Source organism: Streptomyces sp. NPDC002403, from assembly GCF_053593015.1.
In genome coordinates, this window is record NZ_JBSFBQ010000009.1 from 170,621 (window position 1) to 224,871 (window position 54,251).

At 71.2% G+C, this 54,251-nt stretch carries 53 protein-coding genes and 2 pseudogenes (1 of these 55 cut by a window edge); 22 read left to right on the plus strand and 33 right to left on the minus strand.

Annotation, left to right across the window (positions count from 1 at the left end; all coding sequences use genetic code 11):
- Both ACWCPY_RS13850 and ACWCPY_RS13855 read right to left on the minus strand, forming a co-directional pair.
- Positions 1-187, minus strand: the start of a protein-coding gene (locus ACWCPY_RS13850; RefSeq protein ID WP_451264530.1) for a hypothetical protein. 377 nt of this gene lie to the left of the window's left edge; only the first 187 of its 564 coding nucleotides appear in the window; the start codon lies at positions 185-187; the stop codon falls past the left edge of the window.
- A gap of 59 nt (positions 188-246) precedes the next feature.
- Positions 247-1,035 carry a glutamate racemase gene (locus ACWCPY_RS13855; protein ID WP_451264532.1) on the minus strand — a complete coding sequence of 263 codons (789 nt, stop codon included), beginning with the start codon at positions 1,033-1,035 and terminating at the stop codon, positions 247-249.
- Between the two features lie 58 nt (positions 1,036-1,093).
- On the opposite strand from ACWCPY_RS13855, the gene ACWCPY_RS13860 reads away from it, so the two are divergent.
- Positions 1,094-2,266, plus strand: coding sequence for a glycosyltransferase (locus tag ACWCPY_RS13860; RefSeq protein ID WP_451264534.1), 1,173 nt, complete (start codon positions 1,094-1,096; stop codon positions 2,264-2,266).
- A 52-nt stretch (positions 2,267-2,318) separates the two neighbouring features.
- On the opposite strand, the gene ACWCPY_RS13865 is transcribed toward ACWCPY_RS13860, so the two are convergent.
- Together ACWCPY_RS13865 and ACWCPY_RS13870 are read right to left on the minus strand one after the other, a co-directional pair.
- A complete protein-coding gene (locus ACWCPY_RS13865; RefSeq protein WP_451264536.1) occupies positions 2,319-3,641 on the minus strand; it encodes a TerD family protein in 1,323 nt (440 codons plus the stop codon).
- Between the two features lie 99 nt (positions 3,642-3,740).
- Positions 3,741-3,863: a hypothetical protein gene (locus ACWCPY_RS13870; protein ID WP_451264538.1), complete on the minus strand. Its 123-nt coding sequence runs from the start codon at positions 3,861-3,863 to the stop codon at positions 3,741-3,743.
- A 490-nt stretch (positions 3,864-4,353) separates the two neighbouring features.
- Here ACWCPY_RS13870 and ACWCPY_RS13875 point away from each other — a divergent pair, with 490 nt between their 5' ends.
- Positions 4,354-4,584 carry a hypothetical protein gene (locus ACWCPY_RS13875; protein ID WP_451264540.1) on the plus strand — a complete coding sequence of 77 codons (231 nt, stop codon included), beginning with the start codon at positions 4,354-4,356 and terminating at the stop codon, positions 4,582-4,584.
- A gap of 129 nt (positions 4,585-4,713) precedes the next feature.
- On the opposite strand, the gene ACWCPY_RS13880 is transcribed toward ACWCPY_RS13875, so the two are convergent.
- From ACWCPY_RS13880 to ACWCPY_RS13890, 3 genes are all read right to left on the minus strand, one after another.
- Positions 4,714-5,298 carry a TerD family protein gene (locus ACWCPY_RS13880; RefSeq protein ID WP_403775406.1) on the minus strand — a complete coding sequence of 195 codons (585 nt, stop codon included), beginning with the start codon at positions 5,296-5,298 and terminating at the stop codon, positions 4,714-4,716.
- 231 nt (positions 5,299-5,529) lie between these two features.
- Positions 5,530-6,462, minus strand: a complete 933-nt coding sequence (locus ACWCPY_RS13885) for a M56 family metallopeptidase (protein ID WP_451264542.1) — start codon at positions 6,460-6,462, stop codon at positions 5,530-5,532.
- A 4-nt stretch (positions 6,463-6,466) separates the two neighbouring features.
- A complete protein-coding gene (locus tag ACWCPY_RS13890; RefSeq protein ID WP_451264544.1) occupies positions 6,467-6,898 on the minus strand; it encodes a BlaI/MecI/CopY family transcriptional regulator in 432 nt (143 codons plus the stop codon).
- Positions 6,899-7,111: 213 nt separating this feature from the next.
- Here ACWCPY_RS13890 and ACWCPY_RS13895 point away from each other — a divergent pair, with 213 nt between their 5' ends.
- From ACWCPY_RS13895 to ACWCPY_RS13915, 5 genes are all read left to right on the plus strand, one after another.
- Positions 7,112-7,687: a TerD family protein gene (locus ACWCPY_RS13895; protein ID WP_451264546.1), complete on the plus strand. Its 576-nt coding sequence runs from the start codon at positions 7,112-7,114 to the stop codon at positions 7,685-7,687.
- A gap of 208 nt (positions 7,688-7,895) precedes the next feature.
- A complete protein-coding gene (locus tag ACWCPY_RS13900; RefSeq protein ID WP_451264548.1) occupies positions 7,896-8,642 on the plus strand; it encodes a hypothetical protein in 747 nt (248 codons plus the stop codon).
- Positions 8,643-8,851: 209 nt separating this feature from the next.
- Complete coding sequence (locus ACWCPY_RS13905; RefSeq protein WP_451264550.1) at positions 8,852-9,346, plus strand: DUF6643 family protein; 495 nt, start codon at positions 8,852-8,854, stop codon at positions 9,344-9,346.
- 226 nt (positions 9,347-9,572) lie between these two features.
- Positions 9,573-10,181 (plus strand): Rv1733c family protein, encoded by a 609-nt coding sequence (locus ACWCPY_RS13910; RefSeq protein WP_451264552.1) that lies wholly within the window; start codon positions 9,573-9,575, stop codon positions 10,179-10,181.
- Positions 10,182-10,334: 153 nt separating this feature from the next.
- A complete protein-coding gene (locus ACWCPY_RS13915; RefSeq protein ID WP_451264553.1) occupies positions 10,335-12,773 on the plus strand; it encodes a right-handed parallel beta-helix repeat-containing protein in 2,439 nt (812 codons plus the stop codon).
- Here ACWCPY_RS13915 and ACWCPY_RS13920 read toward each other — a convergent pair.
- Positions 12,743-15,190: a hypothetical protein gene (locus ACWCPY_RS13920; RefSeq protein WP_451264555.1), complete on the minus strand. Its 2,448-nt coding sequence runs from the start codon at positions 15,188-15,190 to the stop codon at positions 12,743-12,745. The genes ACWCPY_RS13915 and ACWCPY_RS13920 overlap by 31 nt on opposite strands.
- A 137-nt stretch (positions 15,191-15,327) precedes the next feature.
- Here ACWCPY_RS13920 and ACWCPY_RS13925 point away from each other — a divergent pair, with 137 nt between their 5' ends.
- From ACWCPY_RS13925 to ACWCPY_RS13935, 3 genes are all read left to right on the plus strand, one after another.
- Positions 15,328-16,164, plus strand: coding sequence for a DeoR/GlpR family DNA-binding transcription regulator (locus ACWCPY_RS13925; RefSeq protein ID WP_451264557.1), 837 nt, complete (start codon positions 15,328-15,330; stop codon positions 16,162-16,164).
- 142 nt (positions 16,165-16,306) lie between these two features.
- Positions 16,307-16,759: an SRPBCC family protein gene (locus ACWCPY_RS13930; RefSeq protein WP_451264559.1), complete on the plus strand. Its 453-nt coding sequence runs from the start codon at positions 16,307-16,309 to the stop codon at positions 16,757-16,759.
- 118 nt (positions 16,760-16,877) lie between these two features.
- A complete protein-coding gene (locus ACWCPY_RS13935; protein WP_451264561.1) occupies positions 16,878-17,357 on the plus strand; it encodes an SRPBCC family protein in 480 nt (159 codons plus the stop codon).
- A 39-nt stretch (positions 17,358-17,396) separates the two neighbouring features.
- Here the strand turns inward: ACWCPY_RS13935 and ACWCPY_RS13940 are convergent, their stop codons facing one another.
- Positions 17,397-18,527 carry a PLP-dependent cysteine synthase family protein gene (locus tag ACWCPY_RS13940; protein ID WP_451264563.1) on the minus strand — a complete coding sequence of 377 codons (1,131 nt, stop codon included), beginning with the start codon at positions 18,525-18,527 and terminating at the stop codon, positions 17,397-17,399.
- A 206-nt stretch (positions 18,528-18,733) separates the two neighbouring features.
- On the opposite strand from ACWCPY_RS13940, the gene ACWCPY_RS13945 reads away from it, so the two are divergent.
- Both ACWCPY_RS13945 and ACWCPY_RS13950 read left to right on the plus strand, forming a co-directional pair.
- Positions 18,734-19,051, plus strand: a complete 318-nt coding sequence (locus ACWCPY_RS13945) for a hypothetical protein (RefSeq protein WP_451264565.1) — start codon at positions 18,734-18,736, stop codon at positions 19,049-19,051.
- A gap of 186 nt (positions 19,052-19,237) precedes the next feature.
- The gene (locus ACWCPY_RS13950; protein WP_451264567.1) at positions 19,238-19,759 is read left to right on the plus strand and encodes an ATP-binding protein; all 522 of its coding nucleotides are present in this window, start codon (positions 19,238-19,240) and stop codon (positions 19,757-19,759) included.
- Positions 19,760-19,765: 6 nt separating this feature from the next.
- Here ACWCPY_RS13950 and ACWCPY_RS13955 read toward each other — a convergent pair whose 3' ends face one another.
- From ACWCPY_RS13955 to ACWCPY_RS13970, 4 genes are all read right to left on the minus strand, one after another.
- Positions 19,766-22,330 (minus strand): ABC transporter permease, encoded by a 2,565-nt coding sequence (locus ACWCPY_RS13955; RefSeq protein WP_451264569.1) that lies wholly within the window; start codon positions 22,328-22,330, stop codon positions 19,766-19,768.
- A 4-nt stretch (positions 22,331-22,334) separates the two neighbouring features.
- Entirely contained in the window at positions 22,335-23,123 is a 789-nt protein-coding gene (locus ACWCPY_RS13960) for an ABC transporter ATP-binding protein (RefSeq protein WP_451264571.1), read from the minus strand.
- The gene (locus tag ACWCPY_RS13965) at positions 23,120-23,410 is read right to left on the minus strand and encodes an SHOCT domain-containing protein (RefSeq protein ID WP_451264573.1); all 291 of its coding nucleotides are present in this window, start codon (positions 23,408-23,410) and stop codon (positions 23,120-23,122) included. The genes ACWCPY_RS13960 and ACWCPY_RS13965 overlap by 4 nt, the downstream gene beginning before the upstream one ends.
- A gap of 226 nt (positions 23,411-23,636) precedes the next feature.
- Positions 23,637-24,851, minus strand: a complete 1,215-nt coding sequence (locus tag ACWCPY_RS13970) for an ROK family protein (RefSeq protein WP_451264575.1) — start codon at positions 24,849-24,851, stop codon at positions 23,637-23,639.
- A 108-nt stretch (positions 24,852-24,959) separates the two neighbouring features.
- Between ACWCPY_RS13970 and ACWCPY_RS13975 the strand changes: the two genes are divergently transcribed.
- The gene (locus ACWCPY_RS13975) at positions 24,960-26,174 is read left to right on the plus strand and encodes an MFS transporter (RefSeq protein ID WP_451264577.1); all 1,215 of its coding nucleotides are present in this window, start codon (positions 24,960-24,962) and stop codon (positions 26,172-26,174) included.
- 185 nt (positions 26,175-26,359) lie between these two features.
- Here ACWCPY_RS13975 and ACWCPY_RS13980 read toward each other — a convergent pair whose 3' ends face one another.
- Positions 26,360-26,761: a MarR family winged helix-turn-helix transcriptional regulator gene (locus ACWCPY_RS13980; RefSeq protein ID WP_451264579.1), complete on the minus strand. Its 402-nt coding sequence runs from the start codon at positions 26,759-26,761 to the stop codon at positions 26,360-26,362.
- Between the two features lie 87 nt (positions 26,762-26,848).
- Here ACWCPY_RS13980 and ACWCPY_RS13985 point away from each other — a divergent pair, with 87 nt between their 5' ends.
- Positions 26,849-28,360 carry an MFS transporter gene (locus ACWCPY_RS13985; RefSeq protein ID WP_451264581.1) on the plus strand — a complete coding sequence of 504 codons (1,512 nt, stop codon included), beginning with the start codon at positions 26,849-26,851 and terminating at the stop codon, positions 28,358-28,360.
- A 30-nt stretch (positions 28,361-28,390) separates the two neighbouring features.
- Here ACWCPY_RS13985 and ACWCPY_RS13990 read toward each other — a convergent pair whose 3' ends face one another.
- The 3 genes from ACWCPY_RS13990 to ACWCPY_RS14000 form a co-directional block, all read right to left on the minus strand.
- Positions 28,391-29,056, minus strand: a complete 666-nt coding sequence (locus ACWCPY_RS13990; RefSeq protein ID WP_451264583.1) for a response regulator — start codon at positions 29,054-29,056, stop codon at positions 28,391-28,393.
- Positions 29,053-30,315 (minus strand): sensor histidine kinase, encoded by a 1,263-nt coding sequence (locus ACWCPY_RS13995; protein WP_451264585.1) that lies wholly within the window; start codon positions 30,313-30,315, stop codon positions 29,053-29,055. The genes ACWCPY_RS13990 and ACWCPY_RS13995 overlap by 4 nt, the downstream gene beginning before the upstream one ends.
- 112 nt (positions 30,316-30,427) lie before the next feature.
- Positions 30,428-31,159 (minus strand): TetR/AcrR family transcriptional regulator, encoded by a 732-nt coding sequence (locus ACWCPY_RS14000; protein ID WP_451264587.1) that lies wholly within the window; start codon positions 31,157-31,159, stop codon positions 30,428-30,430.
- A 128-nt stretch (positions 31,160-31,287) separates the two neighbouring features.
- Between ACWCPY_RS14000 and ACWCPY_RS14005 the strand changes: the two genes are divergently transcribed.
- Entirely contained in the window at positions 31,288-31,740 is a 453-nt protein-coding gene (locus ACWCPY_RS14005) for a nitroreductase/quinone reductase family protein (RefSeq protein WP_451264589.1), read from the plus strand.
- A gap of 127 nt (positions 31,741-31,867) precedes the next feature.
- Here ACWCPY_RS14005 and ACWCPY_RS14010 read toward each other — a convergent pair whose 3' ends face one another.
- A complete protein-coding gene (locus ACWCPY_RS14010; protein WP_323180267.1) occupies positions 31,868-33,082 on the minus strand; it encodes a geranylgeranyl reductase family protein in 1,215 nt (404 codons plus the stop codon).
- A 183-nt stretch (positions 33,083-33,265) separates the two neighbouring features.
- Here ACWCPY_RS14010 and ACWCPY_RS14015 point away from each other — a divergent pair, with 183 nt between their 5' ends.
- Together ACWCPY_RS14015 and ACWCPY_RS14020 are read left to right on the plus strand one after the other, a co-directional pair.
- A complete protein-coding gene (locus ACWCPY_RS14015) occupies positions 33,266-34,630 on the plus strand; it encodes a M20/M25/M40 family metallo-hydrolase (protein ID WP_451264592.1) in 1,365 nt (454 codons plus the stop codon).
- A 387-nt stretch (positions 34,631-35,017) separates the two neighbouring features.
- Complete coding sequence (locus tag ACWCPY_RS14020; protein ID WP_451264594.1) at positions 35,018-35,728, plus strand: MBL fold metallo-hydrolase; 711 nt, start codon at positions 35,018-35,020, stop codon at positions 35,726-35,728.
- Here the strand turns inward: ACWCPY_RS14020 and ACWCPY_RS14025 are convergent.
- Entirely contained in the window at positions 35,687-36,724 is a 1,038-nt protein-coding gene (locus ACWCPY_RS14025) for an NUDIX domain-containing protein (protein WP_451264596.1), read from the minus strand. The two genes, ACWCPY_RS14020 and ACWCPY_RS14025, sit on opposite strands and share 42 nt — an antisense overlap.
- 209 nt (positions 36,725-36,933) lie before the next feature.
- On the opposite strand from ACWCPY_RS14025, the gene ACWCPY_RS14030 reads away from it, so the two are divergent.
- Complete coding sequence (locus ACWCPY_RS14030; RefSeq protein WP_362453754.1) at positions 36,934-37,110, plus strand: hypothetical protein; 177 nt, start codon at positions 36,934-36,936, stop codon at positions 37,108-37,110.
- A 150-nt stretch (positions 37,111-37,260) separates the two neighbouring features.
- On the opposite strand, the pseudogene ACWCPY_RS14035 reads toward ACWCPY_RS14030, so the two are convergent.
- The 3 genes and pseudogenes from ACWCPY_RS14035 to ACWCPY_RS14045 form a co-directional block, all read right to left on the minus strand.
- A pseudogene (locus ACWCPY_RS14035) lies at positions 37,261-37,407 on the minus strand (carbohydrate ABC transporter permease); the annotation flags it as partial.
- Positions 37,408-37,413: 6 nt separating this feature from the next.
- Positions 37,414-38,193, minus strand: a pseudogene (locus tag ACWCPY_RS14040) (IS630 family transposase); the annotation flags it as partial.
- A gap of 215 nt (positions 38,194-38,408) precedes the next feature.
- On the minus strand, positions 38,409-38,921 hold the full coding sequence (locus ACWCPY_RS14045; protein ID WP_451264598.1) for an NPCBM/NEW2 domain-containing protein: 513 nt from the start codon (positions 38,919-38,921) through the stop codon (positions 38,409-38,411).
- A gap of 346 nt (positions 38,922-39,267) precedes the next feature.
- Between ACWCPY_RS14045 and ACWCPY_RS14050 the strand changes: the two genes are divergently transcribed.
- Together ACWCPY_RS14050 and ACWCPY_RS14055 are read left to right on the plus strand one after the other, a co-directional pair.
- The gene (locus ACWCPY_RS14050) at positions 39,268-39,507 is read left to right on the plus strand and encodes a DUF6233 domain-containing protein (protein ID WP_451264600.1); all 240 of its coding nucleotides are present in this window, start codon (positions 39,268-39,270) and stop codon (positions 39,505-39,507) included.
- Positions 39,508-40,162: 655 nt separating this feature from the next.
- Positions 40,163-40,414 carry a hypothetical protein gene (locus tag ACWCPY_RS14055; protein ID WP_451264602.1) on the plus strand — a complete coding sequence of 84 codons (252 nt, stop codon included), beginning with the start codon at positions 40,163-40,165 and terminating at the stop codon, positions 40,412-40,414.
- Between the two features lie 454 nt (positions 40,415-40,868).
- Here the strand turns inward: ACWCPY_RS14055 and ACWCPY_RS14060 are convergent, their stop codons facing one another.
- From ACWCPY_RS14060 to ACWCPY_RS14100, 9 genes are all read right to left on the minus strand, one after another.
- Positions 40,869-41,036: a hypothetical protein gene (locus tag ACWCPY_RS14060; protein WP_451264604.1), complete on the minus strand. Its 168-nt coding sequence runs from the start codon at positions 41,034-41,036 to the stop codon at positions 40,869-40,871.
- The gene (locus ACWCPY_RS14065; protein ID WP_451264606.1) at positions 41,029-41,673 is read right to left on the minus strand and encodes a collagen-like protein; all 645 of its coding nucleotides are present in this window, start codon (positions 41,671-41,673) and stop codon (positions 41,029-41,031) included. Before ACWCPY_RS14065 ends, ACWCPY_RS14060 begins: the two co-directional genes overlap by 8 nt.
- Complete coding sequence (locus ACWCPY_RS14070) at positions 41,670-42,254, minus strand: hypothetical protein (protein WP_451264608.1); 585 nt, start codon at positions 42,252-42,254, stop codon at positions 41,670-41,672. Before ACWCPY_RS14070 ends, ACWCPY_RS14065 begins: the two co-directional genes overlap by 4 nt.
- A 315-nt stretch (positions 42,255-42,569) precedes the next feature.
- Entirely contained in the window at positions 42,570-42,851 is a 282-nt protein-coding gene (locus ACWCPY_RS14075; RefSeq protein WP_451264610.1) for a hypothetical protein, read from the minus strand.
- 92 nt (positions 42,852-42,943) lie between these two features.
- On the minus strand, positions 42,944-44,269 hold the full coding sequence (locus ACWCPY_RS14080; protein WP_451264612.1) for a glycerophosphodiester phosphodiesterase: 1,326 nt from the start codon (positions 44,267-44,269) through the stop codon (positions 42,944-42,946).
- Positions 44,266-44,496, minus strand: a complete 231-nt coding sequence (locus ACWCPY_RS14085) for a hypothetical protein (protein WP_451264614.1) — start codon at positions 44,494-44,496, stop codon at positions 44,266-44,268. Before ACWCPY_RS14085 ends, ACWCPY_RS14080 begins: the two co-directional genes overlap by 4 nt.
- Before the next feature lie 469 nt (positions 44,497-44,965).
- Entirely contained in the window at positions 44,966-45,892 is a 927-nt protein-coding gene (locus ACWCPY_RS14090) for a carbohydrate ABC transporter permease (protein ID WP_451264616.1), read from the minus strand.
- A complete protein-coding gene (locus ACWCPY_RS14095) occupies positions 45,889-46,803 on the minus strand; it encodes a carbohydrate ABC transporter permease (RefSeq protein ID WP_451264618.1) in 915 nt (304 codons plus the stop codon). Before ACWCPY_RS14095 ends, ACWCPY_RS14090 begins: the two co-directional genes overlap by 4 nt.
- A 45-nt stretch (positions 46,804-46,848) precedes the next feature.
- Positions 46,849-48,138: an ABC transporter substrate-binding protein gene (locus ACWCPY_RS14100; RefSeq protein WP_451264620.1), complete on the minus strand. Its 1,290-nt coding sequence runs from the start codon at positions 48,136-48,138 to the stop codon at positions 46,849-46,851.
- 327 nt (positions 48,139-48,465) lie between these two features.
- On the opposite strand from ACWCPY_RS14100, the gene ACWCPY_RS14105 reads away from it, so the two are divergent.
- Positions 48,466-50,448, plus strand: a complete 1,983-nt coding sequence (locus ACWCPY_RS14105) for an NPCBM/NEW2 domain-containing protein (RefSeq protein ID WP_451264622.1) — start codon at positions 48,466-48,468, stop codon at positions 50,446-50,448.
- Positions 50,449-50,548: 100 nt separating this feature from the next.
- Here the strand turns inward: ACWCPY_RS14105 and ACWCPY_RS14110 are convergent, their stop codons facing one another.
- Entirely contained in the window at positions 50,549-51,505 is a 957-nt protein-coding gene (locus ACWCPY_RS14110; RefSeq protein ID WP_451264624.1) for an ROK family protein, read from the minus strand.
- A 180-nt stretch (positions 51,506-51,685) separates the two neighbouring features.
- On the opposite strand from ACWCPY_RS14110, the gene ACWCPY_RS14115 reads away from it, so the two are divergent.
- Positions 51,686-52,714, plus strand: coding sequence for a LacI family DNA-binding transcriptional regulator (locus ACWCPY_RS14115; protein ID WP_451264626.1), 1,029 nt, complete (start codon positions 51,686-51,688; stop codon positions 52,712-52,714).
- 16 nt (positions 52,715-52,730) lie between these two features.
- On the opposite strand, the gene ACWCPY_RS14120 is transcribed toward ACWCPY_RS14115, so the two are convergent.
- On the minus strand, positions 52,731-54,029 hold the full coding sequence (locus ACWCPY_RS14120) for a DUF6986 family protein (protein WP_451264628.1): 1,299 nt from the start codon (positions 54,027-54,029) through the stop codon (positions 52,731-52,733).
- Positions 54,030-54,251 lie beyond the last annotated feature (222 nt).

Here is a 54,251-nt window from a genome sequence, read left to right on the forward strand (position 1 = left end):
CGGACATCAGCAGCGGGGCGATCCCGGAGGTCCAGTTCGAGCTGACGGCCAGCTGGACGCCGAGCGCCAGGCAGGCCGCGCCGGCGGCCGCGAGTACCCACTGGGCCCGGTTGGTGGCCCGGCCGATCCAGACGGCGGAGTGGGGGTCGGCTCCGGTGTGCCGGGGATTACGGGGGTGGTCCCTCATGTCAAGCAGCGTACTTAAGTTTCCGCACGCCGGGGATGGGACGAACGGCCCCCGCGGGGTCAGCGGGCCGGGCTGACGGCGCCCAGCAGGCGCCCCTCCGCGTAGGTCAGAGCGGCTTTCGGCAGCTCGGCGAGGCGGCCGCCGACGAGCACCGCGAGAGAGGTGGACGGTTCGGCCGACGGAGCGGGTTCGGCCCCGATCCGGCGCAGTGCCTGGGCCGCGACGGCGCCGGCGGATCCGTGCAGCGCGACGGGCGGCAGACCGGGCTGCCGGACGGCGGCGCGGATGCGTTCGGCGACCAGTTCGTAGTGGGTGCAGCCCAGAACCACGGCCCGGACGTCACGCGGGGTGAGCGCGGCGGCCGCGGCGACGGCCCGGTCGATCGCGGTCTCGTCGGCGTTCTGCACGGCGTCGGCGAGCCCCGGGCAGGGCACCTCGGTGACGTCGACGGAACGGGCGAATTCCTCGATGAGTCCGCGCTGGTACGGGCTGCCGGTGGTGGCGGGCGTGGCCCAGATCGCGACCGGGCCGCCGCCGGCGACGGACGGCTTGATGGCCGGGACGGTGCCGATGACCGGCAGCGTGGGTTCGAGCGCGGCGCGGAGGGCCGGCAGGGAGTGCACGGAGGCGGTGTTGCAGGCGACGATCAGTGCGTCCGGCCGGTGGGCGGCTGCCGCGCGGGCCACGTCGAGCGCGTGGTCGGTCACGTACTCGGGCGTACGCGGCCCCCAGGGCGTGCCTTCGGGGGCGTCGGAGGAGAGCACCAGATCGGCGTCGGGCCTCAGCCGACGTACCGCGGCGGCTGCCGCGAGCAGGCCGATTCCTGAGTCCATGAGCGCGATCTTCACCCGGTCACCATAGTCGACCGCCCTTGCGGTTCCGTCCCGGTGGGGCAGACTGCGGCGAATGAGCGCCGTTGCCTGGATCGCCGTGGGTTCGCTGGCCGCATGGGTGTGGCTGCTGCTGGGACAGGGGTTCTTCTGGCGGACCGGCCAGCGGCTGCCCCGCCGGAAGGTCCCCGACCGATGGCCGTCCGTCGCGATCGTGGTGCCGGCACGTGACGAGGCCGACATGCTGCCGGTGAGCCTGCCGTCGCTGCTGGCACAGGACTATCCGGGCAGGGCGGAGATCTTCCTCGTCGACGACTGCAGCAAGGACGGGACCGGGGACGTCGCCCGCGCGCTGTCCGTGCGGTACGGAGGACTGCCGGTGACGGTGGTGTCGCCGGGAGAGCCCGAGCCGGGCTGGACGGGCAAGCTCTGGGCCGTACGGCACGGGATCGCCCTGGCGCGGGCCCGGGAGCCCGAGTATCTGCTGCTCACGGACGCCGACATCGCGCACGAGCCGGACAGTCTGCGCGAACTGGTCGGCGCCGCCGTGTCGGGCGGCTTCGACCTGGTCTCCCAGATGGCGAGGCTGCGGGTGTCGAGCGTCTGGGAGCGGCTGGTCGTACCCGCCTTCGTGTACTTCTTCTCGCAGCTCTATCCGTTCCGGTGGGTGAACCGGGCGGGTGCGCGCACGGCTGCGGCCGCCGGTGGCTGTGTGCTGCTGCGGACCGGGGCGGCGGAGCGGGCCCGGGTGCCGGAGTCGATCCGGCAGGCGGTGATCGACGACGTGTCGCTGGCGCGGGCGGTGCAGCGCAGCGGCGGGCGGATCTGGCTGGGGCTCGCGGAGCGGGTGGACAGCGTGCGGCCGTATCCGCGGCTGACCGACCTGTGGCGGATGGTGTCACGGAGCGCGTACGCCCAGTTGCGGCACAGTCCGTCGCTGCTGCTGGGCACGGTGCTGGGGCTCGCACTGGTCTATCCGGCGCCGCCGGTCGTGCTCGTCGCCGGGCTGCTGACGGGTGACTCGGTGGCGGCGTGGGCGGGCGGCTCGGCCTGGGCGGTGATGGCCGGGACGTATCTGCCGATGCTGGGCTACTACCGGCAGTCGCTGTGGCAGGCGCCGCTGCTGCCGTTCACCGCCGTGCTCTATCTGCTGATGACGGTCGATTCGGCGGTGCAGCACTACCGGGGCCGCGGCGCGGCCTGGAAGGGGCGTACGTACGCCCGTCCCGAGGCCGCGCCGGACCGGTGAGCGGAGCCGGCGGTGAGCCGATGGGTGCAGGGCCGACCGGACCGCCGGGGGGTCATTTACGGCCGGGCGTCCAGTTCATGCCCCACCCGTAGGCGTAGTCGATGGTGCGCTGCGGGCTCACCCCGCGCTCGGGGACGAGATAGCGGGCCTCGCGCTGCACCGTGAGGTCTCCCCCGTTGTTGGTCAGGAGCGCCAGCGCGCAGACGGTGGACGGGACGGTGCATTCGTCGAGCGAGAAGTCGATCGGCGCGCCGTGCTGGGGCTGGAGAGTGACGGTCGCGTGGAGATCGGCGAAACTCCGGGCGCCTTCGTAGATGGTGACGAAGATCAGGACGCGCCGGAGCTTGTCCCTGTGGTCGAGGTTGACCGTGAGGTTCTCGCCGGTGTCGACGGCGCCGGTGCGGTCGTCCCCGTCGAGATGGATATAGGGAGGGTGCTGGAGAGCGCCGAACGCGTTCCCCAGCGCCTGCACGACTCCCTTGCGGCCGTCGGTCAGTTCGTAGAGAGCACAGAGGTCGAGATCGAGGTCCGAGTGGTTGGCGACCGCTCTGCCGAGTTTGCTTCCCCAGCCCTTGAACTGTTTGCGCACCTGCCAGTTGAGGTTGACGCGAAGCACTCCCGAAGTGCCCCCCTGTTTGGCGAGGGAGACCAGCGGTGCTTCCTTGGTGAGTGTCACCTTGGAGAGGCGGACGGGTGCGGCGGCGGGAGGTGCTGAAGGTACCGGCGGCGCCGTCGGAGGTGCCTGCGGGACCGGCGGCCGGTGGTCAACCCGCGTTGCGCTCTGAGGCTGTTGAGGCATGGGGGGCTGGTGATACGGCTGAGTCCGCTGGGTCTGCTGCGGTTCGTCGACGGAAATCCCGAAGTCGGTCGCGAGACCTTCGAGACCGCTGTCGTATCCCTGGCCGACGGCCCGGAACTTCCAGGCACCCTGGCGCCGGTAGAGCTCCCCGAGGATGAACGCGGTCTCGACCGTCGCGTCCGCGCTGTCGAAGCGCGCGAGTTCCCTGCCGCTCGCCGCGTCCGTGATCCGTACGTACAGGCCGGTCACCCGGCCGAACGTGCCGCCGTCCGCGGAGGCCGCCAGGACCACGCGGTCGATGGCCGGCTCGACGCGCGTCAGGTCGACCGCGAGGCTGTCCGTCATCGCGCCGCCGAACGTCCGTTTGCCCTCGTGGCGAACGGCGCCGGATGCGTGGGCGGGCTGGTTGTAGAAGACGAAGTCGGCGTCGCTGCGCACCTTTCCCGACACGAGAAGGAGCGCCGAGCCGTCCACGTCCGGTGTCCCCGGGGAGGCGCGCCACCCCAATTCGACCCGCACGGCCTGAGCCGCCACCGGAACATTGGCTCCCTTTTGCATGGTCATGCTCGCCCCCATCGCGAGTCCGGCTCCCGAAAATCTTTCTCCGCCAACCTAATCCCCCGGACCGCCCCGGGCGACGTCCCGGCCCGGCCACCGGTGTCCGTCAGATCCTGCTCATCTGTCCGGGCCGGTGCCGGCGGTGTCTTCGCCGAAGGCCGCGGCGAGCGCCCCCGCGATCAGTTCGGGCAGCTCGGTCCGTCCGTCGTCCTCGGCCCAGCGCACCAGTGCGGTGTGCATGACGGCCAGGCAGGCACTGGCCGCCGCATGGGCGCGGAACGCCGCGTCCGGGTCGAGCGCGCTGTCCCCGAGGGCGCCGCCCCGGCCTGTTCCTCGGCCCGAGCGTCTGAGTCGCTGACCGTCGACGAGGCGTACGAGAGCGTCCGGCCCGGAGCCCGCCCCCCGGGCCGGACGCCTGACCGGCCGTCACGTCGGACCGCCGATCGCACGACCAGCGACGCGGCGCCCGTACGCGCCGTACGAGGTGGCGCGTTCCCCCCTCACGCAGGATCGGCCCGTTCCGGGCCGTGGGGCCCGGGGCATCCGGACACCCGTCGGTACGGCGCCGGGCGTACGACGATGCACAGCTACTCGCCGCAGGCCGCTCCGGCTGCCGCGAAGCCAAGCCTCTGCGCGTGGCGCCACACGCCGCCGAAACGCTCGCCCCACCCATGACGGCGTGACTCAACTCACTTCACTTCAAAGGTTGCGCAATGCTTAAACTGTCGTCATGAGCACAGGCAGCCCGGCGGGGTGGGAAGCGGCGGTACTCGTCGGAGGGCCCGCAGACGGCCTACGGATGCGGGTCACCGACCGGCCGCGGACGATCCAGGTGACATACCCCTGCGAACTGGAGGCCCCGTCGCACGGCGTGCGCGCGCAGGCGCTGCACATCTACCGCCGCGACCTCCGGGTGAAGAGCGGGCCACTGCGGTACGGATTCGACGGAGCCAGCCCCTGACGGGCGCGATGCGCGCCACTCGGCCCGCGCTCGTCGCCGAGTCCGGACCGTCGTCCGCGAAACAGTGCCGGCCTGCGTCGGCGGTCCATCGAGCGGACACGGGCCCGGCCCGGATCCGGTCATCGCGTACTACTTGCTCACGGCGAAGCGCATCAAGGCGTGCTCATTGCCTTGCTTGATCTTCCCCGTCGTGTTGATCACTTCGAGCTTCCAGCTGTCGCCCACGCGCACCGCCTTGGCCACGGCGCAGCCGTTGTCCTGGGTGAGCAGGCTCGGCCAGATGTCGGCGACCTGCTGGGAGGTACCCCCGGTCGCGTCGTACACCTTGAAGCTGATGTTGCGTGCCTTCTGGAACGAACTGCCCTTCTTGTAAGCCGCGGCGACGAACACGATCGACGTGATGTGGGACGGTATCCGCGCGAACTCGACGGTCACCGTTTCGTCGTCCCCGTCCCCTCGCCCGGTCTGGTTGTCGCCGCTGTGCACCAGCGAGCCGTTGCCCATCGGGTCCAGGGAGTCGAGGCCGGCCAGGCGCACCGGGTCTCCGCCCTGCATCGCGACGGCGATCAGGTCGAGGTCGGTACCGGACTTGCGACGCAGTATCCCCATCACCCCGCCGCTGCTGCCGGCGGTGGGGTCCCAGGACACTCCGATGGACAGGTGAGTCACTCCGTCCAGATCCGCCGGGCCGTCTTCCTTCTTGAGCGTAATCATCTGTGGTTCATCCTTCTTTGCGACGGGGCCGCGACACCGGGAGGGTGTCGGGGGACCTTCGGCGTTCTTCACACTTGGCAGTGGCAGCATACGTTCGCCCCTTTCCGCCCCCCCGACGGTCAGCAGCCTCATGGACGGCACCGTGCCGGACGAGCCGCGCGCACGACTCCGGCGCCGGAGGTACCGGGTTCCGCCGCGCTTCCGGCGGGTTCCGTGGACTCGGTGCCACGGCTACAGCGGCGTCGCCGCTTCGAGTACGACGTACAACGCGAAGGCCGCGTTCAGCGAGGACAGGGTGGACACCGCCGTTCCCGCCGCGGCGATGAACGCCGCAACCCCCGTGGAGGTGAGGGCCGGCGGCCAGCCCCGCTCCGGCGGGACCGGACCCAACAGAGCGGCCACCCTCCGGGGCACCGGCCCGACAGCGGCGAAAGCGGCGACAGCGGGAGCGGTGCCCCGGTGAGAGATGAGGGCCGCTTTGCCGACGGCGCGGGCCGTCAGCCGCCGGTCCCCGGTGTCGATGGCGGCTTCCTCGTCCGCCCAGCGCTCCGTGTTGTACGCGATGGCCGCTCGCAGCGGTCGCAGGAGCGGGTTGGCGCAGCCGGCCAACTGGGCGGCGAGCAGCAGGCGGTGGTGCCGACCGGCGAGATGGGCCCGTTCGTGCGCGAGGAGCGCACCCTGCTCGGCCGTCGTCAGGCAGTCGAGCATGGCGGAGGTAACCATGATGCGGCCCGGTGAGCCGGGTAACGCGTAGGCATACGGCACGCTGTCGGGCAGAACGGCCACCTCGGACGTCGTGGGCAACTCCGCGAGTGCCCTGTGCGCACGCGACCGAAAACGGTAGTGGCGCCGCATCGTGGACGCGCAGACCACGGCTACGGCCGCGAGAGCGACGATCGACGCCTTTCCGGCGATCCTGTCGTGCGGAACGGCCTCCCGGACCTCGTCGTCCGACCAGCCGTCGGGCAGCGGATTGCCGGGCAGTTGGGCGGTACCGACCACGACCAGAAGACCGAGGCACAGGGTGCTGCACGACGCGAGGATGACAGCGATGGCGGTCAGGAGACGGGCGGCGCTGCGCGGGTGCAGGTGCCGCTCGGCCAGGCGGGCCATGGGGAGCGCCGTGAGAGGCAGAACGAGGGGCAGATAGACGAAGAAGCCCATCGGTTCAACTCTCCGGTTCATCCGTGGACGGGTCGGAAGTTCCTGGACCGGTCTCGTTGAGCAGCGACCGCAAGAGATCCTCGTCGTCGGGCGACAGCGCGGAGACGAAGCTGGAGAGCACGGCATCCCGGTCGTCCCGCTGATCGAGGAGCCGCCGCATACGGCGAGCGGTGAGCCCCGCGCCGCTCTCCGTCGACTGCCACAGAACCGGACGTCCCGAACCGGTGCGCGTGACCGCCTGCTTGTCGAACAACCGCGTCAGGATCGTGATGACCGTGCTGTACGACAGGCCGCCTTCGAGGCGCTCCTGCACCCAGGCCGCCGTGACGGGCTCGGTGGCCCGGCCCAGCACGGACAGCACCTGTGCTTCGAGCTCACCCTGTCCGCGTCGGCGGGCGCGTGGCTTCCGTGTACGGCCGTCTTCCTCTGCGCCCACGACGCGGCCCCTTTCGTACCGTTGCCCCGGTGCCTCTCGCCACAACTGCCGGGCGCCGGGGCATAGTACCCAGCCGCTCGGGCCTCTCGCGCCGCGGACAGACCCCGGGCCTGCAGCCCGTCCCCAACTCTACAGTGCTGTAGATTTAAGTGGTCACCCGGTGCCCGCACGGTCACTCGCGGGCACACCGATGCGCAACAGAGGGAGAAGTCCATGGGCGTGAGCCTCGCCAAGGGCGGAAATGTCTCGCTGACCAAGGAGGCACCCGGACTGACCGCGGTCCTCGTCGGCCTGGGCTGGGACGTCCGTACGACCACCGGGACGGACTACGACCTGGACGCCAGCGCATTGCTGTGCGACGGGGCCGGGAAGGTGAAGTCCAATGAGCACTTCGTCTTCTACAACAACCTGAAGAGCCCGGACGGTTCGGTCGAGCACACCGGCGACAACCTCACCGGGGAGGGCGAGGGGGACGACGAGACCGTCAAGGTCGACCTGGCCGCCGTACCGGACGACATCGCGAAGATCGTGTTCCCGGTCTCCATCCACGATGCGGAGGGACGGGGCCAGAGCTTCGGCCAGGTCCGCAATGCGTATATCCGCGTGGTCAACCAGGCGGGCGGGGCCGAGATCGCCCGCTACGACCTCAGCGAGGACGCGTCCACCGAGACGGCCATGGTCTTCGGTGAGCTGTACCGCAATGGAGCCGAGTGGAAGTTCCGCGCCGTCGGCCAGGGTTACGCCTCCGGCCTCGGCGGCATCGTCGCGGACTTCGGAGTCAGCCTCTGAATCGTCGCGGGCGGCACCGACGGCCACTTCGACCGGTCCGGACGTGACGCGGTCCGCGAAGACCGCGTCGCGGCCGGCATCCCGCCGGCCGATTTCGCCCCAAAGGCCCTCAGCGGCGCGGGCGTGCCGTGCACCCGGCACGCCCACCCCCTCTGTCCGCCGGACGAAGAGGGCTCCCGACCAAGTCCGTATTTCGAGGGGGAATGGCATGAACAGGACGTACAGACTGCGGGACGAGGACGGACCCGACTACGCACTGGCGCTGGACGAGGCCATACGGACCGTCGAGATACAGGGGCTGCTGGAGCGGTCCCCCCTCACCACCGGTCAGCTGCGTCTGCGCGGGCTCGGTGCCGGAGCGCGCATCGCCATGGCCGCCGACACCGAGTACCGGGCCTACACGTCCCTGCGGCAGCGGACGGCCGGGGTCGAGGATGCACACCGGGCCCTTCCGCTGTCCGGCCACGGAGCGCAGGAGAGGCACGGGGCAGGTCTGCTGCCTGTCCTCGCTGTCCTCACTCCAATCCTCGCCGGCGTCGCCGCGGCCGTATTCCTGCTGATCGGCTACGGCTTGGTCCTGGCGGGCGTACGAACGCCCACGGCCGACGCTCTGATCACCGCCGGCTGGACCGGCTTCGCCATCGGTGCAGTGGCCGCGGCCGTCGGCCTGTTCTCCCTTTACCGCACAGCCGTGGAACACGCGGCGTCCACTCCGAGTTCACTCGCCGACCGATCGCCCGAAGTGATCAAAGCGCGCGAAGCCTGGCTGCGAAGCCTTCGGGACAACGCCCTTCTCCCCTTCCTCCGCGAGGAACTCCGGAAACCCGACGCATTGCCCACGGACAGCGACCGGGAGGCGGTCCTGCGTTACCGCAGCCCCGATTTCTCCAGCCCCGACTTCGGGAGCCCGGACTTCTCCGGTCCCGGATTCGGGAGCCCGAAAGCATCGGCGTAATAGTTTCCCCCTTCGGCCGGGCGCCGGGCGGGCCGAAAAGACCATCCGTCACTTCTCGTCGGCGAGGGGCCCTCCCACGGAATGACTCCCGCTGCCGACGGAAACTTTCACGATGTTTTGACGGGTCCGGCGGGCAGAACCAGCGAAAAACGGATGAGCGCAGGATTGGGACTCCCCAACCAGCACATCGTGGGCTTAACTTAGGTGTCATGACCTCCCCCCGCTCCACCTACGGCGGCGGCTACTACGCCGCACCGTCGTTCCCCGACACTCCGATCTACGACTCCCTGGTCGCGGAGCGGGGCACCCCTCAGATCGCTCCGATCCGAGTGCCTGCCGCCTACGACACCGGCAACAGCTATCTGCCGGCGCTCCCGGCAGCGCTGCCGGCTCTTCCCGCGGCGCCTTCCCAGCCCGGTCCGTCGTACGGCTACCAGCAGCCGCCTGCCCAGCAGGGTTACGCGCCGATGCAGCCCGCGCAGTTGCAGCACGCCCCGGCGCCGTACATCCCGCAGCAGCCGACCGCGACCCGCGGCGGGTATCAGGCGCCCCCTCCGCAGCATCAGCAGCGGCCCGCGCCGGGCACCGGTTACGAGGCGATGCGCCCGGCTTCACCGCGCCCGGCGCCCGCGCCGCGCCCGGCCCCGGCGCCCTCGCCCTACGAGGACCCGTACAACCGCCCGTACCAGGGCCGGGGGTACTGAGCCGGAGATCACGCACGGTCCCACGAAGTCGTCGTCGAGCCATGGGGACTCGACGGCGGCTTCGCGCGTTCCCGGACCGGACGGGCCGTCAGTTCCGGCCGACCGGCCGGGAACTCACGGGGACGTCCCGCGCGTTGGCCGGGGTGAAGTTGCTCTCTCTTCGCTCCTTCCGCGCGCGAAGCGTGCCGTATCAGGCTAAGACGGATACGGAAGGGGGTGCAGGACTGTGCGAGCGGTTACGGGTGTGTGGCGGTGGCGGCACAATCCCCTGCGCCGCGCCACTGACCGGCGCGAGGCGTGGGTGGCTCTTGTCGCGTTGCTCCTCATGGTGCTGGCGGCGCCGGCACTGGGCTGGGTGTGCGGGGCGCACACCGACGACGCCCTGCAGAAATCGGTGCGGGCCCAGCGGGCCGGACGGCAGGCCACCACCGCGGTCGTGGTGCGCCGGTCACCGCGAGCGCCTCGTTTCGTCACCGATCCCGAGACGTCCTCGGAGCGCGCCTCGCAGACCTCGGTGGTGGCGCGCTGGAAGGCCCCGGACGGCACGGACCGCCGCGGCACGGTGATGACCGCCTCCCGGAGGACCCGTCCCGGATCCGAGATCGAGATCTGGACGGACCTCGAAGGCCGTCCCGTACCGCGTCCCATGGACGCCGCGACCGCCCGCACCCATGCGGTGCTGGCCGGGCTGGGGGCGGCGCTGCTCGGCGCCGGACTGATCGAGGGGGTACGGCAACTGACCGTCCGGCACATGATGCGGCGGCGGTACACCCGAATCGACCAGGACTGGGCCAGGACCGGTCCGGACTGGGGCAGGACCGGGACCGGCAGCTGATCAGCTGCTGATCGGGTCAACTCCCGCCCGCCGCGCGCGCTACGGTGGACCGGCCCGCCCGCTCTTCCCGGTGGGCGGTCCCGTGATTCACCGCTGCCGGAAAGCCGGTGACACGGGCATCACACACGCACGAGGTGGGGGCACAACAGCGCCATGGCACAGGGCACGGTCCAGGTGACGCACACCGGAACATCGCGGTGGCGGCGCCGCACAGGCGAATACGCCACCCTCACCGCAGCCCTGGAGGCCGCGGCCGACGGCGATGTCCTCACCATCGCCCCCGGCACCTACCGGGAGAATCTCGTCCTGCACCGCGCGGTGACCCTGCGCGGCCCCGAGGGGTCCGTCGGTTCCGTGCGGATCGCCCCGGCCGACGGGGTGCCGCTGACCGTGCGCGCCTCCGCCGTCGTCTCGGACCTGCACGTGGAGGGCCAGGACTCGACGGCCCCCGCGCTGCTGATCGAGGACGGCGCGGCGGAGATCGCGGACCTGCGGATCGTCACCCGTTCCGCCGCCGGGATCGAGGTGCGCGGTGCGGCCCGGCCGACCGTGCGCCGCTGCACGGTCGACAACCCGGCCGGGGTCGGCATCGCCGTACTCGACGGCGCGGGCGGCGTGTTCGAGGAGTGCGAGGTCGTCTCCGCCGGCCAGTCCGGTGTCTCGGTACGTGACGGCGCGCATCCCCGGCTGGAGCGCTGCCGGATCCACCACGCCTCGGGGGCGGGGCTGAACGTCACCGGGGAGGGCAGCGCCCTGGAGGGCGTCGGCTGCGAGGTCTACGAGATCAAGGGCAGCGGGATACAGGTGACCGCCCGCGCGGCCGCGCACCTCACCGACTGCACGGTGCACCGCACTTCGGCGGACGGCGTCACGCTCGACACCGACGCCGTGCTGACGCTCGCCGACTGCGACATCCACGACATCCCCGAGAACGCGGTGGATCTGCGCTCCCGTTCGGTCCTGACCCTGACCCGGTCCACGGTGCGCCGCTTCGGCCGCAACGGCCTCTCGGTCTGGGATCCCGGTACCCGCGTCGACGCCAACCAGTGCGAGATCCACGACAGTACGGGCGACTACCCGGCGGTCTGGGTGAGCGACGGGGCGACCGTGATACTGGACTCCTGCCGGGTCCACGACGTGCCGGACGCCATCTTCGTGCTCGACCGGGGCTCGCGCGCCGATGTCGTCGACAGCGATCTGTCCCAGGTCCGCAACACGGCGGTGTCGGTGAGCGACGGGGCGACCGCGCAGCTGGACGACTGCCGCATCCGTGAGGCGTCCACCGGTGCCTGGTTCCGCGACCACGGCAGCGGAGGCACTCTCAACAACTGCACCATCGACACGGCGCAGACCGGAGTGATCGTCACCAAGGGCGCCGACCCGACGATCGAGCGCTGCACGGTCACCTCGCCCGCCGAGGCCGGTTTCTACGTCTCCGCCGAGGGCCGCGGCACGTTCGACAGCTGCCGGGTCACCGGCAGCGACGGCTACGGCTTCCATGTGATGGACGGCTGCCGTACGACGCTGACCCGTTGCCGGACCGAGCGGTGCGCGCGCGGTGGGTACGAGTTCGCCGAGCAGGGCGCCGCGCACGGCGACGGCCAGGGAACCGGCCCCGTCGTGGAGGACTGCACGAGCGACGAGAGCGCGCTGCGCTCCCCCGCTCCCCCGGCGCCCACCGTGCTGACGGCGACCCAGTCGGCCCCCGGGCTGCTCGGCGGCGTTCCCGGACAGCGTGCCGTCGAGCCCGCCCCGGCCGAGGTACCTGCCACCGCTCCGGCGCGCGCGTCGGACGCGGTGCTCGGGGAACTGGACGCGCTGGTGGGCCTGGACAGCGTCAAGCGGGAGGTGCGCGCCCTCACCGACATGATCGAGGTGGGCCGCCGGCGCCAGGAGGCCGGGCTCAAGGCCGCGTCGGTCCGGCGCCATCTCGTCTTCACCGGCTCCCCCGGCACCGGCAAGACCACCGTGGCCCGGCTGTACGGCGAGATCCTCGCCTCGCTCGGGGTGCTGGAGCGGGGTCATCTGATCGAGGTGTCACGTGTCGATCTGGTCGGTGAGCACATCGGCTCGACCGCCATCCGTACCCAGGAGGCCTTCGACCGGGCGCGCGGCGGGGTGCTGTTCGTCGACGAGGCGTACGCCCTGTCGCCGGAGGACTCCGGCCGGGACTTCGGCCGGGAGGCGATCGACACGCTGGTGAAGCTGATGGAGGACCACCGGGACGCGGTGGTCGTCATCGTCGCCGGCTACACCCACGAGATGGAGCGGTTCCTCACCGTCAACCCCGGGGTGGCGTCCCGTTTCTCCCGGACCATCACCTTCAGCGACTACGAGCCCGCCGAGCTGCTGCGGATCGTGGAGCAGCAGGCCGACGAGCACGAGTACAGCCTGGCCTCCGGGACCGGGGAGGCACTGCTGAAGTACTTCACCGAGCTCCCCAAGGGCCCGGCGTTCGGCAACGGCCGCACCGCGCGCCAGACCTTCGAGTCGATGGTGGAGCGGCATGCGGGCCGGGTCGCCCAGCTCGCCGAGCCGAGCACGGACGACCTCACCCTGCTCTACCCCGAGGACTTGCCGGAACTGCCCTGAGTCCGCGGGGCCCCGGAACCGTCCTCCCCGCCGGCCTGGCGGGGCAGGACCGGGTCCAGCCGCTCCAGCAGCGCGGCCCGTTCCTGGGCGAAGACCGGGTCGGCCTGGTAGTCCGAGTGCCCCAGGACGGCCTCGGGCAGCGGATGTTCGGGGGTGCGCCCGTAGACCAGGGGGTCCTTCAGCGGCCCGCGGTCCACCTCGGGCCCGGGCCCCTCGTCGAGCCGGACCCGGCCGCCGATCGGGTCGGTGGCCCGCCACAGGTTGCGCCAGCAGTGCACGGACCGGTGCAGTGCGTGCAGCGGTCCGGGGCCGAAGTAGGCCGGGAACCAGCGCGCGTACAGCCGCTCGATCGGCGAGCCGTAGGTGAGCAGGGCGACCCGGCTGCGGGTGTGGGCGGGCAGCTGCCAGACCGCGGACGCGGCGAGGACGCTTCCCTGGGAGTGCCCGGAGATGACGAGCCTGCCGCGGGTGAGTCCGGTCCAGCCGGACATCCGTGACGCCAGGTCGGGGACGGCGCGCTCGGCGTAGCAGGGCGGCGCGAACGGGTGGGCGGCGCGCGGCCAGAACGTGCCGACGTCCCAGAGGATGCCGATGGTGCGCCGGGCCGAGGCATCGCGGTAGGCGCGGCGGCCCCAGGTGACGAAGAGTATGAAGCCGAGTCCGACCATCCAGGAGCCGGTCGACTGCGCGGCCTGGGCGACGGACTCGATGAACGCTCCGTTGCCCTTCAGCGCGATCCCGGGCACCTCTCCGCTCACCCAGGCCCCGCAGACCGCCCCCGCGCCGAGCAGCAGGGTCGCGCCGCAGACCGGGCCGAGGATCCAGGGCGCGGAGTCGGTGAGGGCGGCCGCGGCCTGGATGCGGGCGATCTGCCGGGTCCGGGCGGGGTCCGGCCGCTCCTGCTCGTACTCCTGGTCGATGCGGGGCTCCAGGGCGCGGGCGGCCAGCCAGGTCCGGACGAGCAGCAGGAGGGCGGGGACGGCCAGCAGCACCAGGAGCACGGGAATGACCGACGCCTGCCAGCTGAGCAGCACCGGCGGTCCCTCGATGACGGAGTTCCGGCCCATGCCGGGGGTGCCCGGCCCGTCGAGCCAGTCGGCGACGCGCTGGGAGACCCCGCCGCTCATGACTCCGCCGAGGGCGCAGGCGAGCATGGCGACCACGGGCCCGCCGAGGCCGAACATGACGGTGCGGGGTTCCGGGGTCCGGCGGTACAGACTCAGTGACACCACGGCGAGTACGACGACGAGTACACCCTGGCCGAGGGTGATGACGCTGAAGACGAGGTCCCCGGGCAGGGCACCGGACGAGACCCAGTCGGGACGGGACCAGGCCGCGTACACCGCGGCGAGGACGAGCAGGGCCAGGGCCGCACCGGGCAGATAGGCGATCAGGGCGCGGTCGAGGCGGTTGTCGAGACGCCGTTCGCTGCGGCCTCGGCGGCAGACCACCCAGAGCACCACGATCCCGCCCAGCACCAGTGCCGCCTCGATCAGACGGCCGAGGATGCCGGGCACGGGGCCGGTGACGGAGCGGTCGTGGCGGGCCGCGGCGCCCGCGACCGATGCGGCGACGGTCAGGAATCCGGCGGCGGTGTGGGCGGCGCGCAGCCGGGCGACCAGCCGGCGGCCGTACCAGAATCCGGGGCGGCCGAGGGCGGGGCGGCCGGGAGGAGCGGTGCCGGTTGCGGCCGGGGAGGGCGCGGGCGCCGGGTCGGGGTCGTCGTCCGGATCGGTTCCGGTGAGCGGGCGCTGTGATTCGTACGCGCTCCAGGTCCGGTTGGACAGGAACCAGAGCAGCGCCACCAGGGCGGTGGGCACCAGGGCGGCGAGGGCCAGCCTGCGGCCCGGCTGGGACCACCAGCCGCCCTGCGCCGTGGACAGGAAGCCGAGCCAGGACCGCTGGTTCGAGCAGTCCGGTACGCCCGCGCACTGCCAGGCCGCCAGGTCGAGCGCGACCTCGCAGGCCGCCGCGGTCAGCAGGACCGTGAGGCTGAGCGCGACGAGCCGGACGAGGACGCCGTACAGGCGCACCGCGCGGGTGCGTGAGCGGGCGGTGGGGCGCATCCAGTGGGCGAGGTTGACCACCATGAACGGGAGCAGGAGCAGCCACAGGGCGCGGGAGCCGTTGCCGGAGGTCAGGTTGGACCAGCAGTAGGCCTCGGGGATGGGCCGGTCGCGGTACCGCTCGGGGTGCTGTTCGGCGTCCGTGTCCTCGGCCCGCCGGTAGATGGCAGCGGTCGCGTCACCGGTGATGCGGACGGTACGGGGGTCGTCGAGCATCTCCTGGGGGGTGGCGCCGCCCACACCGTGGACCAGCAGTTCCAGCGCGGGCCCCGGACTCTGCGGGGCCTGGGTGGCAAGTGGCACTGGAGTGACTCGCTCTCTCGGTCGTGGGGGGTGTTGACGGGTGGTCATCAGGATCGTGTCAGAGGGCCGGTGGCCGCACCCCTCTCACGGAATCTCCCCAGTGCGGCGGCCGGCGACACCGCGTGGCAGGATGACCCCGTCCGAAGAGACTGCTGCACGGCCAGAGGGAAGGACCGGACCCGGCGTTGAGCGAGAATCAGAACCTGCTCGCGGAGCAGCGGCGCGCCCTGATCCTCGACGAGGTCCGCAGGCGCGGCGGGGTCCGGGTCAACGAGCTGACCCGCAAGCTGAACGTCTCCGACATGACGGTCCGCCGCGACCTGGACGCGCTGGCCCGCCAGGGGGTCATCGAGAAGGTGCACGGCGGGGCCGTTCCGGTGGTCGAGGCCAGTACGCACGAGCCCGGGTTCGAGGCGAAGTCGGCGCTGGAGCTGACCGCCAAGGAGGACATCGCGCGGGCGGCGGCGGCCATGGCGGTGCCCGGCAGCGCGATCGCGCTCTCCGGCGGCACGACGACGTACGCGCTGGCCCAGCAACTGCTGGACGTGCCGGATCTGACCGTGGTGACCAACTCGGTGCGGGTCGCCGATGTCTTCCACGCCGCGCAGCGGCAGGGGGGCGCGGCCGGGGCGCGGCCCGGGGCCGCCACGGTGGTGCTCACCGGTGGGGTACGGACTCCTTCGGACTCATTGGTCGGTCCGGTCGCCGATCAGGCGATCGCCTCCCTCCACTTCGATGTGCTGTTCCTCGGGGTGCACGGGATCTCGGTGGAGGCCGGGCTCTCCACGCCGAATCTGGCGGAGGCCGAGACCAACCGCCGTTTCGTCCAGTCGGCCCGGCGGGTGGTGGTGGTCGCGGACCACACCAAGTGGGGCACGGTGGGCCTGAGCTCGTTCGCGACGCTGGAGCAGGTGGACACGTTCGTGACGGATGCCGGTCTCTCGGCCGCCGCCCGCGAGGAGATCGAGGAGCAGCTGCCGGGCCTGGTGGTCGCGGGCCGGACCGGGGACACCGGCGCCTAGGGACTCTCGTTCGGATCAGCCCGGCATGTTCCGAACGAGCGGCCCCAGGGTCTTTCGCCGACGGCCGTGCGTGGGTTCCGTTCGGCTCGCGCCGGGCTGTGCGCGAGGCCGGGACCTTGCGGCGAGCCCTTAGGATCGTGGGGTGGCCGTCTTCCGGATCGAGCGTTTCACCTCTCTCCCCGCCGCCGAGTCCTGGCGCCGGGTGACGGACTGGGAACGGCACGCCGCGCATGTGCCCCTGACCACGATCACCGTCCCCGCCGGGCTGCCGACCGGGGTCGGGACCGTCTTCGTGGCGCGCACCGGCGTGGGGCCGCTGGCGTTCGACGATCCGATGGAAGTGGTGCGGTGGACGCCGCCGGCCGGCGGGCGCGCGGGGCTGTGCCGGCTGGAGAAGCGCGGTTCGCTGGTGCTGGGCCGGGCGTCGATCGATGTGTACCCGACGGATTCCGGATCCCATGTTGTGTGGGTCGAGGAGTTGGGCGTACGCCTGCTGCCGCGATGGGGCGACCCGCTGATCGCCGGGGCGGGCCGCCGGATCTTCGGCCGGGTGCTCGACAGCATGCTGGACCGCCCGGCACGGCACCGTCCGTAGCGGGTGACGCGGCACGGGGCGCATCCGCGGCCTCCGTACGGACGGCGACATCTGATGGAGTGTCAGCTATGGTGTGCGGCGGCCCCGTCCGCCGCCGACCGCACGGGAGGTGCGTTCCATGTCACGCCGACTCCGCTCCGTGGAACTCGAGTTCACGGAAGACGCTCCGCTGCGACTGGTCTTCGCCGCCGAGGTGTCCGCCGCTCCCGAGGAGGTCTACCGCGCGCTCGCCGACGACGTACCGGGCTGGCCGGGCTGGTTCACGGCAGTGACGGCCGCCCGGCCCACCGAGGACGGTGCGGGCCGTGAGGTCCGGCTCAAGGGCGGCTTCGTGATCCAAGAAACGATCATGGCGACGGAGCCCGGCCATCGGTACGCCTACCGGGCCGACCGGACCAACGCCCCTGGAATGCGGGCCCTGTTGGAGGAGTGGCGGCTCACGCCGGCCGGGACCGGTACGCGGGTGCGGTGGACGTTCGCCGCCGACGGCTCCGCGCCCTTCCGGTTCGCCCTGCGGCTGGCCCGGCCGGGGGTGGGCCGGTCCTTCCGGGTCGCGGTGCGCAAGCTGGACCGGCGGCTGACCGGGTCCGCGGCCTGAGCGCCGCCGCGCCGAACGCACCCGGTTCGGTCCCGGTACTCAGGGCCAGTTGCCGTCGGCAAGGAAGGAGTCGATGGTCGCCGCGTGCGGGGCGATGTCCAGGCCCTGCCCGGCGAGCCAGCTGTCGGAGTAGTACTTGTCCAGATAGCGGTCCCCCGGGTCGCAGATCAGGGTGACGACGCTGCCCGTACTGCCCTGCTCGACCATCTCGGCGACCAGCTTGAACGCGCTCCACAGCCCGGTGCCGGTGGAGCCGCCGGCCTTGCGGCCGATGGCCTTCTCCAGTGCGCGTACGGCCGCGACACTGGCCGCGTCCGGCACCTTCATCATCCGGTCGATGGCACCGGGCACGAAGCTCGGCTCCATCCGGGGCCTGCCGATGCCCTCGATCCGGGAGCCGCAGTCGCTGGTGGCCAGGGGATTGTGGTTGGCATAGCCGTCGAAGAAGCAGGAGTTCTCCGGGTCGGGCACGCAGATCCGGGTATCGAACTGCATGTAGTGCACATAGCGGGCGATCGTCGCCGAGGTGCCACCGGTTCCGGCCGTGGCGACGATCCACGTCGGTTCCGGATAGCGTTCCAGCCGCAACTGCTGGTAGATCGACTCGGCGATGTTGTTGTTGCCGCGCCAGTCGGTGGCCCGCTCGGCGTAGGTGAACTGGTCCATGTAGTGTCCGCCGCTCTCCGCGGCGAGCCTGGCGGACTCCTCGTACATCTTCCGGGAGTCGTCGACGAAATGACATCGGCCGCCGTGGAATTCGATCAGCCGGCACTTCTCGGGACTGGTGGTACGGGGCATCACGGCGATGAACGGCACACCGATCAGCTTGGCGAAGTACGCCTCCGAGACGGCCGTAGAACCGCTGGACGCCTCGATCACCGGCTTGCCCGGCCGGATCCAGCCGTTGCAGAGCCCGTAGAGGAAGAGCGAACGGGCCAGCCGGTGCTTGAGACTGCCGGTGGGGTGCGTCGACTCGTCCTTGAGGTAGAGGTCGATTCCCCAGGCCTCGGGCAGCGGGAAGCGCAGCAGATGGGTGTCGGCGGAACGGTTGGCGTCGGCCTGGACCTTGCGCACCGCCTCCTTCAGCCAGGCCCGGTACCCGGCGTCGGAACGGTCGATGTCGATCGTCGCCGCGGCCCGGCCGGCGTCTTTGTGCATCTCGGTGCCCATCAGCGCGCTCCTTCTCGTGTCACCGTCGCTCTCCACCCACAACCTATTCCCCCCACCTGCACAAACGTTCACTTTGGTGCTCCATAGCCCTGCCTTGGCGTCGGCGGGACCGGAGTCCGGGGATCCGGTCGGTACGCGGCCTGGCGCGGCGCTCCCGGTTTGTGCAGACTTCCCATCAGAAGTGTCACGAAGGGGGCGAAGCAGCCATGCCGGAAACGGAGTTCAGTGCGACGGGGGTACGGATCGAGCGGTGGGCCCGCTCGCTCACGAGGGCCGGGCAGGTGATCGTCAAGGACGGCAGACTGGCCCTGCTGACCAGCAACGGACGGGAGATCGACAGCGCTCCGGTGGTGACGGTGAGCGCGGGCAGGCCGTGGTTCGCCGGGGCCGGTGCGACCGTGGCCCGCCTCAACGGGACGCGGTACCGGCTGACGATGGGGCAGCGCAACCGGGGTCCGGACCGGGCCGGACCGGCCCACCGGTTCCTGGAGACCCTGCGCAGCGCGGGTGGCCGGATGACCTGACGCGTTCGGCGGCACCGGGAGAGCGCGAGTTGCGGAGCCGTGCCCCCTGGGTGACATTGGACTCGTCACTCATGGTTCACCGGCGGTAACACTGTGATTCACACCGCCGGGGCCGAATCAGCAGTCGGCCGGCTGCTGGATTCGTTCCTTCGTCTTCTTCCGGACCTATTTCGGGGAGTCGCAGCCGTGATCAGCGAGCCAAGCAGGCACTGCACGGTGGAGCTCCAGGCCCTGCCGTCGCGGATCGGACAGGTCCGCAGAATCATCTCGGCGCAATTGCGCTACTGGCATCTCGATCCTCTGATCGACCAGGCGGCGCTCGGCGTCACAGAACTGCTGACCAATGTCCACCGGCATGCCCAGCCGGACAAGTCATGCACCGTCGAGATAGAGCTGCTGCTCGAACGGCTGACGGTGTCGGTCCATGACCACGACCCACGGATGCCGACCGTGCGCGAGCCCAGCGCGTCCAGTACCTCGGGGCGCGGGCTCGCGCTGATCGCCGCGGTCAGCGAGAGCTGGGGGGTCCGCCCGAGGGGCGGGGCCGGAAAGGTTGTCTGGTTCACCCTTCCGGCGCCGCCCTGGTGCACCCCGCTCCCGCCGCACCCGGTGTACGGGGCCACCACGGACGGGCCGTTCGAGCTGGACGCCCTCACCTGTCTCGGGAGCGCCACGCCTTCCGTCGCGCGGTCGGCGGTCGTCGGCTGACGCGCGCTACTCGGCGGCGATGGCGCGGAGCACGTTCAGCCGCGCCGCCCGCCGGGCCGGGCGCCGGCCCGCCAGCGCTCCGGCGGCGATCCCCACGAGGGCGACCACCAGGAGCCGCAGCGGCGGCAGGTCGAAGGCGACGGCGGTGTCACCCGCGGTGGCCTCGACCAGCACCCAGCCGAGGAAGCCGCCGAGCAGCAGGCCGCCCGCCGTGCCGAACGCGGCCACCAGGACGGATTCCCAGCGGACCATCGAGCGCAACTGGCTCCTGGTCTGTCCCACCGCTCGCAACAGGCCCATCTCCCTGGTCCGTTCGTGGAGGGCGAGGGAGAGCGTGTTGGCGATGCCCAGCAGGGCGATCAGCACGGCGAGCGCCAGCAGGGCGTACACCAGGGTGAGCATCATGTCGATGCCGCCGGCCGAGGACCGCGCGTACTCGTCGCGGGTCTGTACCTCGGGATCGCCGTACGCCGCCGCGGTCCTCACGACCGCCGCCCTGCCGTCGGCGGTGGACACGCCGGGCCGGAAGGAGACGGCGATCAGTGAGTCGGAGTCCTGTGCGCGGTGCGGGGCCCAGGCCTGTCGGGTGATGACGTAGTCGCCCGCCAGCTCGGACCGGTCGTAGACGGCGCGGACGGTGAACTCGCGCCGCGTCCCGTCGGCGAAGGCGAGCCGGGCGGTGGAGCCGGGGCGCAGACCGCGCCCGGCGGCCTCGGTGCGGGAGACGGCGAGCCCGTCCCTGCCCAGCCCCGTCAGTGAGCCGTCGACCCGGCCGAGGTCGAGGACCCTGCCGAGTGCGGCCGGGTCGGTGACGGTCAGGGCCCGTCCCGCACCGTCGACCTTCGCGACCCCCTTGCCGAGGCCTACGGCGGCCGCGACCTGCGGCAGTCGGCCGACGGCCGGAGCGAGCCGGGGGCTGAGGCCGCTGCCGCCCGCGCCGAAGGAGGGCGCACTGATGGCGACGTCGCCCGCGAAGGAGCGGTCGACGGTGCGGTTCATGGTCGCTTTCAGCGACGCTCCGAAGACGGTGAAGAGGGAGACCACGGCGACGCCGATCATCAGCGCGGTCGCGGTGGACGCCGTCCGCCGGGGGCTGCGCAGGGCGTTGCGCCCGGCCAGTCTCCCGGTGACGCCGCGCAGCCGGTGGAGCGGGGCGCCGAGGACCCGTACCGCGTACGTGGCGGCGACGGGGCCGAGGACCACGAACGCGGCGAGTGCCAGCACCGCGCCGATGGCCGACAGCCAGACGGACGGGGCGGCCAGCGTGCCGGTCAGGATGACGCCGAGGGAGGCCACCAGCAGCACGAGCCCGCCGAGGGCGCGTGTCCGGGACGTCCCGGAGTCGTCGACGGCACTCTCGCGCAGTGCGGCGAGCGGAGCGGTGCGTCCGGCCCGGACGGCGGGCAGAACCGCGGAGCCGAGACAGACCAGGACCCCCACGGCGAGCGGCAGCAGCAGCGAGACGACGCCGATCACCAACGAGCCTTCCGGGAAAGGGAATCCGACGGCGGGGAAGAGCGCCTGGAGTCCGGCGGCGATGCCGATGCCTCCGGCCAGTCCCGCGGCGGAGGCGATGACGGCGACCACGCCGGCCTCCACCAGTGTCGCGGCGAGGATCTGGCGGCGTGCGGCGCCGAGGGCGCGCAGCAGGGCGTTCTCGCGGGTCCGCTGGGCGACGACGATCGCGAAGGTGTTGTGGATGGAGAAGGTGGCGACGAGCAGCACGATGCCCGAGAAGACCAGCAGCAGCGTGGTGAACAGGCCGAGGAAGGCACCGGAGATCATGTCCCGGTTCTCGGCGGCGGCGGCCTGTCCGGTGATGGCCTCGACGCCCTTGGGCAGCACCGGCCGCAGCGCGTCGACGAGTTCCCGCTGGCTGGTGCCGGGGCCTGCGCGGACCTGGATGGCCGATGCCTGGCCGGGCTTCGGCGTGAGGTACTTCTCGGCGTCGGCCCGTGTCATGGCCGTGTAGGTGACCTGCCCCATGCCGTCCTGGCCGCCGAAGGTGGCCAGTCCGACGATTCGGACGTGCACGGGGTCCGGGGTGCGCAGCACGGTCGTGTCGCCGATCCTGAGCCCGCCCCGTTCGGCGGTGCCGCGGTTGACGACGACCTCACCGGGGGCGGCCGGAGCGCGGCCGGCGGCCAGCCGGTACGGGTTGAGTTCGGGGTCGTCGATCCAGTTGCCGGCGAGGGTGGGCGGGCCCTGGCCGCCGATGGGTCGGCCGTCGGCGCCGATGAGCTGGCCGGCGCCCTGGATGTCGGGGGCCGCCGCGGCGACGCCGGGCGTCCGCTCGATCCGCTTCAGGAGTGCGGTGCCGACCGGCTGCCGGGTGCCCTGGGTCTCGCCGGCGACGGTGACGACGTCGGAGCCGCGCACGACGGCGTCGGTCCCGGCGTTGGCGTCGGCGAACAGGGTGTCGAAGCTCGCGCGCAGTGTGTCGCCCATGACGAGCGTCCCGGTGAGGAACGCGACGCCGAGCAGGACGGCGACGAACGTACCTGCGAAGCGGCGTCTGTGGGTGCGGAGCGAGGCGATGCTCAGGCGTACTGAGGCCCGGGTACCGTTCATGCCGTCACCGCCTGCGCGAGGGGTGGGGGGCGAAGGACTTGAAGCGGTCGAGCACGCGCTCCGCCGTGGGGTCGGGCATGCGGTCGACGAGCCGGCCGTCGGCGAGGAAGACGACCTCGTCCGCGTGGGCGGCGGCGACCGGGTCGTGGGTGACCATGACGACGGTGCGGGCGGTCTGCCGGACGGTGCGGCCGAGCAGCCGGAGCACTTCCTGCCCGGAGCGGGAGTCGAGATTGCCGGTCGGTTCGTCGGCGAAGACGACATCGGGGCTGCCCGCGAAGGCCCGGGCCACCGCCACCCGCTGCTGCTGCCCGCCGGAGAGTTCGCCGGGCCGGTGGCGCAGCCGGTCGCGGAGCCCGACGGTGTCCACGAGGGCGTCGAGCCACTCCTGATCGGGCCGCTCCCCCGCGAGGTCGAGAGGAAGGGTGATGTTCTCGGCGACGGTGAGCGTGGGCAGGAGGTTGAAGGACTGGAAGACGAACCCGATCCGCTGTCGGCGCAGCAGGGTGAGCCCGCGGTCGTCGAGCGCGCTGATGTCGGTGTCGCCGATGAAGGCGGAGCCCGAGGTGAGCGTGTCGAGTCCGGCGGCGCAGTGCATCAGGGTGGATTTCCCGGATCCGGAGGGCCCCATGATGGCGGTGAACCGTCCGGCGGGGAAGTCGACGCTCACCCCGTCCAGGGCTCTGACCCGGGTGTCGCCCGTGCCGTAGAGCTTCACGGCGTCGACGACCCGGGCGGCGGAGGCGGGTACGGAGATGGAGGCGGGTCCGGAGGCCGGGACGGTGGTGGTCATGCGAGGCCTCCCTTGCTGCCGCGGCCGAACTGTTCGTCCAGGACGGAGAGTCTGCGCCAGTAGTCCTCCTCGTCGATCTCCCCGGCCGCGAAGCGCCGCCCGAGCAGGGTGATCGGTGACGGCTCGGCGGGTGCCTCCGGGGTGGTACGGGCCTGGCAGGGGCCTGGTCGGCCGCGCCGGGCGGTACGGCGCAGCAGGGTGACGCCGCCGATGACGACGGTCGCCCAGAAGAGCGGGATGAGGAGGATCCAGGGCCCGGGTCCACCGCTGTACGCCAGGGTGTTCATCTCGGTCAGCTCCCTCGGTTCGGGGTCCGTGGTCAGGTGTTCCTGACGCTTCCGAGCCTCGCCCGGGGAGGGGGTCCGAGTCGTCGTACAGCCAGCGGCCGTGCGCCTACCCCCTCGGGAGTACGCGGCGCTCCTGCGGCTGCTCCCGGCGGCGACCGGGGGCGAGGGGCGGCAGTGGCACGGCCCCGGGGACCGAGGACCCCGGGGCCGTGTCGTCGAACCGCCGTCAGGCCAGCGCGGCCAGCGGGTCGTCCAGCACCGGCTGCCAGGCCAACTCGGCAGCGCCCACAAGGCTGTTGTGGTCGAGCGTGCACGGCAGGATCGGCACACTGCCGCTGCGCCCCCACAGGCTGCGGTCGGCGACCACCGCACGCAGGCGCTCGGGGTCCGCGTCGAGCAGGGCGCGGTGCAGTCCACCGAGGATGATGCGGTCGGGGTTGAGGATGTTGACCAGCCCGGCGAGCCCGAGGCCGAGCCGGTCGATCAGCTCCTCGGCCGCGCCGCGCACCGCCACGTCCTCGTACTCCGTGCGCAGCAGATCACCGGCCTGCTTGAGCAGCGACTCCTCGGGGCCGGGTTCGCGGCGGGCGGCGACGAGGAAGGCCAGCGGGTCGGTCTCGACGTCCAGGCAGCCGCGTCCGCCGCAGTGGCAGGGGCGCCCCTCGGGGTTCACCGTGAGATGTCCCACTTCCAGAGCGAGGCCCGAACTCCCCGTGTGCAGGCGGCCGTCGAGGACCAGGGCGCCGCCCACGCCCCGGTGGCCGGTGGCCACGCAGAGCAGGTGCTGGGCGCCGCGCCCCGCGCCGTGCCGGTGTTCGGCGAGCGCGGCGAGGTTGACGTCGTTCCCGGTGAACGCCGGTCCGGGGATGCCCGCTTCGCGTACGCAGTCGGCGAAGATCTCGCTCACCGGGGCGCCGGCCGGCCAGGCGATGTGCAGTGGGTTGAGCGCGGTGCCCTCCGGTTCGGCGACCGCCGACGGCACCGCGAGCCCCGCGCCGACGCAGCGCAGTCCGCTGTCCCGCAGCAACCGGGCGCAGTCTTCGACCACTTCACCGATGACCTGAGCCGGGTCGGCCGTGACGGTGACACAGCCGGGGGCGGTGGCCACGAGCCGTCCGCCCAGCCCGACGAGCGCGGCACGGAATCCGTCGGCGTGCACCTGAGCGGCGATGGCGACCGGTCCGGACTCCCGGACCGACAGCCGGTGCGAGGGGCGGCCCTGCGAGCCGGCGGCGGAGCCCGGCCGGGAGTCGACCCGGATCAGGCCGAGCGCCTCCAGCTCCGCGGCGACCGCACCGGCCGTCGCCCGGGTGACGCCGAGCTCGGAGGTGAGGACGGCGCGGGTGGGCGCGCGTCCGGTGTGGACCAGTTCCAGCGCGGGTCCGAGCGCGCTGCGGCCCCTCTCCAACTTTGTCCGGGTGGTGGACACCTTGCCGTTCATGGGGGCGAGTCTCCCATGGTCCGTAGGTACGCCCGACGCCCCGGTGGCGCGGTTGTGCCCTTGCCGACCGTCTTGCGTCCATTGTCGCGGCGCCCCTATGCTGAGTTTGTGCCGCAAATAAACAAACTGCGGACGGCCCTACCGGGGGAACCGGGCGGAGACACCGCCGCACCCCCGTCGGCCCGCCTCCGTACCGCCCTGACCGTGTTCTTCGCCCTCGACGGCTTCCTCTTCGCCGGCTGGGTGGTCCGCATCCCGGCCATCAAGCACCAGACAGGCGCCTCGGCCGCCACCCTGGGCCTCGCCCTGCTCGGGGTCTCCGCCGGGGCGGTGGTGACCATGATGTTCGCCGGCCGGCTGTGCCGGCGCTTCGGCAGCCACCCGGTGACCGTGGTCTGCGGCGTACTGCTCTCCCTCGCCATCGCCCTGCCGGCGCAGACGAGTTCGGCGCTCGCACTCGGCCTGGTCCTGCTGGTCTTCGGCGCCGCGTACGGCGGGATGAACGTGGCGATGAACAGCGCCGCGGTCGATCTGGTCGCCGCGCTGAGACGCCCCGTGATGCCCGGCTTCCACGCGGCCTTCAGTCTCGGCGGGATGGTCGGCGCCGGACTCGGCGGCCTGGTCGCGGGCAGCCTCTCCCCCGCCACTCACCTCTTCGCCCTGACCGCGACAGGGCTCCTGGTCACCGCGGCGGTGGGACCGGTGCTGCTGCGTCACACGGCACCCCGGCCCGCGGTCGGGGCCAAAGGCTCCACAACACCGCGGCGGCCGGACGGAAGGGCCCGCCGACTGGTGGTCCTGTTCGGTGTGATCGCGCTCTGCACCGCCTACGGCGAAGGCGCGCTGGCCGACTGGGGCGCCCTCCACCTCGAACAGGACCTGCACGCCCACCCGGGCGTCGCAGCCGCCGGCTACTCCCTGTTCGCCCTGGCCATGACGGCGGGCCGGCTCAGCGGCACGGCGCTGCTCGAACGGCTCGGCCAGACCCGCACCCTCGTCGTGGGCGGCGTCACGGCCGCCGCCGGGATGCTGCTCGGCTCGCTCGCCCCCACCACATGGGCGGCCCTCCTCGGCTTCGCGGTCACCGGTCTCGGCCTGGCCAACATCTTCCCGGTCGCGGTCGGCCGGGCCGGCGAGCTGGCCGGACCCGGCGGAGTGGCCGCCGCCTCGACACTGGGCTACGGCGGGATGCTCCTCGGGCCGCCCGCGATCGGCTTCCTGGCCGACTGGTCCTCACTCCCGGTGGCCCTCACCACGGTGGCACTGCTGGCCACCGCCGCCGCGGCACTGGGGTACGGAGCACGCAACGCGACCCACGCGTGAGCCGACCCCGCCTCACGCTCCAAAAGCGGCTCCCGCTCACGGAGGTCACCGTGACGGGCGCCCCGGAGCCCACTCCGATCCGGCGCGAGAAGTCCGGAGTCGCCCGGTCCTGACAGTGCGCCGGGGCGATCCGGCATCCGCCGCGACGCCCGGCCCCGGCCTTCCCGCCCGCTCCCGCTCGGGTCTCAGTCCTCCGGCCCGTTCAGCATCCGGGCGAGCACCGACCGCTGCAGCGGTTTCACTTCGGCATGGCGCGCCCGCCCCTTCGCCGTCAGCTCCACCCTGACGCCCCGCCGGTCCTCGCTGCACATCCCCCGGCACACGAGGTCGTCCTTCTCCAGCCGCGCGACCAGACGCGACAGCGCGCTCTGGCTGAGGTGGACCCGGGAAGCCAGCTCCTGCACACGATAGGCGGAGCCGCCGTCCTCGGGCGCACCCTCCGCCAGGACGTCGAGCACCTCGAAGTCGCTGGCGCCGAGGCCGTGCCGGTGCAGCTCACGGTCGAGCTCACAGAGCGTCCTGGCGTGCAGCGCGAGGATGTCCCGCCACTCCTCGACGAGCATCCGCTCGGACTTGTTCGCTGCCATGGCCGCACGTTAGCAGAGACGAGCTCGATTATTGCACGTGCATTAAATGCACTTGCATTCAATGCACGTGCATGTACCGTGCTCCGCATGACCACTCCGCTCAACGTCCCCGATTCCCACGAGCGTTGGAGCCCGCGTCTGTGGGGCACTCTTCTCGTGCTCTGCGCCGCGATGTTCCTGGACGCCCTCGACGTCTCCATGGTCGGTGTCGCGCTGCCGTCCATCGCCGACGATCTCGGACTGACCACCTCGACCCTCCAGTGGATCGTCAGCGGCTACATCCTGGGCTACGGCGGGCTGTTGCTCCTCGGCGGCCGGGCGGCCGATCTGCTCGGCAGGCGCCAGGTCTTCCTCGTCGCGCTCGGCGTCTTCGCCCTCGCCTCGCTGCTCGGTGGATTCGTCGACTCCGGACCACTGCTGATCGCCAGCCGCTTCATCAAGGGGCTGAGCGCCGCCTTCACCGCGCCGGCCGGACTCTCGATCATCACCACCACGTTCAAGGAGGGCCCGCAGCGCAATCGCGCCCTCTCCATCTACACCACCTGCGCGGCCACCGGTTTCTCCATGGGCCTGGTCCTCTCGGGCCTGCTCACCCAGCTGTCCTGGCGGTGGACGATGCTGCTGCCCGCCCCGATCGCCCTGATCGCCCTGGTCGCGGGCCTCAGGCTGATCCCGCACAGCGAGCGCGAGAACACCCACCGCGGCTACGACCTGCCCGGCGCCGTCACCGGCACGGCCGCCATGCTGCTGCTGGTGTTCACGGTCGTGCAGGCGCCGGAGGCCGGCTGGACCTCCGCCCGCACCCTGCTGTCGTTCCTCGCCGTCGCCGCACTGCTCACCGTCTTCGTCACCATCGAGCGCCGCACCGCGAACCCGCTGATCCGCCTGGGGGTGCTGCGCTCCGGGAGCCAGGTCAGGGCGCAGCTGGGCGCCGCGGCGTTCTTCGGCAGCTATGTGGGCTTCCAGTTCCTCGTCACCCAGTACATGCAGTCGCTGCTGGGCTGGTCCGCGCTGGAGACCGCCCTGGCCTTCCTGCCCGCGGGCGTGCTGGTCGCCCTCTCCTCGACGAAGATCGGCGATGTGGTGGACCGGTTCGGGACCCCGCGCGTCATCGCGGCCGGCTTCACCTTCCTCGTCGTCGGCTACGCGCTCTTCCTGCGGATCACTCTCACCCCTTCGTACGCCGTGGTGATCCTGCCGTCCATGCTGCTGCTCGGCGCGGCCTGCGCGCTGACCTTCCCGTCGCTCAACATCCAGGCGACCAACGGGGTGGACGACGACGAGCAGGGCATGGTCTCGGGTCTGCTCAACACGTCGATCCAGGTCGGCGGGGCGATCTTCCTGGCGGTCGTGACGGCCGTGATCACGGCCCACGGCAGCGGTGACGGTTCGCGCCAGGCGGTCCTGGACAGCTACCGGCCCGGCCTGGCCGTGGTGACCGCGGTCGCGTTCGCCGGGCTGCTGATCACGCTCACCGGTCTGCGACGCGCCCGGCCCGTTCAGCACACCGTGCTGGTCGCGTCGTCCGGGACGGACCGCGTGGCCGAGGCCGCGGCGGGGGCGACGGCTGACGCGCGGAAGGTGCCGGTGCGGGACTGACCGGTGGCCGAGGAGGGCGACGCGCCCGGGTCAGCCCAGCCAGCCCGGGCGTACCAGCCCCGACTCGTAGGCAAGGACGACGAGTTGGGCCCGGTCGCGGGCGCCCAGCTTCACCATGGTGCGGCTGACATGCGTCTTCGCGGTGAGCGGGCTGACGACCAGCCGCCGGGCGATCTCCTCGTTGGAGAGCCCTATGCCGACGAGCGCCATCACCTCCCGCTCCCGTTCGGTGAGTTCGCTCAGGCCCGTCGCCGCCGCGGGCTCCTTGGAACGGGCCGCGAACTCGGCGATCAGCCGGCGGGTGACCCCGGGCGAGAGCAGGGCGTCGCCGCCCACCACCGCGCGTACCGCGCGCAGCAGTTCGTCCGGTTCGGTGTCCTTGACGAGAAAGCCGGACGCCCCGGACCGGATCGCCTCGAAGACGTACTCGTCGAGCTCGAAGGTGGTGAGCATGACCACCTTGACGCCGTCCAGCCGGGCGTCCTCGGTGATGGCACGGGTGGCGGCGAGGCCGTCGAGATGCGGCATCCGGATGTCCATCAGCACGATGTCGGGCCGCAGTTCGCCCACCATGCGCACGGCTTCCGCGCCGTCGGCTGCCTCTCCCGCCACCTCGATGTCGGGCTGGGCGTCCAGCAGGGCGCGGAAGCCCGCCCGGACCAGCGACTGGTCGTCTGCGAGCAGTACGCGGATCACGGTGTCTCCTCTTTCTGTTCCGGCGTGCCGGCCGAACCGGGCGGCAGCGGAAGCTCGGCCCGCACCCGGAAGCCGCCGTCGGCCCGGGGGCCCGCCTCGATCGTGCCACCGAGCGCGGCGGCCCGCTCCCGCATTCCCGCCAGCCCGTTGCCGCTGCCTCCGGCGTCGCCGTCGGTGGCGGGTCCGTCGTCGTCGATACGGAGCCCGATGCGGCCGGGCCCATAGACGATCCGGACCCGCGCGGTACGCGATCCGGAGTGCCGGACCACGTTCGTCAGCGCCTCCTGGACGATCCGGAAGGCGGCGAGGTCGGCGCCGGGTGGCACCGACGGCCGTTCGCCGTCGGTCTCGACGGTGACGGTGAGTCCGGTGCTCGCCGCCTGTTCGACGAGTTCGGGGAGCCGGTCGAGTCCGGGGGCCGGGGCCCTGGGGGCGTCTCCGGGGGTACGCAGGGTGTCGAGGACCTGACGGACCTCGCCCAGCGCCTCCTTGCTGGCGGCCTTGATGGTGGTGAGCGCCGTACGCGCTTGCTCGGGGTCGGAGTCCAGGAGTGCGAGACCCACGCTCGACTGGACGTTGATGACGGAGATGCTGTGGGCCAGGACGTCATGGAGTTCGCGCGCCATCCGCAGCCGCTCCTCATCCGCCCTGCGCCGCTCCGCGGCCTCCCGCTCCGCCCGCCGGTCCGCCCACTGCTCACGGCGTACGCGCACGAACTCGGCGGCGGCGACGATGGCCACCACCCAGGCGGCGATGCCCAGTTCCTGTCCCCAGCGGGCGGCATGGTCATCGGAGGGCGGCAGCCACCGGTAGAGCCAGTGCGCCACCAGGACGTGTCCCAGCCAGACCATGCCGACGGCCGACCACGCGGCCCGCCGGTGCCCGGAGACGACGGCGCTGAAACAGCCGACGGCCACAGCCAGGAAGACCGGTCCGTACGGATAACCGGCCACCAGATAGATCATCGCCGCGACCGAGCTGCCGAAGGCGGCCACCACGGGGTGCCGGTGGCGCAGCAGGAGCACGGCGACGGCCAGGAAGAGCAGCAGCCGCGCGAAGAGGTCCAGCGGGGCCCGCTCGTCCATCTGCCCCCGGGCCGCGATGGTCGAACCGATCATGACGACTGCGCCGAGCAGGATCGTCGACGGCCAGGGCAGCCGGGCGGCGGAGCCTTCCGGCTCCCCGGTCAGCCACCGCGGTGGCTCGCCGTGCGCCCAGGGGGGACCGCCGCCGCTTCCGTGTGAGCGCTGCTCTTCCATGCCGGCCACGCTAGACCGCGGGCCCGGGCGAAGGCGTCAGCCGGGCGTGGTGATCACCCGTACTCCGTGGGGAGTACGTCGTACGGGGCCGGGCCACGGGTGAAGGGCGCCGTCAGCCCTTGGCCGCGGTGGCCCTTCCGCCGTTCCTCGCGCCGAGCAGGCCGACCGTGCGGGCCAGTTCGGTGACGGCCTCCCGGAAAAAGATCTCCCTGGCCTCCACCACCCGGTGGAACTGACCGAAGATCTCGAAGGAGATCAGCCCGAACAGCTGCGACCAGGCGGCGATCAGCGGGGCGGCGGCCTCCGGCGGAAGACCGGGTGCGAGGTCGGCGGACATCCGCTCGGCCTCGGCGCGCAGATCGTCGGAGAGCGGCGGCAGGGCCAGGCCGTCCGTGCGGCAGGCCTCCGTGACCACGGCGATCAGGACGAAGCCGACGCGGGAGGCGGGGACGATCGTGGCCTGCGGCGCGGTGTAGCCGGGCACGGGCGAACCGTAGATCAGCGCGTACTCGTGGGGGTGGGCCAGTGCCCAGTCACGCACGGCGCAGCTGACGGCCACCCAGCGGGCGAGGTGGGTGGCGGCATCGGCGCAGGCGGTCCGGTGCGCGGCCTCCGCGATCTCGCCCACGGAGTCGTACGCGTCGACGATCAGTGCGGTGAGCAGCTCGTCCCGGCTGGGGAAGTAGCGGTAGACGGCGGACGACGCCATACCGAGCTCTCGTGCGACGGCGCGCAGCGACAGCTTGGCGGCGCCCTCGGCCGCGAGCTGCTTCTTCGCCTCGTCCTTGATCGCGGCGGTGACCTCGATGCGGGCCCGTTCTCTGGCTCCTCGGACAGTGCTCATGGTCCTCAGTCTGCCACGAAGACAGAACACCGATCAACAACGAGAGCAGTGCTCTTGCTTTTGAGCACCCATCCCGTGCACACTGATCTCAAGCGAGAGCACCGCTCTCAAAACAGCGAGGGGTCACCATGTCTCAGCCGTACTACCTCCAGGGCAGCACCCTCAACGTCCGTATGAACGGAATCGTCGGCTGGCTCGCCCGCCACGGCCTCAGCCTTTTCGGCTCGGCCGAGATGTCGGTGCGCGGCCGCAAGAGCGGGCAGATGCAGCGCGTTCCCGTGAACCCCCACACCCACGAGGGCGCGCAGTACCTCGTCTCCGCCCGCGGCCACTCCCAGTGGGTGCGCAACATGCGCGTCGCCGGCGGCGGCGAGCTGCGGGTGGGCCGCAGGACCCGCGGCTTCACGGCTGTGGAGATCGCGGACGACGAGCAGAAGGTGCTGGTCATCCGCACCTACCTGGAGCGGTGGGGCTGGGAGGTCAAGGACTACTTCCAGGGCGTCACCGCGAAGTCATCGGACGCCGAACTGCTGGCGGCCTGCCCGGACCATCCCGTCTTCCGGATCACCGTGGAGGGCTGACCGTGCGGCCGGCGCCTCCCCGGCACCGGAGGCCGGGCGACGACCGCCCGGCCGGGGCCTGTCCGGCCCCGATCCGCCGGCCGGACCGCGGCCGGGCCCCGATCCGGCCCGATCCGAACGGAAGACCCTAACGGTCCATCGCGGACAGGGCCCGCTGCGCCAGCGGGTGCGTACGGACCAGCTCGCCGAGCGAGGTCGTTCCGCGGGTGATTCCGGCGAAGGCGTTCCAGGCCGGTCGGAATCCGGTCAGCACCGCGTGCAGCACCCCCGGGCGGCGCTCGAACAGCTTCAGCATGCGCCGTCCGACCCCCATCTCGACACCGAGGCCCGCCTTGATGGCGAACGCGTAGTTCAGCGCCTGGCGCCGGGCGTCCACCGCGTCGTGCGACTCCGCGATCCGGACCGCCCACTCGCCGGCGAGCCGCCCCGACCGCAGCGCGAAGGAGATCCCCTCGCGGGTCCACGGCTCCAGGAGCCCCGCCGCGTCGCCGCACACCAGCACCCGCCCGCGTGACAGCGGCGAGTCGTCGCTGCGGCAGCGCGTGAGATGCCCGGAGGAGATCTTCGGCTCGAAACCGGCGAGGCCGAGCCGGGCGATGAAGTCCTCCAGATACCGCTTGGTCCCCGCGCCGTCGCCCCGCGCCGAGATCACACCGACGGTCAGGACATCGCCCTTGGGGAAGACCCAGCCGTAACTGCCGGGCATCGGGCCCCAGTCGATGAGCACCCGCCCCGCCCAGTCCTCGGCGACCGTCGCCGGAACCGGGATCTCCGCCTCCAGGCCGAGGTCCACCTGGTCGAGCTTCACCCCGACATGAGCTCCTATCCGCCCCGCGCTCCCGTCGGCACCGACGACTGCGCGGGCCAGGACCGTCTCGCCGCCGGACAGCACCACGGCGACCGTGCGCCGGTCGGGCACCGAGGCGCCGTGCTGCTCGACCCTCGTCACGGTCGCGCCGGTGCGCAGTTCGGCGCCCGCCTTCTGCGCCTCCTCGACCAGGCCCGCGTCGAACTCGGGGCGGTTGATGAGGCCGAAGAGCATCCGCTTGGAGCGGCGGGTCCGCGCCAGCCTGCCGTTGAGCGAGAAGGTGACCGCGTGGATCCGGTCCCGCAGCGGAAGTTCGAACCCGGGCGGCAGCGAATCACGCGAAAACCCGATGATGCCGCCGCCACATGTCTTGTACCGGGGAAGCTCCGCCTTCTCGAGGAGCAGCACCCGTCGGCCGGCGACTGCCGCCGCGTATGCCGCGGAGGCTCCGGCCGGTCCGCCTCCGACTACGACGACATCCCACACGGACGACTCTTCGTGCTCCTGTACGGCGTCTGCGTTCTCGCTGCTCACGATGTGCTTCTGCTCCCGATCCCACCAGTGGCCCATGCTGCTCACGGCATCCTACGGCGCGTTGCTCCCGGCCCCCGCTGTGGGAGGATCGACCGTACGTTCGTCCTGCATGCGACGCCGCACACTCGGTGCGCATGTAGCCGGATTCGTACACATAACGTCGCACCCACGAGGAGCGTGCCCATGACCGCCCGTCCGATTTCCGAGACCATTGCCTCGCTGATGCCCCGCGCCAAGGCGGAGCTGACCGAGCTGGTGGCCTTCCAGTCGGTGGCGGATCCCGCGCAGTTCCCGAAGAGCGAGTGCGAGGCGGCCGCCGACTGGGTCGCCGACGCGCTGCGCGCCGAGGACTTCCAGGACGTCGCCCTTCTCGACACCCCCGACGGCACCCGGTCGGTCTACGGTTTCCTGCCCGGTCCGGCAGGCGCCCCGACCGTACTGCTCTACGCGCACTACGACGTGCAGCCGCCGCTCGACGAGTCCGCCTGGCTCTCCCCTCCGTTCGAGCTGACGGAGCGCGACGGCCGCTGGTACGGACGCGGCTCGGCCGACTGCAAGGGCGGCTTCATCATGCACCTTCTCGCCCTGCGCGCCCTCAAGGCCGACGGCGGCGTCCCGGTCTCGGTGAAGGTGATCGCCGAGGGTTCCGAGGAGCAGGGCACCGGCGGTCTGGAGCGGTACGCGGAGGCGCACCCCGAACTGCTGGCCGCCGACACCATCGTCATCGGCGACACCGGCAACTTCCGGGTCGGTCTGCCGACGGTCACCGCGACGCTGCGCGGCATGACGATGCTGCGGGTCACGCTCGACACCCTCGAAGGGAACCTGCACTCCGGGCAGTTCGGCGGCGCCGCCCCGGACGCGCTGGCCGCGATGATCCAGCTGCTGGCCTCGCTGCGCGCCGAGGACGGCACCACGACCGTCGACGGGCTCGCCACGGACACCGAGTGGGACGGACTCCAGTACCCGGAGGCCGATTTCCGCAAGGACGCGAAGGTCCTCGACGGGGTCGGGCTGATCGGCACGGGCACGGTCGCCGACCGCATCTGGGCCCGGCCCGCCGTCACGGTCATCGGCATCGACTGCCCGCCGGTGATCGGCGCGACGCCGTCGCTCCAGGCGAGCGCGCGGGCCCAGGTCAGCCTGCGGGTCCCGCCGGGCCAGGACGCCGCCGCGGCGACCGAGCTGCTGACCGCCCACCTCAAGGCCCACGCGCCGTGGGGGGCCAGGGTGACGGTGGAACAGGTCGGCCAGGGCCAGCCGTTCCGCGCGGACACCTCCAGCCCGGCGTACACGTCCATGGCGCAGGCGATGGAGGTCGCGTACCCGGGCGAGAAGATGCAGACGTCCGGCATGGGCGGCTCGATCCCGCTCTGCAACACCCTCGCCGCCCTCTACCCGGAGGCGGAGATCCTGCTGATCGGCCTGAGCGAGCCGGAGGCACAGATCCACGCGGTGAACGAGAGCGTCTCGCCCCAGGAGCTGGAGCGGCTGTCCCTCGCCGAGGCCCTGTTCCTGCGCAACTACGCGGAGTCCAAGCGCGCCTGATCACACGGCACCGATCGCGCCGCGTTCCGGCGAACCGGGTCCGGACCACCCTCCATGGGTCGGTCCGGGCCCGGTTTCCTGGGACCGGACCGTGACTACGGGGGCGGGATCGGCCGGGCACCGCCGACGGAGGCCGTACGCGTGTTCCCGTACCGACGTCCGGCCTGTTGCCGCCCCGGCATCGGAAGTGGGCGTTTGCCGGACGACGGTCGTGGAACTCGCCGGCCTTCGCGCCAGGAGTGGTCCGAGAGCGTCACCGGCGCGGCGCGTCCGCCACCGGTCCGGCGGAGGCTGTCCGTGCGGCCTCACCTCCGCTACGCGCTCGGCGAAGCTCGCCCAGAGCGTAGACCGACGACTTCGGGTGGGCCGTCCGCATACGTTCGTGGCATGGACCTCGTCGAAGTACTCCCCCAGCTGCACATGTTCCGCTTCCCCATCGGCCAGGCGTACCTGTGGCACGACGGCCCCGATCTGACGCTGATCGACGCGGGCGACAGCGACGCGGCGTCCGCGATCGAGGACGGGATACGCAGCCTGGGCCTGGACCCGGGCCGTATCTCCCGGATCGTCGTCACCCACGGGCACTGCGACCACTACGGCGCCGCGCAGGAGCTCGCCGACCGCCACGGCGCCGAGATCCTGGCCCATCGGCTGGACGCCGCGGTGATCCGGGGCGAGGAGGAGATCGCCGATCCCGTCCTGCTCGACTGGGAGCTCCCGCTGTGGGAGCACACGCGGACCGTGCCCCCGGCCCCGCCGACCCGGGTCGACCACGAGCTGGCCGACGGCGACGAGCTCGGGTTCGGCCGGGGGGCCCGGGTGGTCCACTCCCCGGGCCACACCCCCGGCTCCATCGGGATTCATCTGCCGCACCACGGTGTGCTGTTCACCGGGGACTGCGTGGCCGCGGTCGACCGGGTGATGCTCGGCGTGTTCAACATCGACCGGGAGCAGGCCCTGTCCTCCTTCCGGCGGCTGGCGGCGCTGGAACCGGACACGGTCTGCTTCGGGCACGGCGATCCGGTCACCACCGGCGCCGCCGCCGCGATGCTCGCGTCAGCCGACCGGGACTCCGGCCTCCAGGTTGAGCACGGCTGACCGCTCACGGGCGCGCAGTGCCCAGCGCAGCCGTTCGTACCGGGTCGGAGGCAGCAGGGTGGCCGCTTCCGCCTCGGTGACGAACCGCCAGCCGCGCAGTTCGGATCCGGGCAGCAGCAGCCGCTGGGCGTCCGCGCCGGTCAGCAGACCGCCGTCGAAGATCAGCCGCAGCCCGCCGTAGCCGGGCGGGCTGGGGGCCTCCCAGTCGACGACGAGGAGCTTCGGTACCCGGTCGAGACGGATGCCTATCTCCTCGGCCACCTCACGGATCCCGGCCTGGGCCGGTGCCTCGCCGGACTCGACCACTCCGCCGGGGAATTCCCAGCCGGGCTTGTAGGTCGGATCGACGAGCAGCACCCGGTCGTGCTCGTCGAAGAGCAGGACGCCGGCCGCCACGGTCTCCGCGGTCGGCTCGGGTGTCTGCACGATCTCGCACGGGGTGGCGGCGCCGCTGCTGACCGCCTCGGCGATGCGCTCGGCCGTTCCGTACGGGGTGAGCGCGCCGGTGTCGATGACGTGGGCGTCCCGGCCGAGCCAGCCGAGCGCCGCCCGGTAGGGCTCGATGTGCTGGTAGGCCCACTGCCGTACCCGTTCGCTGTGCTCCGGGTCGTCGGGGTACTCCACACGGTCGGCGATCCGCTTACGCAGGATCGTTTCCTCAGGTGAGAGCAGGACATGGCGGACCGCGATGCGCCGGGAGGCCAGCCCTCCGAAGATCTCGTCGCGGTACTCCTGCCGCAGCAGAGTCATCGGCACCACCAGCACACCGGACACCTCGGCGAGCAGGGCCGCCGCGGTGTCCACGACCAGTCGCCGCCAGATCGGCAGATCCTGGAAGTCCGTCACCTCGGCGAGTCTCTTCTGGGGCAGCAACTGCCGCAGCTCCCCACCGATCAGTTCGGGGTCGTAGAAAGTGCTGTTCGGGATCAGATCGATCAGTTCACGCGCGGCGCTCGTCTTGCCCACGCCGAACGCACCGTTGACCCAGACGATCACGGTTCCCCCTCTTCCGTAGCCCCCTGTGGCTTGCCCGCAACACCCTGCCGCGAAAACCCGGCTGTGGCGATGGCTGATTCCCGAACGGAGGCTCCGGATGCCCATGGCAGGCGCCCGTTCGTATGCGTCCGGCCGTGCGCACGGCCGTAACGGTGGGGCGGGAAGGTCGTTGGAGCGGACATGTCCGACCGACGACCAGGGGGTGCAGTGTGCGTCGCACCGTGCTCGAGCGGTTTCCCGCAGGAGGGCCGCGGGGCAGTTGGCCTGCGGAGGAGTTCGCGGCAGCCCGTCGCTGCGAGGGCGTCGCGGCCGAGGTCGTGATGGATCTGGAGCAGGACGCGTTCCTGGTGGTCGTCCCGCAGCAGTCGCCGGACCGGGGCCGCTGAGGCCGGGGCCCGGTCCGGTCCCGAGCCGCGTGCCGTTCGGCCGGACGGGCCGGGGAAGCCCCCGGAAGAGCCACCGTGCCTCTCCCCTTCCCTCACCCTTCCCTCACCAGCGGAGGCGGCGGATCCGCCCCGGGCGGCTGCCGCAGTCCCCTACCCCTTGCCGGAGCGCAGGGTGAGGCCCGCGATGAAGTGGCGCCGGAGCAGCAGGAAGATCGCGAGCGTGGGCAGGACCATGATCACCGGGCCCGCGGCGAGCAGGTTGCAGTCGGTGAAGAACTGCCCCCTGAGGTTGTGCAGCCAGGCGATCAGATGCACCTGGAGACCGGCCGGGACCTCCTTGTCCAGCTTGGCCAGGAACTTCTTGAACTCCGCTGCCCGGTGGCAGCGGTGGAGGGAGCCGATGACCTTGCCGGTGGCGATCTCGAGGGCGGCGAAGAGAGTGGTGGTGCCGGCCCGGATGTAGTCGTGACTGCGGCGTTCCGGGACGCCCGGCATCATCGGCAGCACGGGCTGGGACCGGTCCAGGGCCTGGATCTGCGACTTCTCGTCCACGCAGAGGACCAGGGCCTTCTCCGGCGGGTCGAGGCAGAGGCCCACGACGTCGCGGACCTTGTCGATGAAGAACGGGTCCGTGGACAGCTTGAAGTCCTGCGAACGGTGCGGGGCCAGGGCGAGCGCCCGCCAGATCCTTGAGACCGTCGACTGCGACATGCCCGTCGCGGCGGCCATCGAGCGGGTCGACCAGTGCGTTGCGTTCCTCGGTGTCTCCTCAAGCGTCCTGACGATCACTCGTTCCACATCGGCGTCGGTGATCTTCCGCGGGACACCCGGCCGGGGCTCGTCACACAGGCCGTCCAGACCATTCGCCAGGAAGCGCCGTCGTCAGGTGCGGACCGTGTCCGGAGCGGTCCGCAGACGACGGGACACCTCCATGATCGAGTAGCCGTCCGCGCACTCCAGCACGATCCGCGACCGCTGAGCCGGCGCCTGCGCAGTTGTACGCCGACGCACCCAGCCTTCCAGTACGGCCCGTTGGGCATCAGTCAGGGACAACGGCGGAATCTTCGGGCCCGGACGACTCATACCGAACTAACGCCAAACCTCAGACTCACGTCACTGGGCAGTTTCGTTTGGATCCGCGGGTTGACCATCAACCCGCGGATCATCGAGCTGTACGGGGAGGACGTCACGATCACTTCCCTCCTCCCCGAGCCGGGTGCGGACACTACACCGGGCCTCCCCGTGGCGCATGGACAGATCGAGCGGGCGGCGCTCAAGCTCCGGGCGGGGCGCCCGTCTCAGGATTTCAGGACCCCGTCGGCCACGGCGGCGACCACGCCGTCCACGTCGCAGGTTTGTCCCTTGACGAAGTCGGGGACGATGGCGAGCTTGACGACGCCGGAGACGTCGATCGTCACGGTTTGGGGGCGGTTGATCTCCACCCTGACGTTCTTACGGAGTTTGCCGTCACCGATGACCGACAGCCGGCCGGACACCGCGACACCGTCGTCGTCCAGGCCTGCAGTGAAGGTCAGCGTCTTGTACTTTTCGTTGATGCTGTACTCAAGGCTCGACGTACAGGGGTAGGTGATGACCATCGCGCCGGGATAGGGCTTGCCACCCATGGTCACGTCCTGGATCGAGAAGATCTGGTCGGGGGCTATCCCGAGCGGGGTGAGGTCGGCCAGGAGCACCTCGTTGGCCGATGGCGGCGCGGTGTCGGGGGGCGACCGCGTCTCGGCGCCCTCCGGCACGTCCGGGGGCGCCGCCGTGACGGTGGCGGTGGCGGTCACCGTCTCAGTGACGGTCACGGGCCTGGCGGAGGGCGAGTCGACCACGGTCGGCAGTCCGAAGAAGCCGAGCAGGAGACCAATGACAGCGGCGCCTGCCGAGATGAGGGCGGCTATCTCGCCCAGTCGCCTCCGCGTCGCCGGGGGGCCCGGATCCGGCTGGGGTTCCGGACCGGGCGCAGGCGTTGGGCGTGCGGGGGGTAACGGCGGCCTAGTACCGTCGTCAGGCGGTGGTGCTGTACTCACAGAACAGGTCCTTTCCTCGCATGATCGCAGTGCATTAAACGGGCCCGACGCCACGTTTCGCTAGGGTCTCTCGCTTGGATCACTTCCACTCGCCGCCCGGACGGACCGCTGGATCGCCGACGTGGAACGCCGCGAAGCCGAGCAGCAGCAAGGTGCGGAGCGCCGGCCGCCGACACCGGACTGGGTGGTGGAGCTCAGCATCGGTCTCGGTGCCTGGGCCATCGAGGTACATGCCGGACACTGCTGCGCCATCGGGAAACGCCACCGGGCCATCAGCCGCGAGCAGTCCCTCGCCGCCCTGGCCGAAGGAATCCGGGCGTGCGCACACTGCCAGCCAGACACTGAGCTCGGGGTGCTGTGAGCGGCAGCCCGGCTCACCCTGGAGGGATAGGCGCCCCGATAGTCGTCCACGGCCTGTCCCGCACCGGTGGGCGGAGAGCCACGATCAACGGGGAGATCGCCGGGCTCGCCCATAACGACCGTGACCTCGTCGAATCCCTCAGGCGGGCCGGACTCGAAGACGCCTGGGACCTCCTCGACGATCCGCACTGGATTGAATGGCGCAGCGGGCGGGCGCACCGGAACGAAGGGGCGTTTGGGGCCACGCGCACTCGCTCGGATTCAGGTCCACGGCGTCCTTGCCGTAGTACGTACGGGCCGCCGCCGCGGCGGCGGGGGCCGTCGGTGCGGTTGCCGAGGCCGACGCAACTCCCTGGCCGAGGAGCATTACTGGCGGGTGCGCACTGCCCTCCATCCCGCCCCGGGATGGTGTCGTCCGTCGCGGTTCGCTCCCGAGCTGAAACCGGCGGCGGTGGCGGCGCTGTACCGACAGTTGCGCAAATCGCTGGAGTACGGCAAGAACGAGCCGGATGCCGCCGACTTCTACTACGGCGAGTGCGAGATGCGCCGCCACGCCCCCGGCCGGCCCTGGGGGGCGGGCACTGCTGAGTTTCTACTGGGCCCTGTCGGGGTACGGGCTGCGTGCTACCCGCGCGCCAGTCCGGCTGGGGGCGGCCATGGTCGCCACGATCGTGGTGATGATGCTGTGGGGTCTGCCCGCCGATGACCCGAAACCGACCACCATCGGCTGCCAGGTCGCCGTCGGACAGAAGATCGTCCTCACCACCGACACACCCGACCCGGTCAACCCCACCGGCCCCCTGGTCGAACGCATCACCACTGAACGGTTCGAGAAGTCCCTACGGGTGGTGGTCAACTCGGCCGTCCTCCGCTCCTCTAGCCAGGACCTGACCACCTTTGACATGTAAACCGACATGGTCTCCCGAGTGGCTGAGCCCGTCCTTCTCGGCCTGGCGGTCCTGGCCGTCCGCAACCGCGTCAAACGCTGAGCCGCGTTCCCATCCCCAAGGGGCGCAACGCCGCAACTACCGAGCGCTGAAGCAACCAGTGCGCCCGATCCGCCACAAGCCGACCCCGCCTGCTGAAGCTTCCCGTGCAGCCCGACGAATGGCGTGTCCCACTGTTCCGTCATGCAGGTAGCCGACGCGACGCGCCTTCAGAAGCAGTGGGAAAAGAAAGGCTCTCCTTCGTGTGAGCACCCTCGTCCGGAGAAGGAGTACCACCTGAGTGCGCAGACAGGCGACAAGGTGTTCACGACGTGCGGCCAGGACTTCTCGCCCGCCGAACTGCGTGACATGAAAAGGTAGTCCAGACGACACGATGCCCCCGCCGCCAATGATGGGGGCGGGGGCGTCTCGTTACTCAGGCGGCATCGTCCTCAGCGGCCGGCGGGATGTCGGGCTCGACGAACAGCCCGGCGTATTGCGGCTTCGACTGTTCCTCGACGAGCCCGAGGTCGACGAGCTTCTCCATATCTGCGGCGCTGTCGTCCACGCTCCGCTGTACCTGCCGCGGCGGAATGTCAGTCATCAAGTCTCCTGTACATCGAGGTTGCCGCCAGGGCGCCGAGGCCGAGGAGGCTGCGGGACTGGTCCGGCGCCGGAGTGGCGGCGCCGGTACGGCGCCACACCAGGGCATCCGGATCATCCAGCGGCACCTGGAGACTGTAGCCGTCCGGGCAGGTCTGCCCGGACTCGCCGTCCGCACCGTCGCGTCCATCCGTGCCGTTCTTGCCGTCGGTGCCCGGCGGGCCTGCAGGGCCGGCCGGTCCCGGGACGGTCGAGTCGGCCCCGGGCCGCCCGGTCGCACCCGACGGGCCTGGTACCGGGGTAGCGGCCGGACCAGCTGGTCCCGGCGGGCCCGGGCCCGGGATCTGTACGGGGATCTTGGCGCGGGACGGTAGGTCATCGATCGCCTGTGCGGGGTCTGGGGCGGCCGGGGTATCGCCGTGGGCGCGAACCTGCGAGCGGAGCCTGCGCACGTCGGTCGAGAGCGTCGACACCCCGCTGCCGCGCCGGTCCGCCACGGCCGCCATCTGGTCCGCACGGTGGTCGGCCTGAGCGATCCGCAGGAACGCCAGCGCAATTGCACCGCCGAGGAAGAGCAGCGCCGCCACGCCCCAGAGCAGGCCCCGGCGGCGGTGGAAGAGGCGCTCCGCCCGCGTCACGGTGTGCCTCCCAGCTGCGTCACCAGCAGGCGCAACCGCGCGCCCTCCGCCCGCTCCGCCGCCAGATCGACGCGCAGCGTCGCCGGCTCGGAGAGCAGTTCCTTCCGTTCCTCCTGTAGCTGGTCCGTCAAGCTGTTGAATCCGGTCAATGCTCCGCCCTCCCGGGTCGCCCTGGCTGCGCCCCGGGATCCGTAGATGGCGGCCACGGCTGCCACCGGGCCGGCCGGCAGTGCACCGAGGGCGGTGAGCACCGCGGCATCCATGTGTCCCCTTGGCACTGTACGGGCAGGCCTGCGACCCTGGATCGGGTCGACATGGTCGCTCAGCAACTGCTCGACGACCGCGGCCGCAACCTTCTTGATGCAGGCGCCCCTCAGGGCCATGGGATCGTCCTTGCCCGGGGCGGTGGAGCAGCCGGGTGACCAGTTGGCGGGGTGCTTGAGCCGCTCGGCCACATCGGCGCGGAACTGGGCCATGCCGATGCCGCGCGGGTCGACCTTGTCGCTCGACCACTCGCGGTGGCCGATCACGGACTGCGCCGCCCGGTCGTGCGCCCGGCATAGCGCCACCTGTACACGCACGATCACGTCGTACCGGCCGGCCGGCCACGGGCCCTTGCCGTCGCCGAGTTCTCGCACTCCCAGCCGTAGAAGTGCGATGCGCGTTGCTGTCGCCCCCGTTGCTGTTGCCGGGGGTCGGGGAGGTCGGGCGGGTGTCGTGGGACTCGGCTTCGACCTGGTCCAGCACCTTGGGGTCGCCGGCGCCGGCGTGATTCGCGCACGCCTTCGGCGCGCGGAGCGGTGAGGACCGCCGGGGCTGACAGGGGAACGGCCATCGGGCCTCCAGACATGAGGACGCCCCCGTGATCGTGCACGGGGGCGTCGCTTTGGATGTGGTCAGGCGGAAGCTACGCCTTCGGTGGCAGTGGTCGGCCAGGCGTCGCCGGGCTGGCGACACAGGTAGACGCGGTTCGCGTAGGCCCGCACGGACGAGTAGGTGGAAGCAAGGCTGGCTATGTAGGCCTCGGCGGCGGCCTGCGCCGCGGCGTCCTCGTGTGGCAGCTGGGACAGGGACGAGCTGAGCGGGATCTCGAAGGTGGTGCCGATCTCAACGCCTTCCGCGTCTGCGTAGGCCGTGATCGTGAACTGAACGGCGTAGGCGCCTTCCGGAATTGACATAATTGCTCTCCTCATGCAGGGGCCCGATTGGGACCGTGGTGCCAAGTGAGCCTAAAACAGACGATGTTGGGCGTCACATGCATGGGACAGGGTCAGGGGGTGCTGATGCTCACGATGTGGATCAGGCCTGCGGCGGTCGCGTTGTAGTTGCGGCCGACGAATACCGACCACGGCGCCCGGTACACCTTGTCCGTCACCGTGGTGGAGATGCCCGCCTCAGGCACGGACACCGTGATCTGAGTGGCGGTGATGACGCAGCGCAGGGTGTAGACGGTGTTTGCCGTGAGGGCGGCGCCCGCGGCGGTGTTGGCCAGCTGGGTGGACGTGCCGGCCGTGGCGTCGTCGCGGTAGATGCGCAGGGAGCCGGAGTTGCTGACCTGGACGGTGTACCCGTTGTGCAGGATCTCGGCCGAGGTCAGTGTGGTGGGTGCGTCGTCGGCGCCCAGGTGGAGGGAGAGCAGCGACCAGCCGGCACCCCCGGCCGTCGGCACGCTGAACCGGACCTCGAAGGTTCCGGTCGGCGGCGTGGGACTGACCTCGCCGGCGAGGAGTACCTGGGTGTCGGTCGAGGAGGTGGGTGCGGGGAGAGGGATGCGGCCACTGGAGTCGAGCACGGGGCGGGCCTTGCCGGAGGGTGCCCAGCCGAGCCCCCAGAACCCGGTGTTCGTCGACGTGGCCGTGCGGCGCGGTGCGCGGCCGGATACGTAGCCCGGGTAGTCGGTGACGATCCCTCGGCAGCCGAGGGCGAGGGCGCGGTCGCGCTGCACGCGTCGGGTCAGGGTGTGCGCCCAGGCCCCGAGCGGCGGGTCTGCGGCGACAGCCGCCGTGATGAGGGAGTCGGATGCGGCTATGTCGATGTCGAGGACATCGGCCCCCGCGGCGACGAACCCGGCGAAGTCGTCGCCCGCCATCTGTGCGGCGGACCGCCACAGGTGAGCCCGGCACCCGGCCGCCCGGACGAGCGGTACCACCGCCGGATCGTTCGTGTTGATGAGCACGGAGTCCTGCAGCCCCCGGTCCAGGATCAGGCCGGCCAGCGCCTGTACCCCGGTCGGGTCCTTCGCCTCCACGGTCATCACCCGCACCCCGCCGAGCTCGTCGAGGACCTGGGCGACCGTGGGCACGCCGAGGGCAGGCGACGCTGCGGCGAACCATGTGGCGGGATCGGCGCGGAGCTGGAGCCACTGGGCGAGCCCGAACGCGGCCACCGGTCCGGAGCGGCCTGTCGTGCGGTCCACGGACGCGTCGTGCATGAGCACGGGTGTGCCGTCGGCGAGGACCTGTGTGTCGAGGTCCAGGACGTCCGCCCATGGGGTGGACGAGCGGAGCGCCTCCAGGCTGTTCTCCGGGGCCTCGCCTGCGCCGCCGCGGTGGGCCGAGTACAGGATGTCGGGCAGGTTGTCGAAGGTGATGCTCACGTCTGCCTTCCGTAGATCATGCGGACTTGTGCGGCAATACTGCCGGTGCCTGTGAGGCGCCGGGCCTTGACATCGAGGGTGAACTGCTCGCCGGTCTCCACGCCGTCGATGATGTCCGTGACGTCGAGGCCGGATCCGGCCGAGACCGATGCGCCCCAAGCCGTGCCGTTGACTGCGAACCGGACGTCACCGGTTGCTGCGCCGAGGACAGCGGTGTGGGCGAACACCCTTAGATTCAGCTGCTACTTGACGTTGTACGCGGAGCTGGAGAAGTCGGTTGCGCAGGTACAGAGAGCGCCGTCCGGGGGCACCTCTCCAACACCCTTGCCTACGCGATCGATGACGAGCGGATCTCCCGAAACCCTTGCAAGGCCAAGACGATCAAGCCGTCCACGGTACCTGAGCAGAAGGCGCGCGCTTGGACGCGATCCAGGGTGACGGCAGCCAGGAGCGAGCTGCACCCGCGCTACCGGACCCTGGCCGACATAGGGGTGGGAGCGGGCTCCGGGTGAAGCGTGCCGCCTGCAAGCCTGTGTTCGGCCCTCCCAAGGGCGGGAAGGAACGCACAACTCCCCTGCCGGTGTTCCTGGCTGCTCGGATTCGAGCCCGCAGGGCGGCATTCCCTCCCCAGCACGTCGCGTTGCCGTGGCAGGGCCCGTGTCCACCGACCGTGATGCTGTTTTCGCGGGTCAGCCCCTACCCCTTGCTGGAGCCCAGGGTGAGGCCCGCGATGAAGTGGCGCTGAAGCAGCAGGAAGACCACGAGCGTGGGCAGGGCCACGATCACCGAGCCCGCGGCGAGCAGGTTGTAGTCGGTGAAGAACTGCCCCCTGAGGTTGTTCAGCGCCGAGGTGATGGGGAGCTTGTCGCCGTCGGAGATGAAGACCAGTGCCCAGAGGAAGTCGTTGTACATCCAGGTGAACTGGAGCGTGCCGAGCGCGGCCAGGGCCGGGCGGCACAGGGGCAGCGTGATCCGCCAGTACTGGGTCCACACACCCGCGCCGTCGACGATGGCCGCCTCCAGGATCTCCTGCGGCAGGGTGCGCATGAAGTTGGCCAGGACGAAGACGCAGAAGCCTAGCTGGAAGCCGATCTGGACGACGACGACGGCCCAGTACGAGTCGAACATCGTCATCGAGTCGGACATCCAGTAGGGCAACGGGATGCGGTTGAACACCACGTAAAGGGGCGTCACGATCACCTGCTGGGGCAGCAGGTTCCCGGCGGTGAAGAACATCAGCAGGACGAGCCCGCCGCGCATTCTCAGGCGCGCCACCGCGAAGGCCACGAACGAGGCGAGGAAGAGGGTGACGAGCACCCCGGGGATCGCGATGATCATGGTGTTGACGAAGTACTTCGTCATGCCGGAGTCGGTGAACGCCTGCCGGTAGTAGTCCAGGGAGAGATGGCGGGGCAGCGAGAAGTAGCCGTGTTCCGACGTCTCGTCGTACGGCCGCAGCGAGGCGTACACCGCCAGCAGGAGCGGAGCGAGAAAGGCGAGGGAGACCGCCATCAGGAAGGCATGGACACCGATCCGGCCGGCCCGGTTCCGGCGCCGGGCCGCGGCGGGAGACGGCGGCGCCGGCCGTGCGGCGGGGCGGGCGGGGGCGGCTTCGACGGTCAACGGTTCTTCTCCCCTCGGAGCTCCTGGACCAGATACGTCACGACGAATCCCAGGGAGACGACGAGCATGACCACGGCGATGGCGGAGCCGAAGCCGATCCGGCTGGCCTCACCGATGATGTTGTCGGTGACGAGCACCGAGAGCAGTTCGAGCCCGTTGCGACCGTGGTTGACGGCGTACACGATGTCGAACGCGCGCAGCGACTCGATGACGGTGATGACTCCGACGATGACATTGACCGGCCGCAGGGTGGGCAGGACGATACGGAAGAAGGTCTGCGCCTCTCCCGCCCCGTCGATCGCCGCGGCCTCCTTCAGCGAGGGGTCGACGGCCTTCAGTCCGGCGAGGTAGAGGATCATCACATAGCCGGTGTGCCGCCAGGCCGCGGCGAGCAGGACCATCCAGATGTTGAGGTCCGGGTCGCCCAGCCAGTCCGTCGGTGAACCCGTGTCCCCGATGATCGCGTTCAGTGCGCCCTGGTCGCGGGAGAAGACCAGCTGGGCGATGAATCCGACCACGGCGAGCGACAGCACGACGGGCATGTACAGCGTCGACTGGTAGAAGCGGCTGAAGCGCACCCCCCGGTCGATGAGCACCGCCAGCAGCAGCCCGAACGGGGCGGCGACCAGCCCGAGGAAGGCGAGCCAGAGCAGATTGTGCCGGGCCGCGGGCCAGAACTGCGGGTAGTTGGTGAAGAGGTTCTCGTAGTTCTGCGTACCGACCCACTTGATGTCACCGATGCCGTCCCATCCGGTGAAGGAGAGCACCACCGAGGCGAGGGTCGGCCCCCAGACGATGGCGGCGTCGAGCAGGACGGGTATGCCGAGCAGCACACCGAGTACGGCGAGGTCGCGGCCGGTGAACCGCCGCGCGGCCCGCCGTCCGGTGCGCCGGGCCGGGATCAACGACACGGTCGGTACTCCAGATTCGGTCGGATGCCATCGGGGTCGTCCGGGTCAGTCCGCGGCGAAGATGGTCTTCTTCTGCCGTTCGATGTCGTTGACCAGTCCGTCCACGTCGGCCGGGTCGCTGATGAACTTCTGGATCGCCGGGACCATGACCGTGGAGGAGAAGTCCGGCCTGGTGTCCCGGTCAAGGAACTGGGAGATCTGCTTCGCGCCGGAGACCAGGTCCACGGCCTTCTTCTGGAGCGGTGAGTACGCGGAGATGTCCGCCTGGTCGCTGACCGCGATGTTGTTCGGGTCGCTCTTCAGGTAGACGTCCTCGGCCTTCCCGGTGGCGAGCCACTTGAGCAGGTCCTTGGCGCTCTCCAGGGTCTTCTTGTTCTTGAGGTTCTTCGACTTCTTCGCCAGCAGGAAACCGTCGATGGGGGCCTCGACCGCGTCCTGCCCGTGCGCCGGGTCGATGACGGGGAAGGGGAAGAAGTCGATGTCGTCCTGTTCGTCCTCGGGGAACTGGGCGCCGGGGTGCGGCAGCCCGAAGACGGCCATGCCGGCCTCCTTCTTCTGAAGGCTGTTCGCGGCCTCCTGCCAGGTACGGCCGTTGGCGCCCTGCTGGCAGTACGGCAGAAGCCGGCGCCAGGTGTCGAAGACCTCCCTGACCCGCTTGTCGGTCCAGGCGACTTCGCCCGCCATCAGGCTCTTGTGGAATTCGTAGCCGTTGGTCCGCATGTCGATGTAGTCGAAGGTGCCCATGGCGGGCCAGCCGTCCTTGTCACAGAATGCGATCGGGACCAGCTTGTCCTTCTTCATCTGCCGGGCGAGCGCCACGTACTCGTCGAGTGTCTTCGGCGCCTGATATCCGCGGTCGGCGAAGAGGCTCCTGCGATGGAAGACGGCCCACGGATAGTAGTAGTACGGCGTGAGGTACTGCTTGCCGTCCGCCCCGGTGGACTGGGCCTTCAGCGCGGGTGAGAAGCCCTTGTAGTCCTGCCAGTTGTCGCTGATGTCGTACAGCAGCCCCTTCTCGGCGAAGAACTGCATCCGGTTGCCGGCGAACCACATGAAGACATCGTCCGGCTTGCCCTGGAGATACCGGCTGATGTTCTCCTGAAAGGTGTTGTGGTCGACGGTGTTGACCTTCACCTTCCGTCCGCCCGACTGCGCCTCGTACGCGGCGAAGGCGTCGGCGAAGGCCTTCTTCGGAACGGGGTCGGAGGAATTCGAGCCCAAGGTGATGGTCTTTCCGTCGCCACCGGGACCTCCCCCGCAGGCGGCGAGCAACGCGGGCAGCGTCACGGCGCCGGCACCGACGGCCGCACCACGCAGCAGACTTCGCCGGGACATCCGATGTCCCGCGACACTCCTCGGTACACCTGACCTGTCGTCACCAGACTGCGTCATGCCCAGCTCCTCCGGAGATGCAACCCAACACAACCGAACGTGCGATGGGATCTCACTCCCAAGTGATGGCGCAGTCAAGGGTTTTGACGAGATGTCGGGCAAGCGTTGCCACCCCTCTACCAACAGACTCCAACAAGCCCTAACGTAATCGCACGCATTGGCGTGCACATGCTGTCATCCGATCATGCACGAGTATGGAGGAACGTAACGATGCGTCATCTTCCAACCCGTACAACCCGAACCGGCTGTCGCGGAGTCATCGGAGCGCTGATGGCCGGGCTGTTGTGTGCCGCGGGCACGACCGTTCCCGCTCTCGCCGACTCACCGGCTTCCGCTCCGGGGCACGCGGTGGCACCGCAGTCCGGAAACGGCCTTGCGCTCACTCCGCCGATGGGGTTCAACAATTGGAACTCCACGCACTGCCGGGCCGAGTTCGACGAATCGATGGTCAAGGGCATCGCCGACATCTTCGTCGAGAAGGGACTCAAGGACGCGGGCTACAGGTACGTCAATCTCGACGACTGCTGGGCGAAGCCGCAGCGCAACGCCGAGGGCAAGCTGGAGGCCGATCCCCAGCGCTTTCCGAACGGGATCAAGGAAGTCGCGGACTATGTCCACTCCAAGGGCCTCAAGATCGGCATCTACACCAGCGCCGGCACCAAGACCTGCGACAGCGTGGGACTTCCGGGCGCACTGGGCCACGAGTACAGCGACGCACAGCAGTTCGCCGACTGGGGCATCGACTATCTGAAGTACGACAACTGCAACAACCAGGGCGTCGACGCGAAGCAGCGCTACACGACGATGCGGGACGCGCTGGCCGCGACCGGCCGTCCCATCGTCTACAGCATCTGCGAATGGGGCGAGAACAAGCCCTGGGAGTGGGCCGGTGAGATCGGCAATCTCTGGCGCACGACCGGCGACATCAACGACAGCTGGGGCAGCATGCTGTCGATCATGAAGAAGAACCTGCCCCTGGCGGCCGCCGCCAGTCCGGGGCGCTGGAACGACCCCGACATGCTGGAGGTCGGCAACGGCGGCATGACGGACACGGAGTACCGCACGCACTTCTCCATGTGGTCCGTGATGGCGGCGCCGCTGCTCATCGGCTCCGATCTGCGCAAGGCGAGCCCGGAGACCTTCGAGATCCTCTCCAACCACGAGGTCATCGCCGTCGATCAGGACCCGCTCGGCAAGCAGGGCACCGTGCTCTCCTCCACCGACGGGCGCTGGGTGGTCGCCAAGGAGATGTCGGACGGCAGCCGCGCCGTCGCCCTCTTCAACGAGACCGGCAGCGCACGGCGCATCGCGACGACGGCCGAAGCGGTGGGGCTGCCGAAGGCCCCCGGATACACGATGCGCGACCTGTGGCAGCACAGGTCGTACAACACGGCGGGCACCGTGGCGGCGACCGTCCCTGCGCACGGGACGGTGCTGCTGCGGATCGCCGCGGACGGCACGTGGGCCGCACATCCGCCGGCCGTGGAACTCGGTCTGGAATCCAGCCCGTTGACCGAGGCCGGACGCACCACCACGCTGACCACGACCGTCACCGGCCTGGGCCGTACCCCCGCCACCAAGGTCTCCGCGCTGCTCACCGGCCCCTCGGGCTGGCAGGTGAAGGCGGTGTCGCCGACCGGTTCGCCGGCCCTGCCGACCGGCCGGTCCCTGGCCACCCGCTGGCAGGTGAAGGCCCCGGCGGGCACCCCCACCGGTGCGTACGATCTGGCACTCGACGCCCGGTACCGCTCACCGGACGGGACGCACGTCCGGTCCACGGTCCCGTTCCAGGTCCATGTGGTGGTCGCGCCACCGGCGGGCGGCAGCTACCTCGGCGATCTGCCGCAGCTCTCCGCCGCCAACGGCTGGGGCCCCGTCGAGCGGGACACCAGCAACGGCGAGAGCGCTGCGGGCGACGGGAATCCGCTGACCATCGGCGGCACGGTCTTCGCCAAGGGGCTCGGCGTGCACGCCGACAGCTCCGTCGAGTTCTACACCGGCCGGGCGTGCGACACCGTGACGGCGCAGGTGGGGGTCGACGACGAGAAGGGCGCCAAGGGGACGGTGACCTTCGAGGTCTGGGCCGACGGTACGAAGGCGGCGTCGACCGGTGTACTGACCAACGCGATGCCCGCTCAGCCGGTCACCGCGGACGTCAGCGGTGCGCAGGTGGTACGCCTGGTGGTCACCGACGGCGGGGACGGTGTCGACTCCGACCACGCGGACTGGGCGGACCTGCGGATCACCTGCTGACGAGGGAACGCGATGGCGGCGAGCCACGCGTGCGGCCGCCGGGCGGGATCCAGGAGCGAGATCCTGGCACCCGCCCGGCGCTTCTCACCTGTCGCGCCGGTCAGCCCTGTGCCGTCACCACGCCGCCCGGACCGACCCGCGCCGCCGCGGCGGCCGCGCCGACCAGTCCCGCGTCGGTGCCCATCACCGCCGGGGTCACCTCGATCCGCCGGATGAAGGAGAGCGTGGCGTACTGCCGCAGGGCCCGGCGCAACGGTGCGAAGAGGATGTCGCCCGCACCGGCCACGCCCCCGCCGATCACCGCGATGTCGATCTCGACGAGCGCGGCGGTGGCGGCGATCCCGGCGGCCAGTGCCTGGGCCGCGCGCTCGAACGAGGCGAGGGCGACCGGGTCCCCGGCACGCGCGGCGGCGGCCACGGCGGCGGCCGAGGCATCGCCGTCCGGTCCGGGCCGCCAGCCGGCCTCCAGCGCCCGGCGTGCGATGTTCGGACCGCTGGCGATGCGCTCGACGCAGCCGCGCGATCCGCAGGGGCACGGGTCGCCGTCCAGGTCCACGCTGACATGACCGATGTGCCCGGCGTTGCCCGTGGGACCGGGGTGCAGCTTGCCGTCGAGGACGAGCCCGCCGCCGACACCGGTCGACACGACCATGCAGAGCGCGTTGTCGTAGCCCCGGGCGGCGCCCAGCCAGTGCTCGGCGGCCGTCATCGCGACCCCGTCGCCGACCAGTTCGACGGGCAGCCCGCCGGCCGCCTTGCCGACCCGCTCCACCAGAGGGAAGTCGCGCCAGCCGGGGACGTTCACCGGGCTGACCGTGCCGGCCGAGGCGTCGACCGGGCCCGCACTGCCGATACCGACCGCCGTCGCCCGCCCCCACAGCGGGGAGCCGGACAGCTCGGCGAGGACCTCCGTCACGGCACCCATGACCGTCTCGGCGCTCTCCCGGGCGGGCGTCGGCCGCTGCGCCCGTACGAGAAGAGCGCCGTCGCCGTCCACCAGCGCGGCGGCGATCTTGGTGCCGCCGATGTCCAGCGCGGCGACGAGGTCGGTATGCATCGGTGTGGCTCCGTGACTAGGGGGCGGGGACCTGCGGCTTCAGGAAACAGTCTGCCCAGTCTCCATTCAGCTGACAACGTTGTCCAGGGCCTATGCTCGACGGCACAGCCTCCGGCCGGCTCCGCGGCACCGCCCACGGACCCACCGGACCGCCCGCACCCGAGGACAGGACAGCGCACCGTGGCCGAGACCGCCCGTCACTCCGAGACCCGTTACGGCAACCGGCCGACCATGAAGGATGTGGCGGCCCGCGCCGGAGTGGGCCTCAAGACGGTCTCCCGCGTGGTCAACAGCGAGCCGGGGGTCACGCCCGACACCGAACGCCGGGTCCAGGAGGCCATCGAGGCGCTCGGCTTCCGGCGCAACGACAGCGCGCGTGTCCTGCGCAAGGGCCGCACCGCCTCGATCGGCCTGGTCCTGGAGGATCTCGCCGACCCGTTCTACGGACCGCTGAGCCGAGCGGTGGAGGAGGTCGCGCGGGCCCATGGAGCCCTGCTCATCAACGGGTCGAGCGCCGAGGACCCGGAGCGCGAGCAGGAGCTCGCACTCGCCCTGTGCGCGCGCCGGGTGGACGGGCTCATCGTGATTCCGGCCGGTGACGACCACCGCTATCTGGAGCCGGAGATCAAGGCGGGCGTCGCCACCGTCTTCGTGGACCGCCCGGCGGGCCGCATCGACGCCGACATGGTCCTCTCCGACAGCTTCGGCGGCGCCCGCGAGGGCGTCGCCCATCTGATAGCGCACGGCCACCGCCGGATCGGCTTCATCGGCGACCAGCCGCGCATCCACACCGCCACCGAGCGGCTGCGCGGCTACCACGCGGCGATGGCGGACGCGGGGATCCGGGTCGAGGACTCCTGGGTGTCCCTCGGCCCGACCGATCCCGGCCGGGTCCGGGCCGCCACCGAGCGGATGCTCTCCGGCCCCGAGCCCGTCACCGCCGTCTTCGCGGGCAACAACCGGGTGACGGTCACGGTGGTGCGTGTCCTCGCCGAGCAGGAACGCCGTATCGCCCTGGTCGGCTTCGACGACATCGAACTGGCCGATCTGCTCGGCATCACCGTCATCTCCCAGGACGCCGCCGCCGTCGGCCGCACCGCCGCCGAGCACCTCTTCCGCCGTCTGGACGGCGCCGACCACGCCCCGGCGCGGGTGGAACTGCCCACGACGCTCATCGCGCGCGGCTCGGGCGAGCTGCCGCCCGCCTGAGCCGCGCGGTAGGTGACTACGGTGCGGTCACCGTGAGATCGGCCCGCCGCGGCGATGCGAACGCGTCCAGCTCCGCCCGCGTCAGCCCGGTCAGCCGGGCGACCTCGGCGGTGTCCAGGGCGCCGCAGTCGATGCCGCGCAGGAGGTAGCTGCTGAGCGCCTTGGCGGTGGCGGGTTCGTCCATGACGTCGCCGCCGGCCTTGGCCACGTACGCGGCGAGCCGCGCGGTGGCCTGCTCCAGACCCTCGCGGTAGAAGGTGTACACGGCCGCGTACCGGGTCGGCAGGTGGCCCGGGTGCATGTCCCAGCCCTGGTAGTAGGCACGGGCCAGGGCCCGGCGGGTGAGACCGTAGTGGAGCCGCCAGGCCTCGTGGACCTGCGAGGTGGGGCCGACCGGGAGGACATTGGTGGAGCCGTCCGAGACCCGTACGCCGGTGCCCGCGGCGGCGACCTGCATGACGGCCTTGGCGTGGTCGGCGGCCGGGTGGTCGCTGGCCTGGTAGGCGGCGCTGACACCGACGCAGGCGCTGTAGTCGAAGGTGCCGTAGTGCAGGCCGGTGGCACGGCCCCGCGCCGCGTCGATCATCCGGGCGACGGCGGCGGTGCCGTCCGCGGCGAGGATGGACTGGCTCGTCTCGATCTGGATCTCGAAGCCGAGGCGGCCGGCGGGCAGCCCGTGTGCCTGCTCGAACGCTTCGAGCAGGCGGACGAAGGCGGTGACCTGCTCGGGGTAGGTCACCTTGGGGAGCGTGAGGACCAGTCCGTCGGGCAGGCCGCCGGCCTGCATGAGGCCGGTGAGGAAGATGTCCGTGGTGCGGATCCCCCGGTCGCGTACGGCGGCCTCCATGCACTTCATCCGGATGCCCATGTACGGGGCCGCCGTGCCGTTCTCGTACGCCTCCGCGACCAGCCGGGCGGCGCGGGCCGCCGCCTCGTCCTCCTCGGCGTCGGGGCGGGGGCCGTAGCCGTCCTCGAAGTCGATGCGGAGGTCCTCGACCGGCTCGCGCTCCAGCTTGGCACGCACCCGGTCGTGGACGGGCGCGGCGAGCTGGTCCGGGATACCGAGGACGGCGGCGAACGAGGCCGCATCGGGGGCGTGCTCGTCGAGGGCCCCGAGGGCCTGGTCGCCCCAGGAGCGGATGGTGTCCGCGGTGAACGTGTCGCCGGGGACGTAGACCGTGTGGACCGGCTGGCGCGTACCCGGGTCTCCCGGGTAGCGGCGTGCCAGCTCGGCGTCGACCGCGGTGAGGGAAGCGCTGATCTCCTCGCTGACCGCACCTGCGAGGCTCGTTGCCACCTTCTCCTGCTGACCCATTTCCACACCCTCCACAGTCACGCTGTTTCCGCTTCCCGGAATCAACAATCCGTATAGTGAAGTTATAAGGCCGTCGGACCTGCGTCAATGGTGGTCGGAATGGGTGCGGGGCCGTGGGGGGGGGGGGGGCCCCCCCCCGCCCCCCCCCCCCCCCGCGCGCAAATATCCTATGTTAATAGGTCACCCCTCCACACAAAATAAAAAAAAAAAAAAAAAAAAACA

What these genes read in the sequence shown, in the direction of transcription:
- ACWCPY_RS13860 (WP_451264534.1), top strand. Translation starts at nt 1,094, where the DNA reads ATGAGCGCCGTTGCCTGGATCGCCGTGGGTTCGCTGGCCGCATGGGTG.
- ACWCPY_RS13865 (WP_451264536.1), bottom strand. Translation starts at nt 3,641, where the DNA reads ATGGGGGCGAGCATGACCATGCAAAAGGGAGCCAATGTTCCGGTGGCG.
- ACWCPY_RS13870 (WP_451264538.1), bottom strand. Translation starts at nt 3,863, where the DNA reads ATGCACACCGCACTGGTGCGCTGGGCCGAGGACGACGGACGGACCGAG.
- ACWCPY_RS13875 (WP_451264540.1), top strand. Translation starts at nt 4,354, where the DNA reads ATGAGCACAGGCAGCCCGGCGGGGTGGGAAGCGGCGGTACTCGTCGGA.
- ACWCPY_RS13880 (WP_403775406.1), bottom strand. Translation starts at nt 5,298, where the DNA reads ATGATTACGCTCAAGAAGGAAGACGGCCCGGCGGATCTGGACGGAGTG.
- ACWCPY_RS13885 (WP_451264542.1), bottom strand. Translation starts at nt 6,462, where the DNA reads ATGGGCTTCTTCGTCTATCTGCCCCTCGTTCTGCCTCTCACGGCGCTC.
- ACWCPY_RS13895 (WP_451264546.1), top strand. Translation starts at nt 7,112, where the DNA reads ATGGGCGTGAGCCTCGCCAAGGGCGGAAATGTCTCGCTGACCAAGGAG.
- ACWCPY_RS13900 (WP_451264548.1), top strand. Translation starts at nt 7,896, where the DNA reads ATGAACAGGACGTACAGACTGCGGGACGAGGACGGACCCGACTACGCA.
- ACWCPY_RS13905 (WP_451264550.1), top strand. Translation starts at nt 8,852, where the DNA reads ATGACCTCCCCCCGCTCCACCTACGGCGGCGGCTACTACGCCGCACCG.
- ACWCPY_RS13915 (WP_451264553.1), top strand. Translation starts at nt 10,335, where the DNA reads ATGGCACAGGGCACGGTCCAGGTGACGCACACCGGAACATCGCGGTGG.
- ACWCPY_RS13920 (WP_451264555.1), bottom strand. Translation starts at nt 15,190, where the DNA reads ATGACCACCCGTCAACACCCCCCACGACCGAGAGAGCGAGTCACTCCA.
- ACWCPY_RS13935 (WP_451264561.1), top strand. Translation starts at nt 16,878, where the DNA reads ATGTCACGCCGACTCCGCTCCGTGGAACTCGAGTTCACGGAAGACGCT.
- ACWCPY_RS13940 (WP_451264563.1), bottom strand. Translation starts at nt 18,527, where the DNA reads ATGGGCACCGAGATGCACAAAGACGCCGGCCGGGCCGCGGCGACGATC.
- ACWCPY_RS13945 (WP_451264565.1), top strand. Translation starts at nt 18,734, where the DNA reads ATGCCGGAAACGGAGTTCAGTGCGACGGGGGTACGGATCGAGCGGTGG.
- ACWCPY_RS13955 (WP_451264569.1), bottom strand. Translation starts at nt 22,330, where the DNA reads ATGAACGGTACCCGGGCCTCAGTACGCCTGAGCATCGCCTCGCTCCGC.
- ACWCPY_RS13960 (WP_451264571.1), bottom strand. Translation starts at nt 23,123, where the DNA reads ATGACCACCACCGTCCCGGCCTCCGGACCCGCCTCCATCTCCGTACCC.
- ACWCPY_RS13965 (WP_451264573.1), bottom strand. Translation starts at nt 23,410, where the DNA reads ATGAACACCCTGGCGTACAGCGGTGGACCCGGGCCCTGGATCCTCCTC.
- ACWCPY_RS13970 (WP_451264575.1), bottom strand. Translation starts at nt 24,851, where the DNA reads ATGAACGGCAAGGTGTCCACCACCCGGACAAAGTTGGAGAGGGGCCGC.
- ACWCPY_RS13980 (WP_451264579.1), bottom strand. Translation starts at nt 26,761, where the DNA reads ATGGCAGCGAACAAGTCCGAGCGGATGCTCGTCGAGGAGTGGCGGGAC.
- ACWCPY_RS13985 (WP_451264581.1), top strand. Translation starts at nt 26,849, where the DNA reads ATGACCACTCCGCTCAACGTCCCCGATTCCCACGAGCGTTGGAGCCCG.
- ACWCPY_RS13995 (WP_451264585.1), bottom strand. Translation starts at nt 30,315, where the DNA reads ATGGAAGAGCAGCGCTCACACGGAAGCGGCGGCGGTCCCCCCTGGGCG.
- ACWCPY_RS14000 (WP_451264587.1), bottom strand. Translation starts at nt 31,159, where the DNA reads ATGAGCACTGTCCGAGGAGCCAGAGAACGGGCCCGCATCGAGGTCACC.
- ACWCPY_RS14005 (WP_451264589.1), top strand. Translation starts at nt 31,288, where the DNA reads ATGTCTCAGCCGTACTACCTCCAGGGCAGCACCCTCAACGTCCGTATG.
- ACWCPY_RS14015 (WP_451264592.1), top strand. Translation starts at nt 33,266, where the DNA reads ATGACCGCCCGTCCGATTTCCGAGACCATTGCCTCGCTGATGCCCCGC.
- ACWCPY_RS14020 (WP_451264594.1), top strand. Translation starts at nt 35,018, where the DNA reads ATGGACCTCGTCGAAGTACTCCCCCAGCTGCACATGTTCCGCTTCCCC.
- ACWCPY_RS14055 (WP_451264602.1), top strand. Translation starts at nt 40,163, where the DNA reads ATGGTCGCCACGATCGTGGTGATGATGCTGTGGGGTCTGCCCGCCGAT.
- ACWCPY_RS14060 (WP_451264604.1), bottom strand. Translation starts at nt 41,036, where the DNA reads ATGACTGACATTCCGCCGCGGCAGGTACAGCGGAGCGTGGACGACAGC.
- ACWCPY_RS14075 (WP_451264610.1), bottom strand. Translation starts at nt 42,851, where the DNA reads ATGTCAATTCCGGAAGGCGCCTACGCCGTTCAGTTCACGATCACGGCC.
- ACWCPY_RS14100 (WP_451264620.1), bottom strand. Translation starts at nt 48,138, where the DNA reads ATGTCCCGGCGAAGTCTGCTGCGTGGTGCGGCCGTCGGTGCCGGCGCC.
- ACWCPY_RS14105 (WP_451264622.1), top strand. Translation starts at nt 48,466, where the DNA reads ATGGCCGGGCTGTTGTGTGCCGCGGGCACGACCGTTCCCGCTCTCGCC.
- ACWCPY_RS14110 (WP_451264624.1), bottom strand. Translation starts at nt 51,505, where the DNA reads ATGCATACCGACCTCGTCGCCGCGCTGGACATCGGCGGCACCAAGATC.
- ACWCPY_RS14120 (WP_451264628.1), bottom strand. Translation starts at nt 54,029, where the DNA reads ATGGGTCAGCAGGAGAAGGTGGCAACGAGCCTCGCAGGTGCGGTCAGC.